The following is a 40,987-nucleotide window of genomic DNA, read 5'->3' as shown; positions in this document are numbered from 1 at the left end:
ATGAAGTGGAAAACGAGCAACTCCTAATTGGAACTGCTCGTTTTTTTATTGTGAGAAGCTAGTTTTTGCCCAGCCTCTTTTAAACTATACCGGCGGCCGGGGTCGAACCGGCACGTCCTTGCGGACACTGGATTTTGAGTTTGGTTCTTGTAGTTTTTTAAACACAAAAATCCCATTTTATCATTATTATAGAAGCTTTTTCACTCTATAAATAAGGTATAATTTCTAAAATTAGTTACTTTGTAGTAATGCTTACTTTATTACAATGTCATTAAAGGAGCATTATGATGGTAAACAAAGCAGATCCAAATGATTTTACCCTTACTGAAGTGAAGTAAGCATTCAATACGAATCAATACATAAGAAAAACGCTGATTTTAAGCGTTTTTTCTTTTTATCAAATGCAGTATATTGCATTATATTTCAATTCAAACTCTACCTTTTTCTCTACCTTTTTTCGTAAGACCTGGTTTATCAGGTTTTGATTTCATATTTCTTGAAAAAGCTTTAAAACTAGCCCTTGACGGCTTTTTATTTTGTTCGAAATTTGACTATATTTCATCTAATTTGAAATAACTCAGTTAACTTATCCAACATAGTATACGATGTTTGAAGGAAGTTAGTTCTAGTTTCCTTATATTCTAAAACCTGTAATATTTTGACATCATCACTAACCGATGTTATCCTTAAATCTTAGAGTCACTATTGTATAATTTAGACAAAGGACAAAAACATGAAAAAACGATACTCAAAAGAATTTAAAGAAATCCTTATCGCCTTCTATCACTCTGGTCAATCCGTCACCCAGCTGTCTAAAGAATACGACGTGGCCCCTGCAACAATTTATAAATGGATAGACCTCTACTCTAAATCTAATGAAAGCTCCGTCTCTAAAGCTGATTTTCTAGAATTAAAAAGACAACTGGCTAAAGTTAAGGAAGAACGAGACATCTTAAAAAAAGTATTGACCATATTCGCCGAGAAAAAGAAGTGAGTGCTGCGGATATGGCTCAAACTATACAAACTTTAGCACTCAATGTCAGACTAAGCTGTCAACTCCTTGATGTTCCTGAATCAAGTTATTATGAACGGATTAACCGACATCCATCTAAAACTCAATTAAGGAGACAATACCTTGAAAAGTGTTGCCTTTTCATTTATTCTAAAGACAATTTATGCTAAATCAATGCTGATACTGTCAATAATTATGTGTAAACACTCAAGTAGAGTTGAAGAATGTTAATCAAATAAGCTTTCAAGTGTGTCAGCACATTGGCCAAACCCTTTATGGATGCGTTGATTTTGCTTGAAATTATAATCTTCAAACAGGGTAACTAAATAACGTTCCAGAGCCTCCTCGTTAGGAAAAAGAACCTTCTTTTTCGTTTGACGTTTGATTTCTTTGTTAAGAGACTCAATGAGGTTTGTCGAATAAATGCTATGCCAAATCTGGTAGGGAAACTGATAAAAAGTTAAAAGATTATCCGTATTCTCCAGACTTTCCATGACTTTCCTATACTTTGGTTTCCATTCGGCGATAAAGTTCTCTAAAATTTGCACTGCCATTTCTAAATTTTCAGCACGATAAATCGTTTTAAATTGCTCCAGAATAACCGCTCTATCTGCTCGTTTCACTTTACTAGCTAGATTTCGACTAATATGAATTAAGCAACGTTGTTGTTTAGCTAATGGGTAAGCCTGATTGATAATCTCTTCAAGCCCCTTGAAGCCATCGGTCACTACAAGAGAAACCTGTTGGATTCCTTGGTTTTGAAGCTTGTCTAACAGTGTGGACCAAGAAGCATTATTTTCATTTGGAGCGATTTCATATCCAAGAACAGCCTTCTGTCCTTCTGGTGTAATGCCAAGTGCGATATGAATACATTCTTTACTAACGGTTCCACGTCTTAATGGAAGATAGGTTCCGTCAAGAAATAAAACAGAGTAATTGGCTTCTAAGCTTCGCTCATGAAAAGTAGCGACATTCTCCTCAGTTGCTTTTGAGATATTAGAAATTGTGGCAGGACTATAGTAATGACCATACATTCGCTCGATGATATCACTAATTTCTCGAGTCGTTACACCGGTTTGATAGAGTTTGATAACCATCTCTTCCAAGTGGTCATCTCGACGTCCATAAGCGGGAAGGAAAGCTGGACTAAAGTTCCCATTACGATCTCTAGGAATGCTCAACTGAACAGTCCCATATTTGGTTTCGAATTTCCGTACATAGCTTCCGTTACGACTATTCCCAGAATTATAGCCTAATTTATCGTAAGGTTCATACCCTAAAAAGGCTGATAACTCTGCTTGAAGCAGATCATTCATAGCTGTTTCAAGAGAAGTACGGAAAAATTCATCAATATCTTGCTTTTGGGCTAGGAAGTTAAGTAGTTCTGTGGTAAACTGAGTCATAGGAATAAATCTCTTTCTAGTAATGTTTTGCAACTCTACTATAACGGATTTATTCCTTTTTGTGTTTACACAACTTATTTTACACTACCATAAATTAATATAGGCTTCGCCTTTTTTATTTTTTTCAAAAATTATTATTTGTCAAATTAAGCGAGACAAAACTTTCCATTTACGTAACTCAAAAAAACTTCATGTTGAAATCCAAGGGGATAACATCAATATATCTGCAGATAAAGATAAAATGAACCAAGTTGTTATCAATCTTTTGAATAATGCTATTAAATTTACGCAAAAGGAGGGAACCATTAAGTTTTCTATAAGTAAAAATAAAGACCATGTTCTTTTAATTGTTGAAGACAACGGCATCGGTATAGAAAAAGATCAGCAACTTCATATTTTTGATAGATTTTATATGGCTGACCCCTCCAGAAGTAGAGCTTTAGGGGGGCAAGGTATCGGATTAGCTATTGTAAAGAGCGTTGTTGAAGCGCATAAAGGTAGTATAACTGTAAAAAGTAAATTAGGTCTAGGAACTAAATTTGTTATAAAGTTACCATTTCAATAAAGGAGGAGAGTTATTTGTTGCAAAAACAGATAAAAAATGCTAAATTAGCATGTAAAGGTTGGGCAAAAAAAATATTTTTTCAACTGATTTCGATAGATAGTGTCGAAAAAGTTCATTTAGATATCTTATCAAATTCTGTAGTAATCTTTTCTAAGAAGGACTTATCAATAGCTACAATTAAAAAAGAAGTTTTTGGATTACAAATTTATGAGATGACCTAAATGTGATTAATTAAAGGAGGATGAAGACAGTGAAAAAGATGATAAAATTAGTATTTGTAAGTCTTGGAATTATTGTATTTTTAGGAGCGTGTAGCAATCAAAGTGAATCGAATAATTCTAAAAGCACAAACGAGGAATTGACTTCTACAGCGTCTAGTGAAATGAATAGTATGGAGGGAATGAATCACGAAGGTATGGTTCCTTCTTCAATGAAAGATGCTGCGAACCCTAAATTCCCGGTGGGAAGTAATGTTATACTGCTAGCCGATCATATGAAAGGGATGAAAGGTGCAAAAGCTCAAGTTGTAGGGGCCTTTGATACTACAATTTATGAAGTAAGCTATAAGCCAAAAACTGGAGGACCAATGGTTAAGAATCATCGATGGGTAGTACAAGAAGAGTTAAAAGATACTAAGACTGTAGCAAATGAGGGCGATACTGTTATCTTGAATGCCGATCACATGGATGGGATGATGGGAGCTGAAGCAAAAGTAGATAAATCTATTAAAGGAACTGTTTACGTTGTTAATTACACTCCAACCGATGGTCAAAAAGAAGTTAAGAATCATATGTGGGTAACTGAAGATGAGATGGAATATGACAAAAATAATGAGTAATTTTATATACTAAACCAATAAGCTGGTACATGGCCTTCGTATTCTCAACATGAGGAATATGAGCTCTTTGTTAATAAGGACTGATGAGTTGTGCAAAATAAAATCTGGGTCAGAACGAACCTCATTCTGGCTCAGATTTTTGGCTCTTCGACATTTAGTGCTGGTAGAGAGACAACTTATTATTTGTCAAATTAAGCGAGACAAAACTTTCCATTTACGTAACTCAAAAAAACTTCTAATGGTGTTTGGTAATTTAGTGATTTTCTAGGGATATGGTTTCTTTTGGAAGCAACGGATGAGATGAATCCTTGATTGACTTGGTTGAAGTCCATTTCTTTTGGTAGTCCATCTTTTCGGAGGAGTCCGTTTGAATGTTCATTTAATCCCCGTTGGGAAAGGCGTTCCTGGGTCTGCGAAATAAATATCAATATCATTCGTATTACTAATACTTTTCCAATTAGAGAATTCTTTTCCACAATCAAAGGTAATTGATTTGAAAAGATTTTTGGGTACGGATTGAAGCCATTCATTAATCGAATTTTCAATATCAACTGCCTTACGGCCTTCTGGTTTCAAGGCGATAATGGCTTTTGAAAGTCGCTCAACGAGTGTGATGACGGCACTTTTATAATGGATGCCGACAATCGTATCACCCTCTAAATGTCCAAATTCTTCTTCGAAAACGACATAATCTTTTTTACGTTCAGAAATATTTCTTTTGAATGCCTGTTTTCCACGTTTTTCCTTATAACCATTTGGTTTTCGTTTTCCTTGCATCGGTAAATGTAAAACATTGAATTCTCCCGTCTAAAACCGGCGATAGAGGGTACTTACTGAACAAGAGAAGGTTCGCTCTGCACGGCCAATAATGACGTCTGAGGTCCAACCTTCAGTTGATCTTTTTGCAATGTATTCTTTTTCCTCAGCAGGAAAAATGATTTCGGTTCTCCCACAACATCGCTTATTTTCTTTGTATTGTTCAAAGTATTCAAGTGCTGTTCCACCACATTTGAGAAAGTTATAGACATTGTAAATTGTTTGGCGTCCACGTTTAAGCTGCTTCGCAACGATAGCAACCAGAGTTTCTTGATGAAAATATGCTTCTATCATTACAAGCTCGTTTGGTGTAAGATGGGTATAAGTCATTTATGTTCACTCTCCTTGTATGCTTTAGCGGGTATTACAATTTGAGTGTAACATAAATGGCTTTTTTATTTGTCTCGCTTAATTATACAAACGGCGAATGTAAAAATAAAGGTCAAAATCATCAAAAAAGGAGTGAGCAAAAACCACGCTCACATTTTACTTGCAGCGTTCACTTCGTTCACTCGCTAAAAGAAAAGATCAAAACCACTTTTAGGAATTTATTGTATTCCCTCTAATTGCTCATATAAGCTGTTTTAACTGTTTGACTAGCTAAATACTCATATCATGCAATCAAGCGTCTTACAGACGGTCAGGGCAAGCCCTAACAACCCTTAAATGGAAAACCTATACTTTGTTTAACTTGTTTTTTTACAACTTACAACAAGCTATTCAATTCAAAATCACTTTAAACCCACTTAAAAGCTCGTTTAAGCATTCTTAATGTTCCCTTTTAACAAATAGACAGTTTCGAATTAAAGTCGCTTAAATCGAGTTTTAGAGCGTTTTAAAATAGAATGATGAAAAACTAAAAAGTTTCAAACGCTGGTCGGCTTGTTTCGTTAAAAAAGAGTGCAATGCGCACTTACACATCACTCTAAATACGAGTGATGTAATGGCTAAAAATCGTGTATCAGAAGTTGCTTATCGCAACAACAAAATTTCATGATAGTAGCGTCTCTTAAATGAGTGAGTCTTTGTTTAAATTTGTGATACATTTTTCTGATCCATCAAGAACTTCCTCAAAGATAAAATGCCTCAGCGCTCATTCCTCAATCGCCCTTTGTCATTGATTTTGTAATAAGTATTGCGCCCTATTCGGTTACAATCCTCACAACAAAATAGAAAACATAAAACCATAAATACTGCAAGCTATCACATTGTAATACAAAGCACTTCGTTCTTGTATTACAATGTGGCTTGAAAAGGGGGAAGTTTCACTTTCCCCTTTTATCCCCTTTGGATTGTGTCGATTTGCTTTACGCAAACGCCACCTACCCATTTTATAAAAATAAAATGGGCAAAAGATCTTTCTTTTTGTCATACAAAAAGAAGAAAAAATCTCTCGTATTTTGTTTGTTCATCCACTAAAAATATGCGAACAGTATGGCTTCATTCAATCCTGTTCTTACAAGTCAAAAGCATCGAATCGTCCTTGGACGATTCAACAAAAAAAGTAGTCGTTTTTGGACGACTACTAAGTTCTAAACATTCATTACTCTGTCCTCTCTGTCTTTTTTCTCAATTTTAAACTAAAATAGATTTTTTGGAAAACTTTGCAACAGAACCAACATATTTATGAATTTTCATAGACATATTTCATATCTAACTCTTTGTAAATATAAAATCTTAATATTTCTTGCAACAGTAATTTTGTTTCATACATTTCATTAAAATCACTAATCATTAATGGATATTTATGTTTGGAATCTCCGTGAGTATGATAATTACGTGTTTGAATTAACTTTTTTATTAATAATTCTTTATCTGGGTATTTCGAAAAGATTTTAACTTTACTTGGTTCGTCTATTGAATCAAATAAATTTGCCAGACGTTCGGCAAGCACAGGTCCTCTTGGGCCAAATTTTAATTTATTTTCGAACTTTTTCCTAAATTCTTGTAGAATTGATGTTTTTATAAAATCAAGCAAAGCTTTCCTTGCCATTTGCTCACCATCTGATAAATTTTCACATTTCTTAAAATTCATAAAGTTTCTAGAGTATACTTCTAAATTTCGTATTGCGTCAACAAGTTGATCTTCTAAGTATAAATCACCATGAAGATTTTTTGAAAATTCCCTAACTATAAATTCAAGTTCCTCTGATTTATCAAACCAATGATTTAGTATATTGTCAAAGTTTGACTCAATTTTCCTTAATGAAATCTCTTGATGGGTAAACTTATTCCAAGCTTTATATTTTCTGGCATGCTGTACAAAATACTTACCTCTAATAAGAGATAAGCGTTTTTCCTCTATTATTTTATAATCTACTAAAAACTCAATATCAGTAAATGACAATGGAATATTTGATAAAATCTCAATAAACTCTTTAAACTTTACCGAAGTTTTATAAAATTCGTCAAAATTTCTTGCTTCTAATTTTTCTGATTTAAGTTTAATAAAATAATCACTTTTAAAAGATGGAGTTGTGTATGAAGTATTTAATATTGCTGTATCTTCCAAAGTGATTCCCAAAGCATTAATCAATACTTTCTTCGATTGGTATTTATTTACTGCACTTTCAAAAATAGTTTGATCCGCCGTTCGCTTTATATCCACTAATGATTTATCTACCCATTCTTCAATGTGTTCAAAACTAAACTTATATTCTACAGATTTTTCACTCTCTAACTTATCAAACAGATTCTTAAAAGATTCAGAACTATAATTGAAATTTTCAATTGCACTGTAATATACATTATAAATTTTGAAATTTTTTACATGATATTTAGTTATTGGAAATCCAGGGGAGGAGGATGTTCCAGTAGGTTCTCCATAGGTATTTAATATTATAATTTTTCCATCGCTTGAATATCCGTAAATTTTCTCCAAATACTTTCCAAATCCAAAAGATATTCCAGACTCTACTTCGAACGCACCGAATAATTCAAGTACAATTTCACTAGGAGAATAATGTAAAATACCACTTAAGGAATCATGCTCATTAACAATATCTTCGGGTATTTCTGAAAAATACCCTTTTATTTCAAACTCTTTATCCCAAGTATAATCTTTAAATTTCATATTATTCTTTATTCTTTCTATTTTATTTTTCTTTTAAAAAAATCACTTATTATCATTTTCAACAAACTTTGCAACAGAACCCTTTCTGAAATTAAATAAATAATTAATTAAATTGTTTATTTATGACCAGGACCGTATTTCTAAACTTCTTTTATGGTTTATTATATCACTTAACAAAAAAACAGCCCCCATTATCTAATCAATAGATAATTAGGGCTGTTTTAATAGTATTTTCGAGGGGTTATTATCTAATTATAGACCCTAAACAAACATCTTTTGTAAAAAGCCTTTTTTCTGTTCTTTCAACAAATCTAGCTTACGTTGATGAAGAGCGATAGTGTTATCCAGCTGCTTGAAGAATGAACCGATTTTGTTTTGTTCCTCAATTGCAGGGACACTTATTATAGCTTCTTTAATATCAGTAGAATTAATACTTTCAAATGTTGATCCAGTGCTATATCTAGTCCAATACCCGTCGGACTTCATTTTACCAAGATTTTGAAATATAAATTCATTACCTTTTATAGCAGCAACACCTCGACCAATAACCACGTCATAAGCTGTTTTACCAATATCTCCAACCGGTGCTCGGACACTTAGAATGAGATCATCTTTTTCAGCTTGTTTAGTAACTTGAGTTGTCCATACTCTCGGGAAAACACGACCATTTTTCATGTCAGCATTACCTTGCACAAGAATATAATCATTAGGATCATCAGTATAATTTTCTGAATTAGGAGATTGTCCCATCACTATTCGAACTTCGTCTCCCAACTTACGCTCTTCCCAATCATCCGTGAATCCTTTAAATCGCAATTCTGGAACTTTCTTTTTAACTGAATCATCTATTTTCGCCATAGTCCCCACCATTTCCTTGGTTTTTCTTGTTCTTCTATCATTTTTTGATCTTTGATTTGTTCCTGCAAATTTTCCAACTTCTCTTTAAGAGCGTTCACTTCATCTTTATATTGATTGTCTAAGTGTTTGAATTCTGTTTCCTGTGAGGGCATTTTGAGAACTTTTAATCTGTCGTTTTTTGCTTTGTATTCTTCTAACAACTTTTTATCTTGTAAGGCTAATCGTTGTTGCTGGTCTAACAAATTTTGCGTTTGTTTTTGTGCTTCCACTAAACTTTTTATTTGTTCATCTTTATTGATATTTTGAGATTCAAGATATTCAATTTGGTGTTTAAGACTGTTTAAATAGCTATTTAAAGTGCTGTTTAATTCAACGCCTTCAACACTTGTATTTCCTTTTATATTAGTGTTTTCTTGGTGTTTAACGGTATTTAACTTGCTGTTTAAACTACTGTTTAATTCAATACCTAGATTTTCTTTTATTTGTTTAACCGCTTCAGCGGTTAATAGCTTCATACTATTATTTCTAACTACATATTCGCTTGATATTTTAGAAACTTGATAATGAATTTTATTCTTGCTAACTCCTAACTCATCTGCGAGTTCTCGAATTGTTTTTAAATTTTCACTCATGATCTATATCCTGCCTTTTAACGATTGGTAGATACTGTTCAATCGATTTTTTAAGATACTTAGCAATATTCTTTTTCGAATAGTCATCTTGTTTATCTCTGATATATGCTAAGTGTTCTTTCACGCCCTTTAAACCACGTAACTCTTTTAATTCGTCATAGAGTGGATAAACATTTTTCTGTAGCCCTGACAAAATAGCCGTATCCGTCAAATCAATATATGACAACAAGAAATGTTCCATCAGCAATTTTGTATATGGACTCTTCATAGCTTCATATACAAGATCTTTTTCACTTTCTTCTTGTCTTATCTTACCGTCAATATAAGCTGGATCATCTAACTTGTAACTAATATCATCTGCCACTGTTTTTTTAGTAATGTGAAAGACAATACTTTCAATGCTGCGTCCTTTTTTAACTTTTTCATATATAACATTAAAGCTGGTATGTTTTGTGATTTCTTCTAGAGGTTCTTTCAATACTCTCGTTTCAAAGTGAGTGAATCGTTTGTATTCTATTATCGTATCAGTCATTTCTCGTAACTCTTTCATACCAATTTCCGGATTACGGTACCTGTCAATTTGTTCTTCTCGGCGTCCACCTTTAACACTATAGTGCTCGTATTGGTTGTAATTCATCGATAACCAACGATACAAAATAACGGCATATTTACTATTCAATTCAGAAATTTCTGATAAGGCATGTTGGGTAAAATTTGTTTTGAGATTAATTAAATAGGGCATAATTTCGGGACTAAATCGAATTAATACCTCATCATGATAATCCGTCCATTCTACATACGGGATTGGCACAATACTAACAAACTTAAATCCTTTATCTTGTTCTTGTTTAATCTGAAAAAAAGCTTGTTTCTGCATCTTTTCAATCGCTTCTTTAAAGCGACTATGCTTGTCATTATCATCCACCTTAAAAAAAGCAAATAACTCTTGCTTCGATAAATATACCGTCTGATCTTGAGGTGGATTTTCTGTATCAATTAAAGAAACAGCCTGATCTTGAGGTGGATTTTCTGTATCAATTAAAGAAACAGCTAATTCAAACATTTTGAGGGGTGTCTTATCCATTTTGGCAATGGATGTGATCAAACTATTATGTTCAACGACTTTTCTTTTCGATAATTCATTCAAGGTCTGTACCTGCCTTGTCTTTGATTCTGGTATAATTGACATATAAATACGCTCCTTTAGGCGTGTTATTGGATAAGCATAAAGAAAAACTTTTAGTCGGGAATTTCTTTATGCTTTTATCATAACATTATATAGCCACTTGTTTCAGTTTTTTGTGGCTATATACACAGTTTTTTGTGGCTATACTATCTATTAAACCCTTGATATTACTGAATTTTTAATCACGCAAAAGAACAAAAGATTAAAATATAAAAGATAAACTTATAATAGGCTGCGCCTTTTTATTGAATCAATAAAAACAAAACAAAAAGAACACTACGTACAAAATTTATGTGTACCGGTGTTCTTTTTGTTTGGAATTATTTTAAATGATGGATTCCTGGTTATGTAACCTGATTGCCACTTATTAATCTAATAGCGACGTTTGAATATATTTGATGACTATTTCTACGTATTTCATCTAAAAACGCTTAGACGGGGAAATAAGCCGTTTCAACGTTAGAGACTAGGTCCTTTAAAAATATCACGCGTTAATTCAATGATTCGATTGATTAATGCTTTAACTTGTTCAATACCCCAATCTAATCTACTAGGTGCTATTTTGGTATCTGGATCTTCTCTAGCTGTCGTCAAAGTTTTTAACCATGAATGAGCCGTTTTCTTATTTTTTGTAAGTTCTTCATGATCTAGCTTAGTGAGTTCTTCAGGTAAAGTGACTATCCACGTTGCTAACGCCTTCACATCGTCTCTTTTCATGCAATAAACGTCATTTAAACGCGCATTGAAACGTGAAAGCATATCTGAACCATCTTCCATGAGATCTTGATTCAGATAGGATTTCGACACATCAATTTCTTTGTTGGTGTGATGGTCAGTTTTACGTTCAAAATGAACGGCTAGACCGGGAACTGAACCACGCGTATTTTTCTTTAAATGCGCCATCAAAAATGCCTCCTCGAAAAAGGTTTTCCAAGACCAGTATAACACCGTTAAAAATCTGGTATAGCCTGTTATACCAAAATACTATTTTGGACAGGCTCTGCGAGGCGCGTCATCGACAAGCGCTGACAGTAGCGTTTCCCCTTCCTGCTGGGGAAACTGCTATTTTACAGCGCCTATTATCCGGCTTGTAAAACCTCCGGCGGGTCACGCCGTGACGGGGCAATTTATCATTGCAGGATCACCTTCAGTGGGAGCATGTCATGCAGAACACTACCCGCGTCGGGCAAGCTGATGTCAGCTTAACCACATAAAAAATCAGTTGAGATAGTATCTGTATCTAGCTCAACTGATTTTTTATGCTAATATAATTTCTCATCGTATTAAGTTATGACCAATATTCCCTGTAAGCGAACTACACGCGTTTTTTTGGTAACAATTTTAATAAATCTACACTGGTATGGATTATAACCAGGATTATCAGAATGATATAGAAGGAATTACCTGATGTGAGCTTGTTTTCGATCATCATGTAAATTAATACCATGATGGCACTCAATAAGAAAATAACATTAAGTATAGTATCTGCGATGCCTGATACTTTCTTTTCAAGTAATATGTCTTTATAGTTTTTATCTTCCCTAATCAGTTCATCCAATGAAATGCAGTATAAATCTGAAATCATAATAATGTGCTCTTATACTAAAAAAATAGTCCAATTTATTGACTTCTGAGCACTCACTTCTTTCATCTGCCTTTGTAATCACAAATCTTAATTTGGTTAATTATATTGATTTATTGTGTGTCTGATTACGACTAATTATTTTTTGACTGATAACTATCACTAACAGAATTGCAAAAATTGAAGCCATAAAGTAAAAATCACTTTTAACTGTTCCGCCAAATAGATTACCTCCAGTGGTTAATGCTATCGGTGCAACAAAAGATCCCGCATTGCAACCAATTAATACCATTGTATTTATTGCGTTCTCTTTCCCACTCGGAGCAGTTTCAGAAATTGTCTTAAATGCATATGTACCAATAAGTGGCGAACCTATTCCTGAAATTACACTGCCAAGGCATACTAGCCATAAATGACTCTGTGGGATAGTTAAACTTCCAATTAAGAAAGCCACTACGCCACTTGGGACGACCCACCAATGAAGCAAATTATAAATTTTGCCAAAGAAAATACCGACTATCATCGCCATAGTTGTTTTCATTGCTATGATAATACCTGATAATGTTCCAGTTCCTATTTTTTGCTCCACTAATAGTTTTGGTAATTCCACATTAATACCAGTATCACATAAAGTTACCAACATGAGAAATAAGGCTAAAAATACAAAGCCTATCTGTTTTTTACCATGACTTTCATTACTACTATTATTTTTTTTCAGATTATTTTTATCGGTTTTCGATTGCACTTCAGGTACATACTTCCAAAAAATAAATGATATTGGAATTGCCAAAACATAAATTAAGAAGCCAAAACGCCATCCAAGTAACAGCAAAGCTCCTATCATAAGACTAGCCAATGCATATCCTAATTGTTCCATGGAAGTTCGAATACCCAACAATTTAGTTTTTTCGCTACCACTATAAAGTAAATCAATAACAGTAATTGCCAAAGAATTAAAAAAACCCACTCCTACCCCAAAGACAATCCTAGAAATTAATATTACATAGTAATTATCAATGAAGAAAGGTACCACACCTGCAAAACCGGCCAATAAAAGCCCTAATATTACAGTTTTTTTGATACCTATTTTTTTAGAAATAAAATTTGCAATTATTAAGGAAATGACAACTGAAAATTGTTGTACAGTACTTAAACTTTCAATAGCAGCCTCTGAAATATTATTATAATGGTTACTAATAACTGGCAACAGCGGAGAAATTGCCGGTCCTGTTGTGATAATAAGGGAAACGCTTAAAACCGATATTTTTGTTAATAAGTTTAATTTATTTTGTTTATTCATTCATATCAACCTTTCATTTACAAGAATAAAAGCAACGTTTAATATTTTTTAATGTTCTAAAAATATTAATTCAATGTCTCTAATTTGCTTTGCCGTTCTCTCCTTTAATAAAATAACTGCTTAGCTTTTTTCACTAAGGAATTTTCTACCTTTCACTATCTTTAACATCTCATTTTCAAACATCTGGTAATTGAACTTTCAGGTCATCAATAATTTCTTTTAGCAATCCATTTCTATATAAATTTTTTTGATGTTATTAGTTTAGAACCTTCATATATTAATAATTATAGACCCTAAACAAACATCTTTTGTAAAAAGCCTTTTTTCTGTTCTTTCAACAAATCTAACTTACGCTGATGAAGAGCGATAGTCTCATCTAGTTGTTTGAAGAATGAACCGATTTTTTGTTGCTCCTGAACTAATATGGGAATCATAAAATTAAACGAATCAATTTCTTTTGACGATACATTTGGCTGAGCGCCTGAAACTAGAACAGACTCAAGTTGCATCATGAATAATTCTGAACGGACGATTGTGGAAATAAACCCGTAGTCAATATAGTCTACAGACTGAAAATAACCAACTCGCTGGTTTTGATAGACCTTGTCATAATCAGTTTGAGATAGTATAGATACCTTACCTGTTGTTGCACCTGACATGGCTAGGACTGCTGATTTATCTGGAAGAATATATTTGTCATCCTTATCCTGTTCATCATAATATGCAAAATCTCCACCTACCTCCCCGCTGGAAAGAATATTTGAAATTCTAACAATTGGCACACCAGTGTTCCTGAATTTAGAGCTTTTGAATGCAAAACCGCCACGTAAGGGAGCTATATCACCCAACTTACGCTCTTCCCAATCGTCAGCAAACCCCGCAAATCGCAATTCAGGAACTTTAGCACCATTTTTAGGGAACATTTTTTGCAAGTAGCCTTTTTTCTGCTCTTTCAACAAATCTAACTTACGTTGATGAAGAGCGATAGTGTCATCTAGTTGTTTGAAGAATGAACCGATTTTTTTTTGTTCTTCTTTTATCGGAACTTTAATTTCCCATTTTTTTACATCTGACATAGGAACTAAATTTGTGATTGCCGATCCAGGATTTGCTCCTGTTAATTTTCTTTGCATAAAGTCTGCCCTAATAAACTGCAAAAAATATTCTGAATCAGTAAGTTCTTTATTTATTCTAAACCTAATTAAAGCCTGATTAAAAACCCCTTTTTTAATACCTTTTGGAACTTTTGATATTCTTCCTATCGTACCCGCACCACTCATAATAAAATCATCAGCTATTAACTCAAATTTGTGTAATTCTTCGAATTTTTCTTTAGATATATTGTATCTAGTTTCATAATGGTCATAGATAGCATTTTGTTGTTCATACACCACATATGGACTTTCTTTTACAAATAAATCTTTTTTTAATGCACTTCCAAATGGTCCTCTTCTTACGCCTTCATTTTTATCTAACAGGCTTTCAAATTTACGCTCTTCCCAATCATCCGTAAAACCTTCAAACCTTAATTGTGGACTCTTTTTACTCATCATGCCCACCTCTCAAAAGAAGACGCATCGAATCAATCAAGGCTTGATTCTCTTCACTTTCTGAAAAATTGTCAATCAACGATAAGAGCACTTGCTCTTGTTGAACTAATTCTTCATTGATCTTAAGGAGATTGGTATTCACTGCAACCAAATCAACCGGTTCTTCTTCCTCAAAGGTATCGACATAACGAGGGATATTTAAGTTAAAGTCATTTTCTTGGATCTCATCAAAACTTGCAACATGAGCATATCTTTCAATATCTTCTCGCTTTTTGTAGGTAGAAACAATTTTATCAATATGTTCATCCAACAGGACATTTTGATTTTTTTGTTTTTCAAAATCTTGAGAAGCATCAATAAACAAGACATCACGACGAGAGCGGTTTTTCTTCAAAATAATAACCGTTGTCGGAATACTCGTTCCAAAAAAGATATTGGCCGGCAAGCCAATGACTGCATCAATAGCTCCCATTTCTAAAAGAGATTGACGGATGGTTCCTTCTGCGGCTCCTCTAAAGAGAACGCCATGAGGCAGGACAATCCCCATTGTTCCCGATTCTTTCAAATGGTAAAAACCGTGAAGGAGAAAGGCAAAGTCCGCTTTAGATTTAGGCGCTAATTTTCCAAAACGCTCAAAACGAGGGTCAGAGAGAAACTTATCTGCCGCTGACCATTTCGCAGAATAAGGAGGGTTCATGACCACAGAATCAAACTGATAAGGCTCTTCTGAGGGCCAATCAGCATCTAAAGTATCCCCGTTATTCAGGTTCATGCGTTCTTTATCTACTCCATGAAGGATTAAGTTCATACGTGCCAAGTTAAAGGTCGTCGTATTTAGCTCTTGGCCATGATAATGGACTTGATTTGGATTGATGAGATAGCGACGGATATTAAGCATCAAAGAACCTGATCCCATCGCAGGATCGTAAATATGAAAAGGCGCTCGAGATTCTTGTCCGATCGACGTAATTTCTGACATGATGCGTGAAACAGCTTGAGGGGTATAAAACTCTCCTGCTTTTTTACCTGCACCTGCCGCAAACATCCCGATTAAATACTCATAAGCGTCCCCAATCACATCGCCATTGTGTTCAAATAAATCAATCTCATCTAAGGCACGTAAAACCTCAGTAATCGTCACATTACGTTGTTGTGCATTTGAGCCTAATTTTGTGGAGTTTAAATCAATATCCGCAAACAATCCACTAAATTCTTCTCCTTGACGTTCCAACTCATTAAAACCTGCTTGTAAGTCGGTCAAGTTAAATTCATAGTTATCAGCTTTAATGCGGTAGTGATAAAACAATTGATCGGGTTGGATAAAGTAACCTTGTTTGGGTTGGATATTTTCGATTAAATCGTCTTTGTCTTCTTCGTACCACTCCATGAAGCCTGCATACTGAGTGGAACGTTCTGGGAAGGTATCTGTTTTCCCATTTTCTTGTTCATAAACTTCTCTAAGCTGCGCATCGGACAAGTACTTATAGAAAATTAATCCCAGTAAGTAGTTTTTGTACTCACTTGCATCCATCTTCCCACGTAAGATATCCGCAGAAGCCCATAGTTGTTGGTTTAAACTTGTCGCCATTATAATTCTTCCTTCCATTTTTGAAGTTGTTCAAAGTTTTGTTGTAGTCGTTCTTCTAAAACTTTTGTTCTTCTTCTATATTTTTCACCCGTTTTGGCTTCGAACTCTTCTTTACTAAGAGTCATCGAATCCAGTAAATGGGTTAAATAAGGGATCGTTTTCTTATCGCTTTGATATTCGTTCATTGCAGACTGTAAAAAGTCGAAGGATAATCCAAATTCTTCAGCTTCTTTTTGAAGTTGTCTTTGAATTTCATTTTGAATCGAAGTCTCTTTTAATTGAGCCACATCGATCTCTTCAGTAGTATTGACGAGTTGATCTTTCAAGGTGTGATACATCTTTTGGATTTGAGGATCCTTTTGTTGGATTTCTTTTTCAAATTTTTCAACGGCGCCTGCTTCGTTTAATTGGATCGCTTTCAAAAGTTGATTAATATAAAAACTATCCACGACGTCTTTATGTGTCGCATTGAGCCGCGAAGAAAAAGCAATCTCTTGTAAAAGATTCTCGAAGTCCTCCTCAGGATGCTCCTCATCCTCGATCATTTCTTTAATCTTTGTTTTAACATTTTCCGTTTTACCTTGATATTGCGGCAACTGATCCACTACTTCTGAAAATGCTTCAAAGTCCTCTTCGTATTGATCATAGCTTCGGAGCGCTTTATAACTCTTTTCTAGCTTTTGATAAGCACTTACTTGCGCAATCATCGTTTTAAGATCATTGGGATTATCCGATAGGTCAGCTTCGCTTTGTTTATAAAGTGTTGAACATTCGATAAATTCTTTTTTGACTTCTTCATATTCTTTTGGAATCAGTTGATCAAAGTTTTGCTTTTCATTTGAGAATAGACGAAACGTGTTTTGCACATTTTCTTTCATGGTGGAGGGCTTTCTAAAAGAGACAATCAACCCAGAATCTTTTCCTGTATAAATACGGTTGGTTCTTGAGAACGCTTGAAGGAGCTTTTGATAGTTCATTTCTCGATCAATATATAAGGTTTGAATCGTTGGAGAATCAAAGCCTGTCAGTAAACGATCGACAACAATAACAAAATCTAGCCACTGACCATCTGATTGATATTGCTTTTCCTTACGGGCCAACCGTTTATTAATATTTTGATTGTAGAGTTTCTCATCTTGATAAGGAGAAGCATCAAACTGTTTCGCATACTCTTTCATGATCTCTACTAATTCATCGTCTTGTTCATTTTTTTCTAATTGATCCGGATTGGTTGAGAAGGTAATAGCTACTCTTGGGAAATCTTTATCAATCAGTTGATGACGTTCATCAAATTGTCGCCCATTCAAGAGTGTCCCATTATCTTTCATTTCCTTTAAAATTCGGTAAATATGTTTGGCTTGGGCAATCGAGTGAGTGGTAAGAATGGCTGACATCGTAGGAAAACCATTCTTTACTTTGAACTTTTTGACCACACTTCTCCGATTAAAGATTTTTTGTAACATGGTACGAATATGTTCATCTGTTTCATACAGTTCCGTAGGCAATAATTTTTCTTGTTGGAGGGCATCGTCTGGCAACTTTCCTTTATTGAGTTGGGTGACAATCACCTCTTGATCCTCTTCTGAAATCAGTGAATGATACTCGACTTGAAAGCCTAACACAGCCCCATCATCCATGGCATTTTTGATTGTATAGGAGTGAAGGAGTGGCCCGTATTGCTGGCTCGTCGTTCTGGCAAAGGTTCCATTTTCTTGCTTTTTATTTTCTTCAAAAATAGGTGTCCCCGTTAATCCAAACCAGGTTGAATTGGGTAATATTTTCTTAATTCGTTTCATTTCCTCATCACTAACCGCACGATGAGCCTCATCAACAATAAAAACAATATGTTCTTGCCGTAGCTTCTCAAATTGATTCGAGCCTTTTTCTTCACTCTCTTGTTGGGCGCTTCGCATAGCCGCAGAGAGTTTTTGAATCGTGGTCACTAAAATCGTATTATTATTTTTTGATGATAGGAGGTTTCGAGCCAACTGTTTTTGATTTTTGATCCCAACAATCAAAGTATTGGCTACCGAATTTCCGGTCGTTTGTCCGGTATGGTATTCCGAGGCAAACTTCGTAAACTCATCCTGCGTTTGAGCATCTAAGTCTGTTCTATCAACAACCATGACCGTACGATCGACACCGATCGCATTTTGAGCTAATAATTTAGTTGCGACAAAACTGGTAATGGTCTTTCCTGAACCTGTCGCATGCCAAATGAATCCTCCTTCATGCTGTGCCGCTTTTTGACGAATCTTACGAATAGCATGAATTTGGTAAGGCCTTAAAACCATGAGGAATTTTTGATTTTTTTGATCATCGACGAGAATGGTATATTGGCTAATCAATTCATGGGCATCGGGTATCCGCAAAACTGTACGAGTAAAATCAAACAAATCGGAAACCGTTTGATTGTCTTCAGTCCGCCAATTAAATAAAAACTTCTTCATCCGAGCATAGGCTTCAGCGGTATCTTCACTAGGTCTTGCAAAGTATCGGGTATCGACTTTATTTGAAATCACCATGATTTGAGTAGTTGCGTAAATCCCTTTAAAAAATCCATCTTCTGCATAACGCTGAATTTGATAATAAGCTTGCATGAAACCGTCTTTAGCGGACTCTTTTTTGAGCTCAATATGAATGATTGGGAGTCCATTAATCAGCAAGCTCACATCTCCACGATCTACTCTAGAGGAATCTGGGACCACTTGGTGAACTACCTCATAAGAAGAAGTTCCTCCTGAGATATCCTTATTTCTAAAGGCTTCTAAAGTCACTTTTTTCCCATTTTCTCGCTCTAATAAAACTTGAGCCACCCCGTTTTCTCCTCTAAGCCATTGAGAAGCTAAAAAAGGCGTTCCGGTCAAACGTGAAAACTCGACTTTGACTTGCTTGAATTCTTTGTCCGTTAATAGTTGCTCTTCCAATACTGCTAAATTTATTCGGTTCAAATGGCCTCTAAAGTTTTGCCAAAGTGCTTCTTCCGACTTCAAGTCCGGACGATAAGTCCACTGATTTTCTTTCTCACTTAAGATCTGTATGAACTGGTTTTCAATCATTTGTTCGGAATGACTCATTTGATTCCCCTCATTTCCATAGTTGCCACCATTTTTTAGATTCTGTTTTTACCGGGTCTTTTTCTTTTGCCTTGTTTCGTTCTTCTTCTGATAACTTCAATTGAGCTTTCTGTCGTTCAATTTCTTCCTGCGCCTCACCCCTTATCGACGAGCCATCTTTCATATCCTCCTGAGGCATTTTAAGAGCTTTCAATTCATTGATTTCTGATTTATACTCTTCTAGTACTTTTTTATCTTGTAAGGCTAAACGTTGTTGTTGGTCTAAAAGATTTTGCATATTACTTAATTGTTTAAATTGTTCATCTTTAGTGTTTTGTAAATCTTTTATCTGCTCTTTTTGATACTCAATTATATCTATTATACCCGAATTGCTAGTTGATTTCATTGAAAAATATATAAGTCGTGCTATCCTAATCTTAAACCACTAAGAATTAGAAAGCGCACGACCTATATGACTTATAATAGCACACTTACAAAAGTTTTTGTTTATTTACTGACAAGCATTGAAGCGATTTATCAAACAAGCGTTCCACTCGAAATACAAAATCGGAAGAACGTCCATCTTGCAACATCTGACTGTTTAGTGATTACTTGTTACCTGTGGGGAGTGCTTCATTTTAGTGAAACACTTAAAGCAAAGCACCAATTGGCTCAAAGTCTATTCCCTAATTTTCTAGAATATTCTCGCTTTGTTCGTCGTTGTAATGCACTCTTACCGAGTATTCAACTCATTCGCCAAGCTCTCGTCTTTAAAGAAGTTGAAGGGATTTTCTGTAAATATTTTCCACTTTCCTCATCACCCTTAGATATTTTATGGTAATCTCCAATAAAGACAATCGGAAGTTTTCCGTTTAGAATATTAAAAAGTTTATATGCCTCATTCTGTCTTTCAACTGAAATTCTGTCAAAATCATCTATTATTAAAACCTTATTATTTAAACAACGTGGTAGTAATCGGATATAAAGTGAATCTGACTTCACTTTTATAAGTTGATAAACGGTAACTAATAATGCCATTATGGTTCCTATAGTTATCAAGTAATTTGGAATATTCGTAGACAGACCTAAATTAATTGCTGGGGTCATTAGTACACTAATTACAGCCATAAATAGAATTAAAACTCTCATGGACTTGTATTGAAATGGATGCAACAAACTAAAAGCTATAGCTGTTACACTTCGCTCATCTTGTAATTCCCATAGTTTTAAATTTACGAATCTAGTCCTATTTGCATTTCTTTCTGCATTATTTAAAAAGGTAGTTTTACCACTTCCCCAAACACCATTTAAAAAGAATGTTTGATAACTTTCCTTTCTATCTGTTAAAGATTTTTTTAGAATTATTTCTACAAATGTTTTCTCGGCATTTTCAGTAGAGACTTCATCAAATCTAATTTCTTCCATCCTTTAGCCCTAATTCCTTCTTAATCTAGTTTATTCTAGTATAACACATCCGATTATATTTAAATAAAAAGAGGAGGTCTGTGCGCGATACACCAACTTCCTTTTAGAAGATTTTGAAATAATAACTTTACAACATACCCCTTCTAACTCATCTTACATTATAACTCCCCCCTTTGCCCCACATACCGAAACGTCCTGACATTCTTATTATCGGGCTCCAAGGTAACTTGAAATTGGAAATAATGGTCTCGTCCATCAACTGACTTTTCTTTGTTAAGTTTGAAGTAATTTTTATGAGAAAGTGCCATGGAAAGCAGGATATCATCAATGATAAAAGTCAAGGGTGTTCCATCAGCTGAGTAACGGTAAAAATCTTCTTCAAACTTGATATAACTCTCTGAAAAATAGTCTATCTGTAACTTATCTTTGTAAAGTTCTTTCCTATTCATCATCTACTCCTCCTTCCACTAGGTGAATGGCTAAAATATGTTTGACCTCGATAAGATGATATTTATCCCTTGATTTGACCACAATCTCATCTTTTGATAGTTCTGTCACCTGTCCTTGATAGGTGGCTTTTTGATTGCCTTCATTGACGATAAATTGCCCTGATAGTTGCCCTGAATAGAGTTGTGAGATAAGGGTCAGCTTATCCAGTAAGCTAAGTTCTTCTGAAAAGATTATCTTATGCTTTTCCTCATCTAGTGATGTGGTGTGTTCCGATAAGAAAAAGCCCATCCATTTCATCATGCCACGGTCTTGATGGTCTCTAGCAGATTGAAAAGGTAAATAACTTCTATCTATCATTAGCTTAGTCCGTCCAATCCACCTGCTGAATGTCCACCAACTAGTTTACTTCTGGCAATAACCCGTGAGCCTTCTGATAAGGCATTTGCCTTCAAAAGCGAGGTAAATCCGAACTGATGTCTGATGGTGTCAATGGCTGATTGAAGCCTTTCTTCTTTTTCGATTTGTTCCACGTCATCAAAAAGGGATAATAGCCCGAATGATTCATCTACTAACTGAGAATAATAAACGCTGATACTTCTAACCGCTCCTGAACTATACTTCTTATGAAAGAGGGCTAGCACATGGTTCTTCAAGGTTACCGTTTGATTGGTTGGTTCAACCTTCATCTGAGCATGAATACTCTTCTTGCCTTCACTCCGAGAATAACCTACTCCAACAGAGACACAAGTCGTCTTCTTGCCTACTTTTCTGAGACGGACGGCTACCTGCTCTGCCATTTCCGAAAGGACTATCTCAATTTCTTTCTGTCTGACATAATCTCTTGGCAATACTTGAGAATTGCCTATGCCATTAGATTTTGGTTTATAGGGTTTATGGACGTTACTTTCATCAATTCCATTAGCGTGAAAGAAAAGGTCAACACCATTGACTCCTAGATGAGCCTTGAGGACATCAGGATTACTATTAGCTAGTTCCTTGATAGACATAATTCCCAAAGCATTGAGTCGTTTCTTCATGCGACTGCCTATTCCCCAAAAATCTGTCATTTCCTGAATACCCCAGACCTTGGTTTCTACGTCCTCATAAGACCAATTTGCACGCATGGTTTTCGTCTTCTTGGCTTCATTATCCAACGCCAACTTAGCCAAAAGTGGGTTACTGTTGGACATACCTACCGTTGAATAAACTCCTGTTTGCCTGAAAATATCATGTTGAATCTTACTTGAAATCACATCCAGCTTTTCTTTTCTGGACAAGTTTTTATCAGGAACAAAGTAGTTTAGAGAGCCTGTCAGGTCAATAAATCCCTCATCAATGGAATAAGGGAGAATATCTTCTGGACTGCCGTAGTTTTGCAAAATACGCTGGATTTCTAGGTTCTTTTCGATATAGAGACTCATTCTTGGTGGGACAATAAAGGTCACCTTTGCCCACTCTTCAATGAATTTGACATACTCAGACGTTATCTCAATCCCTTGGCGTTTGGCATTATAGTAAGAAAATTTTCTAGTATGTATATCAAATGGTAAGTCATATACTCTTCCGACATTCTCCTTACCAAAAACCTTTTTGAACATAGGTGATGAAGCAAGAATCAAGCCGTTTGAATTATCCGCTCTGCTCATGACACAAAGAGACGTTTTTAAGGGGTGAAGCCCTCGCTCGACACACTCAACGCTGGCATAGAAAGACTTCATATCAATAAAGGCAATATCACTTTTAGGCTCTCTTGAATAATCAAAATAGCCCATAGATTTATCCTCCCACTACTGGCATAAAGTGACCAATGATTTTCCCTACAATCCTTGGATTGTCTTCTGCGGAGGCAAACATGTCTGAATAGTCAGGATTGAGAGATACTAAGCGGTAGCCATCTTCTTCTAGGTAAACCTTCTTGATATAAGCTCTCTCATTCCAGACCACAGCGTAAACTGCTCCATCATAGTCAAAGCCACCCTCACGGATAAGAGCAACTTCCCCACTCGCATAGACAGGCTCCATAGAATCCCCTTTAATCCATGTGGCAATATCATACTGGTAATCTGTTTCTGAAAAGACTTCTACGGTATCAGTTTCATCATAGGTACTTTCCCCTAGACCAGCAGACAGCTCAACATCATCAATAACCTTGATACTGTATAGTTGAACAACTTTACTTTCCTCTTGGACAGTAAGCAATTCTTCTGCATACTCCTCAACCTTTACACGGTTAATATCATTGAGTTTCAGATAAGTCTCTACAATCCTATGTTCTGATTCAAAATAGCCCGTTGACACACCCAAAATATCTGCCAACTTTTCGATGTTCTGACTGTTTGGTTTTGTCTTGCCACTTTCCCAAGTGAAATAGGATTGACGGGTAATATCAAGCTGTCTAGCCATATCAGCTTGACTAATTTTTAATTCTGTACGTCTTTTTTTCAGAGCTTCTGGTGAAAACATAGTTGCCTCCTTAACTTAAATAATAAATGTCTTTCGCTTTTTGATAAGCTTCACTCTCTGCCAACTTCTCTTTGTTCCAAGCATAGAAGATAGCTTTACCTTTATCATAATACGCCCAAGTACCTACGCTGGTTGAGGAAACCAAACTTCTAAATTTTGCTTGAGATAACTCTGCCACTTCATTATCAGTAACAAAGTCTTTTTGAATTAGAAGGTAGTTTAGCTTATCCTCTGGTCTAGGCTCATAAGTGTTGTACTCCGAGACAATAATGTCATGAACACTAGCAAAGTTTTCTAGAACTTTTCTATTATCTCCTGATTGATAGTGATGAACCGATTGAACGATTGACTCCCTGCTCTTACCTAACAAATATGTCAGCAAGTCTATCAGACGAATATTCAATGCCTGATGGGACACACAAAGAGAATTAGCCACTTCTTGAAAACTAGACTTTTGGTAGTAAATCTTAGATAGTAGAACTATATCAGGCATAAGCAAACAAGCTGAGAAATAATTAGCTTCAACCTCCTCAGGGGCGGTCTGATTTTCCTTTAGTTCGGTAAAGACTGTGCCATGGTGACTAAGCAAAAAATGTCCTAGTTCATGGCATTTTGTGAAATTTTGACGAACTACAGGATTCTCTTTCTCGTATGAAAGTGAAATTCTATCTCCTGAATCTATCAGAGTCAGCCCCTCAATCTGGCGATTTGAAAAATGATGTCCTAGTACCTTGATGTTATTCTCATTGATGACATGTTCAAAGAAATCCTTAAAAGTATAGGATAAAAGTGATAACTCCCTTAATTTGATAAAGGGATAGAGTTGAGATTGAACAACTAAACTAATCTTTGAAAAGGTATTTTCCAAATAATTCACCTCCTTGTCAGTTTTTAAACTGACTCTATTTTACAAAAAAAGTGGACAAATGTCCACTAGTTTTTAGTCCTTATTAACTCTTTAAATTTCTTAATATACACATTTAAAATTTCAATTGCATTTGAATGTTCCTTTTTTAAGGTTTCAATCATTGAATTAGAGATGTTTAATATATGGAGTGAATCATCTAAATAGACACATGCATAATTATCTTTCTCGTTTTCGTTATATTTATCTATAATCTTACGGAAATTACAATGTTTTTTAGAAAAATCAGGAGTGTATATAACAAAGAAATGTTCAAAAATTTCTATAATTACTTTGTGATACTCTATCAAAGTTATTGAAAAAGATATATTGGCAATATTGTTATGATTTTCTCTTATTTGTTGGGAAATTACTTTAAATTTCTCTTTTCTCGCTTTATTAAACTTGTATTTTTTCCCTTCCTCAAGTATGTAGTGTAGATTAAAACTGTACCGACCATCATTATAATATACTGGTAGATGCCCATGCAATGAAAAATTTCTTAATTCAGTCATTAGTTGATAATAGAAACTAGAATCATATTTATCTGATATGAAAGAATGTATATCATCATAAACTGACTTATCGAAATTTTCAACAATGTCAACAAACATCTTTGACGTAGAAAGATAGTTTATCAATAAAGTATTGATTACAGTAAAATCGTCACTAGGAAGACCATTTGTCCTAATCAGTGTATCATCAGCATGCATAGTAAAATGATATAAAATCTGATGAAAGTTGAAGTTGTTAATATTAAAACTTTTGACTAAAGTATGAAATTTATCTATTTGACCGAGATAATTTTCTATTATTTCCGATTCTTCATTCGATGGAAAGATAACTTTTTCTTCATCTATTCTTGAATATGGAACAATTGACTTATTATTCATTCATACTAACCTTTCACTATTTGATTGATAAGAGTTGCTCGGAACCCACAAACTCATCTAAAGTCACACCAAAATACTTTGCCAACTTGATCGCATTCTTAAGAATCATATCTGTCTCTCCCTTCTCCCAACGTGAGATTGTTCTGACAGGTACACCAATATCGTCTGATAACTGCTTATGAGTTATCCCTTTTTCAATTCTCAACTCTTTTAATCTCAAAAGTCAACCTCCTATTTTTTATCCTCATCAAAAAGTTTCTGACGCTCTTTCATAAAGTCTAGAAGCTCTTGCTTGAAAACAGCTTTTTCCTCATCTGTCATATCTAAAGATGTTGCACGGAAAAGCATTTCAACTTCGGATAGTTCTGCTTCCTCTACAGTTCTAAAGTCAGAATGTGCTAACAGATAATCAGTTGAAACTTTAAATAAATTTGCTAGCGTAGGTAATTTATCAGGTGTAGGAACCTTTTCGCCCTTTTCCCAATAAGTATAGGCAGGACGTGATATACCTAATTTATCAGCCACTTCTTTTTGTGTTAAATTTGCTTCTAAACGAAGGGCTTTTAAGCGTTCTGGGAATCCCATAATAGACCTCTTTTAAAATTTTTTTGATTTTTTGATAAAAAGGGTTGACAAATACGTAACTGTTGGTTACAATAATAATGTAACCAAAAGTTACTTCGGCTTCAAAAAATAATAAGTATTATCTGAAACCAAACAATGTCCCTTGAAATCTTTAATAAAAAATGTGCGTCTGACAACCAGAGGACTGACCGACAAACACACAATAAACTTCGTACCTTTATTGTATCACACATGACAAAAATGTCAAGTCCGTATGCTGGTTGGAGTTGGATTCTCTATTTGGGAGATATCCACACGCATATCGGACTTTAGCACTTTTCCGAATAGTAAAGTGAACTGGCTTCGCCAAAAGGCGTAAGAGAATCGTGACAGGTATGATAATGACTACCTCGATGATTGGCTGGGAAAGCGATGGTAATTGACGCAATGCACCTTGCTAAACGTTGCCACCGTGAAAGGTTTATCGATTATCCAGATAGGTCTTTCAACCAAATAACCCTTTTTCAAACAGACTACTCTATATTATTTTCCCTGAGTAGTCCATGCTTAAGCTACTAGATTTTTCTAGTAGCTTTTGTTTTTACAATAAAGAAAGGAGGCTTTTATGACCTCATACTTTAAACAATGTCTAGAGCATCTTTTACAAAACTATCTATTTACACACAAAATATACGCTCACGACCTTACACTACAAGCTAGTCTATTTTGCTCTGTAAAAGAAGAAATCGACAATCTTGTTAAGAAATTTAAAGCAAGCGGCTATCCACTTGCGGAATTGACTTACTATAGTCAGATATATAAAAATAAAATCAATCGCTTTTACTTTGCTCAAGTCAGCCCTGTTATGTGCTGATTTTTTATTACTCAAATATAGAAACGGAGACTACTTATGATTCCTGAAACACTTGTTATGAAACCTGAATTTATCGGAACTGCTTATTATGAAAAACTTGGCAATGCGCCACGTACCATTTTTGGAAAAGAAGGGAAATACCAACGACACGTCCTGAATAGTCAGGTACATGGTTCGTTCCACGTCATCACACCTGCCACAAACACAATCTTTGATGAAGATACACAAGTCAAAGTAATTAACCCGATTTTCTTCCCAGACCGTGCAGTAAATGGTACCAACGTAGCACCTGCACTCAATGTCTTTGCTGAAAAACTGGAAATTGTAAAATAAGAAAGGAATTAGAAAACTATGGCTAAAACTGGATTAAACTTTGGAGAAAAACTACAGATTGTTGATAAAAGCTACCGCGTTATCACTGATGCCTTAAAGCTAGATGAAGTCTTTGGCAAATTGACTTTCCGCAGTTTGGAAGGTGCAGAACTCATTTATGAAGCGGATCGTAGCCAACGAAATGATGATGGATCTTTCGCCCAAGTTCCAACAGGGGAAATTCGTGGTATTACCGTTGGTATCCATTCTGCCAACCAACACGAAACACTCTTTTTCACTATCGTGGATATGTCAGAACAAGAAATCACTGACCTTAATCTCAACTACCGTGAAGAAGTAGAACTAACAGACATTGTGGTGACCTATTCAGCTATTGGACGAAACGATAACTATCGTCTCTATGCTTCTGCTATCAAGAAAAAAGGGGCCCAACCTACTCCCAAAATTGAACCAAAAGCTGAAGATAAAAAATGATACTAGGAGGTAGATATGCACCTCTTTACCTATCGTGGATTACGTGTCCATAAATTTCACAGGCATATTCGGGTGATAACCAGTCTTCTACTATTATCACCTTTTTTAGTAGCGAATGGATTCTACTACTATCCCATCTATAATCAGCTTCTTGTTGACCCTTTACAGTATGTACCAAGTATCCTATTCACAACTATTCTACCAATCGTAGTTCTTTCAATCATTACACCTATTCTCTACCAGAAAATACTTTTCTTACAACGCTTAAATACATTACGAATTATGGCTAATTTTCTTTTAGAAAATCGGTATTATACGTCAAAGACTATGAAACGAGAGGGGCGAACCAAGGAAAAAATTACTCTTCCAAAAGTCTACGTCAAACGTGGGAAATACCAACTACTTGTCTCTTTTATCCTTGAAGGCAATAAATTTCAAGACCGCTTTATCAATCTTGGCGCAACACTTGAAGTCATGTTCAATGGGGACTTTAGAAACAAAACCTTTGACGAGCGGTTCGTTCAATATGATATTGCCATCAACCGAATCGCCTCCCGCATTCCTGTCTCAGAAGTTACTGTGACAGATAAAGGGCTACGCCTCATGAAAGACGTCTTCTGGGACTATATTTCAGAACCACACTTACTAATTGGTGGAGGAACTGGAGGAGGTAAAACTGTCATTCTCATGACAATTGTATTGGCACTCTCTAAAATTGGCTTCATTGATTTATGTGACCCGAAGAATGCTGACTTAGCTGGTCTAAAAAAAGCACCTGTTTTTAAAGGTCGTATCTTCATTTCAAAAGAAGATATCATATCATGCCTCAAGCAAAATGTCGCTGAAATGGAAGAACGATACGAGGCCATGCAAAATCATCCTGACTACAAAACTGGAAAGAACTTTGCTCAATACGGTCTCAAGCCAAAATTCCTTGTCTTTGATGAGTGGGCAGCCTTCATCGCTAAGATAGAAAATGACTATCGCCTACAAGCTGAAGCGACAGAATACCTGACCCAAATCATCCTTGAAGGGCGTCAAGCAGGAATGTTTGTGATTCAAGCCATGCAGCGACCAGACGGTGAATACATCAAAACAGCACTTCGTGACAACTTCATGAAACGCCTCACCGTTGGACACTTAGAAGATACCGGATACAACATGATGTTTGGGGATGCAAACCGAAACAAAGAGTTCAAAAAGCTAGATAAAATCAATGGCAAAAAGGTTCATGGCCGTGGCTACATTGCCAATAACGGTGAACTAGCTGGTGAGTTCTTCTCCCCCTACGTTCCATTCGATGAAGGATTTTCTTTTGAAGAAAAATTTATGAAATTACCAGTGTTGGAAGATGGACAAACTAGTGCTATGGATGAGAAAGAGGAACTTGAAAACAACAACGAGGCAATAGACACGAAAACCGAGAAAAATTATCAACTACTAACGGAATTCGCTAAGGAAAAGGACCTCCCCGTCAAAACTCTCCGGAAAATTATCTATTTGCTAGATGAACGAGGGATGCCTTTTGACAAGGAGGAAAACTCACTGGTTGTGACACCTTTTCAAGAACAGTTACTTCTTGAAACCTTAGAACTATTTGAGGCGGAAGGGCGCAAGTCATACCCAAAGGCGGTTGAAAGTTGTCTCGCAAATCATGGGCTAGGACAAGAGCAAGGGCAAGCCTGACAACGTCAGGCGCAGACCGTAGCTCGCAGTTCCTTCGGCCCATGATTGTGTTTCAACCCCCGATTTCTAATAGGGGGGTAACATTTGTCAAAATGACAACATCCAACCCCCGAAACGCCAATGGTACCAAGGTTTTTCAAGATTAATCAAGTGTGTCACTTTGCCTCTAAAAACTGTGTCACTGACTAGAAAGGAGTTTTACTATTGAATGGATAAGTTAAATCCGCTACACCTCAAGAAATTTCGAAAGCAAACAGGTATGACCCAAAAACAATTTGCACAATCTATCGGGATTTCTACTCGAACCTATCGCAGTTACGAGGATGGTTCACGCGGATTGAGTTTGAAAAGATTTAATCAATTCAAAAGGAAGCTTGGATTTAATAAGCATAATACAGAAGGCCTCATAGACGTAACGATTGACTATCTACGAATGACATTCATGTCTATTCGTGACCTATCCCACTTCTGTCAAACCTACCTTCACTGTTCTTTTACCGAGTTCAAAGAGTTTGAAACGAGACTCCTAAATTACTCAAGGCTCTGGAAACGAGGTAATATTTGGATATTTGATTTTTGGGATAAAATCGAAACAGGAAATTTCCAAGTAACCCTCCAACTCTCTGGACAAGGCTGTCGCGAAATGGAACTCATACTAAAAAGCAAAAACCTTACCTGGCAAGAATTTCTCCAAGCAATGCTCTTTGATCTAACGGATAGCCGAATAACGAGGCTAGATATTGCCTTAGATGAACGCTACCTTGGTCACGAAAAAGAACATGAACAATTTCATCTTTCAGATTTAATTACCAAGGTCTATAAAGAAGAGGTCCGATTCAAACATATCAGAAGCTGGAATCACATTGGAGGAGGCAGTCTTAAAAACGTAGGAGACACGGATGCTAGTCAAGGTATTTCTATTTATTTTGGCAGTCGTCAAAGCAATCTCTACTTCAACTTCTATGAAAAACGCTATGAGCTAGCTCGAAGCGAACAAATCTCCGTGGAAGAATCCTTGGAGATTTTTGGTATCTGGAATCGATATGAGTTACGCTTTTCTCAAGAAAAAGCACAACTTGCAATCGAAGAATTTGTCAACGGTGTTGACTTAGGAGAAATCGCACGGGGAATCATCAACCACGAAATACAGGTATATGACGGCACCAATAAATTTGGTGCGTTTCTACCTGATCAAAAATGGCAACGTCTCTTTGGTGGTACTGATCCTCTAAAACTTCAAATGAAGCCTGAACCCTATTCTATTGACAGAACGGTCAATTGGCTGATGTATCAGGTCGCAAATTCACTCAAATTAGTAGAGGAAGCTGACAAAATCATGAATACAGATTTTCTAAAAATGATTCATGCGAATGGTGAAATAACCGAGCGAGGCGAAAATATCTTACAAGATTTACAAGCATCCTATCACTTACAAAATATAGAAGGAGAACACTATGGAATACAAAGTTGAACTGAATAGTTTAGATGAATTTAAAGCATGGTCTGGTGCTAGAGAAACCCTAAACGTTGTCCGAGAACGTGGTGGAATCGAGCAACTCACCTGGCTTTGTGAGGAAATTTTCTCAGGAACAATTCCAACTGAAGGTGAAATCAATGACTGGCTATGGTTTGATGATGACTATATCTATCGCTCCCTTGGCTATGATGACCTTGTTGAGGAGTAACAGGAGGTATTTATGACCCATCCATATGCTGAACGGTGTAAATTACATACCAACAACCTATTGGCTGAAAGAGTCCAAAAAATCTATGCCGACATGACAAAACCTTTGAATAATAGCGATGATCTTTTAGTCGCAATCCATACTGAAATAAGATACGCAGACTCAGACCGAACCTACCTCCTCAATAACGTACTGAAGCGTTTAGAAGAAGCCGACAAGCGCGAACGGCTCTTCTATGAGAAATTATCTAGCTTGGAATACCAGATTCGTCAAGCTCTTGATCCGAGTATCTAGCTGATGTTTATCAAAAATATTTATGAAGGTGCTACCTACTTTCATGAAACAAACGAAATCTGGTATCTATTTGTCGTATTGATGAAGGAGAAAGATTTTTATTTTGATACATTCGCGCGAAAAATAGATGATATGGATCACTACCAACATGCGTATTTTACAACGTCGGGCAAGGTCCTTGACTTTAATCGAAAGATGGACACTCATGTCGTCACCCTCTTTCGCCAAATCATCAAAGAACAACAAACCATATTTACGGAGGAAATAATCATGGCAAAACAAACTATTTTTGAAAAGAAAATCAAGTCTGTCTCTTTACAACTTGGTGAACTAATGAAAGCAAATAATGATAAGGAAGCCTGGACAAAAGCTGGTGAATTAAATAGCTTATTGAAAAACGAAGAGGCTGAAAAACTCCCTTTAGACTTCCTTGACCAGATTCGTTCAGAACTACGTAGCTACTACTACATTAACGGGGAAATCAATAAACTTCACAAACAGTTGTATGCAAAAGGCAATAAATTAATTGAGTTAGCTAGTTTCTAATCAGGAGGAGTTATGACAAAATTCATTTTACTGATTAACCAGGTAAAACAATATCTGTCACGTTTCAAAAAACAAGACAAGAAACGTGGTTCTCCAAAACTCATCAAAGCAACACGTAAAAACGTAAATATCCTAGTCCTTCTTGGATTAGGATGTTTCGTTTTAATTGGCATTCTTGGATCCATGCGTGCTATTGCCCTTTCCAGTAAAGTCACTCATCTGGAAACTGAAATTAGAAAGGCGCACTCTACACGCCTCACTCCAACAACTCCTTATACAGACTATCGCTTGAACTACTACCTCAATGACTTTGTGGCAGCCTATTTCACGTTTTCGGATAAAGCCGAAGAACAAGAAACTCAAATTGAAACACTCAATAATTTTTATAATGTCACCCCCACCATTAAGTCACAAGGTCAAAAACGAACACCTACCTCACTTGTTTCTGCTAAACTCTTACAACTGACTGATAACACTGCACTGTATCAAGTTACGTATAAACAAAAAGTGGAAGATAAAGAAGTGGAACTAACCACTGGCTTTTCCATTCCCTATGGTAAGAATGATAAAAGCTACTACGTTTCCGGATTACCTTGGTACTCTAGTTTGACAGATGTTCAAGCCAAAGATGTGGACACAGATTCAGCACTAAGCCTGACGGCTACAGACAATGTTTCAGAAGAAATTCATGGAAGAGTAACTAAATTCCTTACTATCTTCTTTTCCAATTACACTACGGATCAAGATAACCTTGACCTTGTAGGCAAAGGTTTAATCGCCCTTGAAAACACAATTTTTCATTCGATAGATTATACCTACTTAGTTGAAGATACGGGCACGATCACCGCCTACACACAAGTCACATTTGAAGTTGCTGGCAATACTCGCTCCGAAAACTTTACGTTAACACTTACTCCAAAAGGAGACTCCTATTATGTAACTCAATTACTTCACACTATTCCAAATGATTATGCAAAACCAGAAGGAGAATAATATCTATGAATACTAGCTCACTACAACAATTCCTCCAAGGAGATGGATCTTGGATTATTACAGCAGTCGCAATTCTATTAGCGATTAAAGCTTGGAAAAATAGTTCTTGGCTCCAGCTTTTCTCTGTTATAGGATTTTGGGGCATTATTATGTCAATGACCAAAGGACAACAGATCCTAGCTGTTATTGGTTGGTTCCTCCGTCTCTTTGGCATTGAAACGGGGCTTTGATATGAACACTGAAAAAGACCCGCTCTATGATTACGCTAGGGGGCTAAACGCTCCCTATTGGATTCAGGAAATCAAAACACAAAAAGGAACACGGATTTGGTACTTCGCAACACCTATGCAATTATCCTTTTTTGTTGTCTTTATCCTAGTTTTTGTCACTATGGTGCTAGGGCTTTCATTCATACTTGTCCCCCTCGCAAAAATTACTCACTCGATTTCCCTCTTATTATATGTGTATGTCCCTTATAAGCTGGCAAAGTTTTACACCGAATACGAACCACATGGAAAGAAAATGCATCTCTTTCTCGCGGACTACATTTACTATTTATATGAATTTCGCCTGAACAAGAAAGCTATCTACCACGATGAACGCGTGGATTCCTTTGAGGAAGAGGAGATTGTCTTTGAACAAACAAATCTATAGAAAGGAGGCAATATGGCTATCAACCTACAATATCCTATTAAAACTACTTACAGAAATCTTATTTACCGAAAGGATAAACATGTCGCTGCCTATTTCAGGATTCCAAATACTCCAATCACTATAACTGATAACGATAAAAAAAGAAAACATAAATGGACTGTCAGTCAGCTGATTAAAAAGCTAGCGAAAAATCAACACTTTGAAATTTCACTCATCCCAAAAGATTACCTTCTTGAAGAGAAGATGCGTGATTTTATGGATGCCCTTTCTCCCAATAACCGAAAATTAGGTGAAGACTTACTTCTTCATACAGTCGATACATTGACAGATGAAATGGAAATCCCCTATCAATTTGATTGGTTGGTCGGTGTTCGTCTCAGAAAACATGACAAGGCAAGTAGTCTTACAGACCTCGCTTATGAACGGTTCTCCGAACTGACAGAAACCATCGCAAATGGACTTGGTTTTGAATTAGAAGAAGAGAAACCATGGTATGAAGACTATCTTTCCGATGAACAAGACTGTTTTCAAATTCTCTCGACACTTCGTTGTCGCCGTCTAACCAACGAAGAATTATTCTACTATCAACGAATGCAATACTTACGCTATATTCCACATTTCAAGGGGGAGGTGCTTGCTAATCGTTCACTGTTTAACGTGACAGATACCTTAATAAAAAGCTTGAGCGGTGGCTTTCTCAAGTTAGAAAGTCCCTACGGAACATCCTTCGTAACCATTTTGCCAGTCGGAAAATTCAATACTATATTCAACGGATTCCACTTAGGTGAGTTTATCCAACGCCTAAATTTTCCTGTAGAACTTCAAATCAAGGCGGAGTTTATTGACAGAAATAAAATAAAGGGAAAAATGGGACGCTCTAATACTCGATATAAAAATATTATGGAAGAGGCAGACAGTACCAATACCGTCCAACAAGATGAGATTATCATGGGCTCCTTTTCCCTAAAAGATCTGATGAAAAAAGTCGGAAATAAAGAAGATATTATCGAGTATGGCGCTTATCTCATCGTATCAGCATCTTCTATCACTCAACTTCGAAACCGTCGCCAAGTGGTGCTCAACTACTTTGATGATATGGGCGTTGAAATCAGTGAAGCAAGCCACGATACACCGTACCTTTTCCAAAGTCTTCTCTATGGACAAGACCTGCAAAAGAAAACAAGAACCTGGACCCACATGGTTACGAGTCGAGGCTTTGCGGAACTCATGCCATTTGCGAATACATCTGCTGGTAATCGTATTGGTTGGTACATCGGTCGTGTAGATAACTGGACAGGACGTTGGGATTCAATCGATAAAGCTATACATGCCTCAAAAAACATTGTTCTCTTTAATGCAACCGTCGGTAATAAAGAAGACATTGCAGGAAAAATAACCAAAAATCCACATATCATCATTACCGGTGCAACTGGGCAAGGGAAATCTTTCCTGGCACAAATCATATTTTTATCTGTTGCGCTCCAAAACGTAAAAACGCTGTACATCGATCCTAAAAGGGAACTTCGTCATCACTACGAAGAAATCATGCATTCTCCAGAATTTTCTAGTCTCTATCCAGAACGAAAAAAACAACTGGAAGCATTTAACTTTGTCACACTCGATAGCTCACTCGCTTCCAATCACGGAGTGCTTGACCCGATTGTTGTATTGGATAAAGAACAAGCCGTGGAAGTTGCAAAAAATATGTTGGAATTCATACTTCAGGCCGTCGATAATGTCACAATGGATCAAAAGACAGCTATTACTGAAACCATCAATGATATTGTCGATAAGAGACAAGCGGGTCAAACAGTTGGCTTTAAGCATGTGCTTGTAGCGCTCAAAGATAGTCAAAATGATCAGATTGCCTCAGTTGGTCGTTATCTAACCTCTATCGTAACCAACTCTATTTTGGAGTTGGCATTCTCTGACGGCACTACACAAGGCCTCAATTATGTCTCACAAGTGACCATACTTGAAGTCGCAAACCTAAAATTACCAAAAACGGATACCACTAAGATTTCAGACCATGAACGGAACTCAATTGCACTAATGTTTGCTTTAGGAGCCTTTTGTACCCACTTTGGTGAACGAGATGAAAATGAAGATACTATTGAATTTTTTGATGAAGCATGGATACTGATGAAATCAGCTGAGGGCCAAGCAGTTATCAAGAATATGCGCCGTATTGGACGGTCAAAAAACAATACCTTAGCGCTTATCACACAATCCGTACATGACGCGGAAAATGACGATGATACAACTGGATTTGGAACAATTTTCGCCTTTTATGAAAAATCTGAACGAGAAGATATTCTTAAGCACATCCATTTAGAAGCAAATGAACAAAACTTAGAATGGATCGATAATATGATTCCTGGTCAATGTCTCTATTATGATGTCTACGGAAACCTCAATATGATTTCTATACACAATATCTTTGATGATATTGACATGCTCTTAAAACCAATGAAAGCAACTGTCTCATCAAGCCTAGAAAATAAATATGCTATGTAGAAAGGAGGGCTCATATGCAAGAAGCATTTGAGAAATTAAAAGGCGTCGATATCTTCGCTTTAAAATCATATCTTGAAAAGACCTCAAAAATTGAGACCTCCATCATCGTGGCAATGAACGAGATTTTTGTAAATCTCTTCTTTTTTGTCTTAAATCTTGTGGTAGGTTTTTTCTCACTAATGATTCGAGTTCTTGAAAATATAGATCTGTACGATTCCTACAAAACCTACGTCTATAATGCGGCCAATTCCATTTGGCAAGGGCTAACAGGCTCCACTTCGGGCGGACTTTCCAGTGGTTCATTGGTTTCTATGCTTCTTACAGTTGGAACCTTTTACCTCTTTTATCAATATTTCTTTTCACGTGGAAACTTCATGCGGAAAGTTCTACATCTTTTTATCGTCACTGTCCTTGGATTTGGATACTTTGGAACAGTAGCTTCAACTTCAGGGGGTCTTTATATCTTAGATACAATTGAAGACCTTGCAGATACTGTCACGACAAAAATATCAAATGTCTCTATTTCTTATGGAGATGGCAAGTCAATTAAAGTCGGAACCTCAATGGCTGATAGTTATATCGCCCAAACTTCTTACACTGCCTATGTCTTTGTGAATACTGGTCAAGAAAACGGGAAATATAAAAATAGTCAAACTGGAGAAGAAGAGGTGTTTGAGGATTCAAAAGTACTCGGTATTAGGAATGAGGCTGGTCAATTTGTTTCCGTAAAGAATAAAGACAGAGAAGAATATCTGGATAAACTAGGAAATGAAGCAAATGATGGAAAAGAAAAAAACCGATGGGTATCGGCTGTATGGGACTATCTATTCATTGAAACCTTCTATGTTATTTTTAAAATCATTGAAGCCATTATTATTGCGATTCCACTAATTCTTGTACAAATACTAAATCTTATTGCTCAAATTATCGTCCTTGCTATGATCCTATTATTCCCTCTCTCATTGCTCGTCTCATTTGTCCCTGCAATGCAAGATATAATCTTTGGAATTATGAAAGTCATGTTTGGAGGACTTGTCTTTCCGACTATTACGACCCTTATTACGCTGATTATCCTTTACTTAGAAAAAGTCATCGAAAGTTTCATCACTTCAGGATTTGATGCAGTTATCGGAAATTTTTCATCTCTTGCCACCTTTGCACTACTCTTCAAGCTTATGCTTACTGTTATTGCAAAGGCTGCAGTCTACTACTTCCTCTGGATATATAAAGGTGAACTTATTGAGTTCATTATGGGATCTAGAGCACGATTGAAGATGGAAGACATTGGACATCAGGTCGAGACTAGAGTAACTCAAGGAAGAGAAATCATCCAACAAGTTCCAACAAGAAGTTTTGAAACGGCACAACACATTGGAAACTTTGCCTTAGCTGGAACTGGTTTTGTAGCAGGATCCGCTATGCATGCAACATCTCATATCAAGGATATAGGTAACAGATTGAAACCAACTCCACCAAATCCTATACGAAAGGAAGAACCTGTAGAACAGGCGGAACAATCAAATACCATCGCTCCAGAACATAGACCACCTTCTCAATCGCCAAAACAAGATCCTATTTCTCCAGTAACACCAACCGTAACGACTGAAAAATTAGAAATCCATACACCAAAAGCGACAATGATTGAGCCAAACAGTCAACAACAAAAAGTATCTACTATCCGAGTCAGTCAAGAACAATCAACAGAACGTAAACATTCAAGTCCCAACAAGAACTCACATTTCCAAACATCAGAACCTTTACCAGATATGGAGTATCAGGAGCTCAAGCAACAATGGATTTCACCGCGTAAACAACGCAAAATGAAACGTCTAGAAAAAGAACTCAACCAATATGATCAGATTGGATCAATGTATCAGGCACAAGGCTCCAATGCCTTTACAAAGAGTTTTCGTAAAACAATGACTAGAGACGACAAAATCAAAGCAAATATTGAGCGAAAAAATCATCTTATGAAAGAACTAAACAGACTACGAGGTGAACAAGATGGACGCTATTAGAATCTATTCTAGAAATCAAATTCAAACACTCTTGGAAAAATACATTTATCAAGCTTATGAAGAAGATTTGAAAGCAATCAAAGTGACTGTTTTCTATCCTGTTGATGATCAGGAAGCCAGAAGAATTATTGAAACCTGTCGCGCAATGCAAGTCGTTTTGGATGCAAAATGGCTCTTCGGTACAATTATCTTCAAAGTTTATCTCAAACACTAAAGGAGGTGATGGGGTCACATGAAATTCCTATTTAAGCTTAGTTTGTTCACTCCACTTCTGTTGCCCCTTTTCCTTGTTATCATTTTTGCGGCTGCCTTAGCTGGAAATCCCTCAAGCAATATAAGTAATGGAACAACTTTTGGAAGACAAACAACATTGACGGCTAAAGAGGTGGCACAAAAAGCTTCAATTTCAGAAGAACGAGCTGAGGACGTGATTAAAATTCTCAATTTTCAACTGTCAAAAGAAGGATTCACACTTGCAGGATCTAGCGGAAGCCTTGCTGTTGCAGAAAGAGAATCCGGTTTTAATCCTAAAGCCATTAATCCAAGCGGTGGTGTTGCTGGCTACTTTCAGTGGTCAGGTTGGTCAAATACAATTAACGGAAGTCGGTGGTCAAAGGCATCCAGCAGAACACTTAATTCCGATATTCAGCTACAACTCATGTCTACAGAACTAAATGGGGATTATAAAAACGTTAAAACTGAAATGCAAAAGGCAACAGATCCTGCTCAAGCAGCCTTGTACTGGTCAGAACACTACGAAGGAGTTTCGCTATCCGATGGACAAACGAAAGCTGAAAAACTTCAAAATGACGCCACCAAATGGTTCACCATCTTCGATGGAACAATAACCACAGGAAGTATCATACCATTTTCAGGTGAAACAGGTCTTACTACTGGAACCCTACTTTCTTCTTTTACGTTCCCATCAGAATACGCTGGAAAACTCAAATATGGTGTCCCAACTGAAAAATCAGTTACAACACAAGGAAATAACACCTATCCACCTGGTCAGTGTACTTGGTACGTCTGCAATCGGCTGATTGAGACAGGAATCAGTACAAACTCAGCTATTTACAACTACAATGGCAATGGCCAGGATTGGGTAAATAGTTTAGTAGCAAGAGGTTGGAAGAAAGTAACCGAACCACAAGTGGGGGCAGTCATGTCCATAAAGGGTGGATATAGAGGAACTCCGGTAGAATATGGACACGTAGCCTTTGTCGAGGCTGTCAATAAGGATGGCACATTTCTCATTTCCGAATGCAATATTGGAGGTGTTCAAAATAAACCACATTATGCCGTCTTAACAAACCAAAGCTACTATAGTTTCGCCATTCCACAATAAGCTATCGATTAAGAAAATTGAAATAAACAAATAAGTTTGATTATGAATATATCAGTTAAGAAAAATTTAGGGATGTTGGATTATACTATCATCATCCAAATATTTTTCATATTCATAATCTCCTAGAAAGCAAGCTTAGAAATGGGCTTGTTTTCATTTTTAATGCAAAGGAGAGAAAAGATGATAATAACAATAAATAAAGATGATTTAATACTTCTTGGATTTACTGAAGGAACCTCAAAACAAATAATTCGAAAAGGAAAAAAACTGCTCGTCGAAAGAGGCTTTGTAGTATATAAAAACAAGCGCATTGGAACAATACCTGCAACGATTGTATCTGAATTACTTGGTATTGAAATACAAGATAGTAAGCTCACAAAGGGGTAGGCAATGGTAATACGAAAAAGGAATAATGGAAGTTGGGACGTTGATGTTAGTAATGGATATGATCCGATAACATTAAAGCAACGAAGAATCATCCGTAAAGGATATAAAACAAAAAAAGAAGCTATCGAGGCAGAAACCTTTCTACGAACTGTAGAATTAAAAAACAATAAATACGGTACTAAAGCTACAATCCCATTACTATATAATCTCCTTAAAGAAGAAGATGTTATAAATCAACGAAAAATTAGCTATATAAACACGCAGGAAAATAACTATAACAAACACATTAAAGATTACTTTTCAAAATTAAATAATGTGGGAAAATTAACATACGAAGATATTTATGAATTCAGAGAACACTTAAGAAAAAAAAGAGCTAAAAACTCAGAAAAAAAATTAAGTACAAATACTATCAATAAGATCATGATTTTACTTAAAAAAATACTTGATGTAGGAATTAGAAAAGGCTACTACACTCAAAATCCAGTAAATCAATTAAAGAAACTACCAATTGTAAAACCACAAATAAAATACTGGACTATACAAGAGTTCCATCAATTTCTCAAACTATTTACAGTAGAGGAGTACCATTTAAAACTGCTTTTCACAGTATTGTACTTTACAGGTATGAGGCTAGGAGAAGCACTTGCATTAACTTGGGAAGATATTGATTTAAATATAAATACAATCTTTGTAACCAAGTCAATTTATACAAAAGATAAAGTAAGTCATATTAGCACTACAAAAACTAGAGCAGGAACCAGAAGAATCATCCTTAACAAGAAGCTAATCACTGAACTAGAAACTTGGAAAGAAAAACAATTTAATCTATTAAAGGCATTTACAAAAGAGCCATTGAAACTAAAAATTTTTCAAAACAGTCCAGTCATACTTACAAAAGATAGTATAGAAAAGCAATATAAAAAAATCTTGAGTCGAGATAGGCAGTAACTGCCCAATAACAAGGTATCTATCCAATCACTCCTTCCTCCAGTATACTGTTATAAAAAACAAACTGGAGGA

38 protein-coding genes and 5 pseudogenes are annotated in these 40,987 nt (G+C 36.0%); 22 read left to right on the top strand and 21 right to left on the bottom strand.

The genetic code is table 11. The annotated features are described in order from the left end of the window. Positions 1–733: 733 nt before the first annotated feature. Positions 734–1,137, top strand: a pseudogene (locus ACPC57_RS07085) (transposase); the annotation flags it as partial. A gap of 102 nt (positions 1,138–1,239) precedes the next feature. On the opposite strand, the gene ACPC57_RS07080 reads toward ACPC57_RS07085, so the two are convergent. Then, the gene (locus ACPC57_RS07080; RefSeq protein WP_434066583.1) at positions 1,240–2,415 is read right to left on the bottom strand and encodes an IS256-like element IS1191 family transposase; all 1,176 of its coding nucleotides are present in this window, start codon (positions 2,413–2,415) and stop codon (positions 1,240–1,242) included. A 178-nt stretch (positions 2,416–2,593) separates the two neighbouring features. On the opposite strand from ACPC57_RS07080, the pseudogene ACPC57_RS07075 reads away from it, so the two are divergent. From ACPC57_RS07075 to ACPC57_RS07065, 3 genes and pseudogenes are all read left to right on the top strand, one after another. After that, a pseudogene (locus ACPC57_RS07075) lies at positions 2,594–2,980 on the top strand (sensor histidine kinase); the annotation flags it as partial. A 14-nt stretch (positions 2,981–2,994) separates the two neighbouring features. Then, positions 2,995–3,201, top strand: coding sequence for a hypothetical protein (locus ACPC57_RS07070; RefSeq protein WP_434066582.1), 207 nt, complete (start codon positions 2,995–2,997; stop codon positions 3,199–3,201). A 20-nt stretch (positions 3,202–3,221) separates the two neighbouring features. Beyond that, the gene (locus ACPC57_RS07065; protein ID WP_081831475.1) at positions 3,222–3,818 is read left to right on the top strand and encodes a YdhK family protein; all 597 of its coding nucleotides are present in this window, start codon (positions 3,222–3,224) and stop codon (positions 3,816–3,818) included. Between the two features lie 191 nt (positions 3,819–4,009). Here the strand turns inward: ACPC57_RS07065 and ACPC57_RS07060 are convergent. The 11 genes and pseudogenes from ACPC57_RS07060 to ACPC57_RS07010 form a co-directional block, all read right to left on the bottom strand. Beyond that, a pseudogene (locus ACPC57_RS07060) lies at positions 4,010–4,964 on the bottom strand (IS30 family transposase). Between the two features lie 1,294 nt (positions 4,965–6,258). Further along, positions 6,259–7,707, bottom strand: a complete 1,449-nt coding sequence (locus ACPC57_RS07055) for a HEPN domain-containing protein (RefSeq protein ID WP_340742938.1) — start codon at positions 7,705–7,707, stop codon at positions 6,259–6,261. A 261-nt stretch (positions 7,708–7,968) separates the two neighbouring features. Continuing rightward, positions 7,969–8,565, bottom strand: a complete 597-nt coding sequence (locus tag ACPC57_RS07050) for a restriction endonuclease subunit S (protein ID WP_434066581.1) — start codon at positions 8,563–8,565, stop codon at positions 7,969–7,971. After that, positions 8,553–9,197: a hypothetical protein gene (locus tag ACPC57_RS07045; RefSeq protein WP_434066580.1), complete on the bottom strand. Its 645-nt coding sequence runs from the start codon at positions 9,195–9,197 to the stop codon at positions 8,553–8,555. Before ACPC57_RS07045 ends, ACPC57_RS07050 begins: the two co-directional genes overlap by 13 nt. Continuing rightward, positions 9,190–10,386, bottom strand: a complete 1,197-nt coding sequence (locus tag ACPC57_RS07040; protein ID WP_434066579.1) for a RepB family plasmid replication initiator protein — start codon at positions 10,384–10,386, stop codon at positions 9,190–9,192. The genes ACPC57_RS07045 and ACPC57_RS07040 overlap by 8 nt, the downstream gene beginning before the upstream one ends. A gap of 456 nt (positions 10,387–10,842) precedes the next feature. Then, positions 10,843–11,286 (bottom strand): plasmid recombination protein, encoded by a 444-nt coding sequence (locus ACPC57_RS07035; protein WP_434066578.1) that lies wholly within the window; start codon positions 11,284–11,286, stop codon positions 10,843–10,845. Between the two features lie 782 nt (positions 11,287–12,068). Beyond that, entirely contained in the window at positions 12,069–13,265 is a 1,197-nt protein-coding gene (locus tag ACPC57_RS07030; RefSeq protein ID WP_434066577.1) for an MFS transporter, read from the bottom strand. 293 nt (positions 13,266–13,558) lie between these two features. Then, on the bottom strand, positions 13,559–14,818 hold the full coding sequence (locus ACPC57_RS07025) for a restriction endonuclease subunit S (protein WP_434066576.1): 1,260 nt from the start codon (positions 14,816–14,818) through the stop codon (positions 13,559–13,561). Beyond that, on the bottom strand, positions 14,808–16,403 hold the full coding sequence (locus ACPC57_RS07020; RefSeq protein WP_434066575.1) for a type I restriction-modification system subunit M: 1,596 nt from the start codon (positions 16,401–16,403) through the stop codon (positions 14,808–14,810). Before ACPC57_RS07020 ends, ACPC57_RS07025 begins: the two co-directional genes overlap by 11 nt. Continuing rightward, entirely contained in the window at positions 16,403–19,480 is a 3,078-nt protein-coding gene (locus ACPC57_RS07015; RefSeq protein ID WP_434066574.1) for a type I restriction endonuclease subunit R, read from the bottom strand. Before ACPC57_RS07015 ends, ACPC57_RS07020 begins: the two co-directional genes overlap by 1 nt. 10 nt (positions 19,481–19,490) lie before the next feature. Further along, on the bottom strand, positions 19,491–19,865 hold the full coding sequence (locus ACPC57_RS07010; RefSeq protein ID WP_099390496.1) for a hypothetical protein: 375 nt from the start codon (positions 19,863–19,865) through the stop codon (positions 19,491–19,493). Between the two features lie 66 nt (positions 19,866–19,931). On the opposite strand from ACPC57_RS07010, the pseudogene ACPC57_RS07005 reads away from it, so the two are divergent. Next, a pseudogene (locus ACPC57_RS07005) lies at positions 19,932–20,249 on the top strand (IS982 family transposase); the annotation flags it as partial. On the opposite strand, the gene ACPC57_RS07000 reads toward ACPC57_RS07005, so the two are convergent. The 9 genes from ACPC57_RS07000 to ACPC57_RS06960 form a co-directional block, all read right to left on the bottom strand. Further along, positions 20,204–20,884, bottom strand: coding sequence for a P-loop NTPase fold protein (locus ACPC57_RS07000; RefSeq protein ID WP_434066573.1), 681 nt, complete (start codon positions 20,882–20,884; stop codon positions 20,204–20,206). The pseudogene ACPC57_RS07005 and the gene ACPC57_RS07000 overlap by 46 nt on opposite strands. Before the next feature lie 158 nt (positions 20,885–21,042). Further along, positions 21,043–21,333, bottom strand: coding sequence for a DUF5960 family protein (locus ACPC57_RS06995; protein ID WP_434066584.1), 291 nt, complete (start codon positions 21,331–21,333; stop codon positions 21,043–21,045). Beyond that, complete coding sequence (locus ACPC57_RS06990; protein ID WP_434066572.1) at positions 21,326–21,691, bottom strand: hypothetical protein; 366 nt, start codon at positions 21,689–21,691, stop codon at positions 21,326–21,328. The genes ACPC57_RS06995 and ACPC57_RS06990 overlap by 8 nt, the downstream gene beginning before the upstream one ends. Beyond that, complete coding sequence (locus ACPC57_RS06985) at positions 21,691–23,106, bottom strand: Y-family DNA polymerase (RefSeq protein ID WP_434066571.1); 1,416 nt, start codon at positions 23,104–23,106, stop codon at positions 21,691–21,693. Before ACPC57_RS06985 ends, ACPC57_RS06990 begins: the two co-directional genes overlap by 1 nt. A gap of 4 nt (positions 23,107–23,110) precedes the next feature. Beyond that, a complete protein-coding gene (locus ACPC57_RS06980; protein ID WP_434066570.1) occupies positions 23,111–23,797 on the bottom strand; it encodes an XRE family transcriptional regulator in 687 nt (228 codons plus the stop codon). Between the two features lie 10 nt (positions 23,798–23,807). Next, positions 23,808–24,674 (bottom strand): ImmA/IrrE family metallo-endopeptidase, encoded by an 867-nt coding sequence (locus ACPC57_RS06975; RefSeq protein ID WP_434066569.1) that lies wholly within the window; start codon positions 24,672–24,674, stop codon positions 23,808–23,810. Positions 24,675–24,730: 56 nt separating this feature from the next. Beyond that, positions 24,731–25,594 carry a hypothetical protein gene (locus tag ACPC57_RS06970; RefSeq protein ID WP_434066568.1) on the bottom strand — a complete coding sequence of 288 codons (864 nt, stop codon included), beginning with the start codon at positions 25,592–25,594 and terminating at the stop codon, positions 24,731–24,733. A 16-nt stretch (positions 25,595–25,610) separates the two neighbouring features. Continuing rightward, complete coding sequence (locus tag ACPC57_RS06965; protein WP_434066567.1) at positions 25,611–25,814, bottom strand: helix-turn-helix transcriptional regulator; 204 nt, start codon at positions 25,812–25,814, stop codon at positions 25,611–25,613. An 11-nt stretch (positions 25,815–25,825) separates the two neighbouring features. After that, positions 25,826–26,179, bottom strand: coding sequence for a helix-turn-helix domain-containing protein (locus ACPC57_RS06960; protein ID WP_434066566.1), 354 nt, complete (start codon positions 26,177–26,179; stop codon positions 25,826–25,828). A gap of 604 nt (positions 26,180–26,783) precedes the next feature. Between ACPC57_RS06960 and ACPC57_RS06955 the strand changes: the two genes are divergently transcribed. From ACPC57_RS06955 to ACPC57_RS06875, 17 genes and pseudogenes are all read left to right on the top strand, one after another. Then, positions 26,784–27,032 carry a hypothetical protein gene (locus tag ACPC57_RS06955; protein WP_277426465.1) on the top strand — a complete coding sequence of 83 codons (249 nt, stop codon included), beginning with the start codon at positions 26,784–26,786 and terminating at the stop codon, positions 27,030–27,032. A 36-nt stretch (positions 27,033–27,068) separates the two neighbouring features. Then, positions 27,069–27,365 (top strand): cytoplasmic protein, encoded by a 297-nt coding sequence (locus tag ACPC57_RS06950; protein ID WP_121795914.1) that lies wholly within the window; start codon positions 27,069–27,071, stop codon positions 27,363–27,365. Positions 27,366–27,383: 18 nt separating this feature from the next. After that, a complete protein-coding gene (locus ACPC57_RS06945; protein WP_195185170.1) occupies positions 27,384–27,839 on the top strand; it encodes a conjugal transfer protein in 456 nt (151 codons plus the stop codon). Between the two features lie 15 nt (positions 27,840–27,854). After that, positions 27,855–29,525: an FtsK/SpoIIIE domain-containing protein gene (locus tag ACPC57_RS06940; RefSeq protein WP_434066565.1), complete on the top strand. Its 1,671-nt coding sequence runs from the start codon at positions 27,855–27,857 to the stop codon at positions 29,523–29,525. 208 nt (positions 29,526–29,733) lie between these two features. Continuing rightward, complete coding sequence (locus ACPC57_RS06935; protein ID WP_434066564.1) at positions 29,734–30,996, top strand: replication initiation factor domain-containing protein; 1,263 nt, start codon at positions 29,734–29,736, stop codon at positions 30,994–30,996. Next, positions 30,980–31,210 (top strand): hypothetical protein, encoded by a 231-nt coding sequence (locus ACPC57_RS06930; protein ID WP_099390420.1) that lies wholly within the window; start codon positions 30,980–30,982, stop codon positions 31,208–31,210. Before ACPC57_RS06935 ends, ACPC57_RS06930 begins: the two co-directional genes overlap by 17 nt. Before the next feature lie 12 nt (positions 31,211–31,222). Further along, positions 31,223–31,504, top strand: coding sequence for a hypothetical protein (locus ACPC57_RS06925; RefSeq protein ID WP_434066563.1), 282 nt, complete (start codon positions 31,223–31,225; stop codon positions 31,502–31,504). Between the two features lie 3 nt (positions 31,505–31,507). Then, positions 31,508–32,050, top strand: coding sequence for a conjugal transfer protein (locus ACPC57_RS06920; protein ID WP_099421207.1), 543 nt, complete (start codon positions 31,508–31,510; stop codon positions 32,048–32,050). A gap of 12 nt (positions 32,051–32,062) precedes the next feature. Then, entirely contained in the window at positions 32,063–33,043 is a 981-nt protein-coding gene (locus tag ACPC57_RS06915; protein ID WP_333564574.1) for a conjugal transfer protein, read from the top strand. 5 nt (positions 33,044–33,048) lie between these two features. Then, on the top strand, positions 33,049–33,273 hold the full coding sequence (locus ACPC57_RS06910; protein ID WP_099390416.1) for a hypothetical protein: 225 nt from the start codon (positions 33,049–33,051) through the stop codon (positions 33,271–33,273). A gap of 1 nt (position 33,274) precedes the next feature. Beyond that, positions 33,275–33,697: a conjugal transfer protein gene (locus ACPC57_RS06905; protein ID WP_099390415.1), complete on the top strand. Its 423-nt coding sequence runs from the start codon at positions 33,275–33,277 to the stop codon at positions 33,695–33,697. Between the two features lie 12 nt (positions 33,698–33,709). Continuing rightward, positions 33,710–36,214, top strand: a complete 2,505-nt coding sequence (locus ACPC57_RS06900; protein WP_434066562.1) for an ATP-binding protein — start codon at positions 33,710–33,712, stop codon at positions 36,212–36,214. 14 nt (positions 36,215–36,228) lie between these two features. Next, positions 36,229–38,232 (top strand): conjugal transfer protein, encoded by a 2,004-nt coding sequence (locus tag ACPC57_RS06895; protein WP_434066561.1) that lies wholly within the window; start codon positions 36,229–36,231, stop codon positions 38,230–38,232. Next, positions 38,219–38,446, top strand: a complete 228-nt coding sequence (locus tag ACPC57_RS06890) for a hypothetical protein (RefSeq protein WP_099390412.1) — start codon at positions 38,219–38,221, stop codon at positions 38,444–38,446. Before ACPC57_RS06895 ends, ACPC57_RS06890 begins: the two co-directional genes overlap by 14 nt. 18 nt (positions 38,447–38,464) lie before the next feature. Then, positions 38,465–39,577 carry a phage tail tip lysozyme gene (locus tag ACPC57_RS06885; RefSeq protein WP_312221497.1) on the top strand — a complete coding sequence of 371 codons (1,113 nt, stop codon included), beginning with the start codon at positions 38,465–38,467 and terminating at the stop codon, positions 39,575–39,577. Between the two features lie 180 nt (positions 39,578–39,757). After that, entirely contained in the window at positions 39,758–39,964 is a 207-nt protein-coding gene (locus ACPC57_RS06880) for a DUF3173 family protein (RefSeq protein ID WP_195185400.1), read from the top strand. A 3-nt stretch (positions 39,965–39,967) separates the two neighbouring features. Then, positions 39,968–40,906: pseudogene (locus ACPC57_RS06875) on the top strand (tyrosine-type recombinase/integrase); the annotation flags it as partial. Positions 40,907–40,987 lie beyond the last annotated feature (81 nt).

It is taken from the genome of Streptococcus sp. VTCC 12886, from assembly GCF_049893425.1.
In the GTDB taxonomy this organism is placed as follows: Bacteria; Bacillota; Bacilli; order Lactobacillales; family Streptococcaceae; genus Streptococcus; species Streptococcus suis_AA.
Note: the sequence above shows the minus strand (reverse complement) of the source record. Positions and strands in the feature narration are given on the sequence as shown.

Excerpts from the sequence above, each read along its gene's own strand:
- ACPC57_RS06895 (WP_434066561.1), top strand. The coding sequence starts at position 36,229 with ATGCAAGAAGCATTTGAGAAATTAAAAGGCGTCGATATCTTCGCTTTA.
- ACPC57_RS06905 (WP_099390415.1), top strand. The coding sequence starts at position 33,275 with ATGAACACTGAAAAAGACCCGCTCTATGATTACGCTAGGGGGCTAAAC.
- ACPC57_RS06890 (WP_099390412.1), top strand. The coding sequence starts at position 38,219 with ATGGACGCTATTAGAATCTATTCTAGAAATCAAATTCAAACACTCTTG.
- ACPC57_RS07025 (WP_434066576.1), bottom strand. The coding sequence starts at position 14,818 with ATGATGAGTAAAAAGAGTCCACAATTAAGGTTTGAAGGTTTTACGGAT.
- ACPC57_RS06945 (WP_195185170.1), top strand. The coding sequence starts at position 27,384 with ATGGCTAAAACTGGATTAAACTTTGGAGAAAAACTACAGATTGTTGAT.
- ACPC57_RS06960 (WP_434066566.1), bottom strand. The coding sequence starts at position 26,179 with ATGGGATTCCCAGAACGCTTAAAAGCCCTTCGTTTAGAAGCAAATTTA.
- ACPC57_RS07050 (WP_434066581.1), bottom strand. The coding sequence starts at position 8,565 with ATGGCGAAAATAGATGATTCAGTTAAAAAGAAAGTTCCAGAATTGCGA.
- ACPC57_RS07020 (WP_434066575.1), bottom strand. The coding sequence starts at position 16,403 with ATGGCGACAAGTTTAAACCAACAACTATGGGCTTCTGCGGATATCTTA.
- ACPC57_RS06925 (WP_434066563.1), top strand. The coding sequence starts at position 31,223 with ATGACCCATCCATATGCTGAACGGTGTAAATTACATACCAACAACCTA.
- ACPC57_RS06910 (WP_099390416.1), top strand. The coding sequence starts at position 33,049 with ATGAATACTAGCTCACTACAACAATTCCTCCAAGGAGATGGATCTTGG.
- ACPC57_RS06990 (WP_434066572.1), bottom strand. The coding sequence starts at position 21,691 with ATGATAGATAGAAGTTATTTACCTTTTCAATCTGCTAGAGACCATCAA.
- ACPC57_RS06940 (WP_434066565.1), top strand. The coding sequence starts at position 27,855 with ATGCACCTCTTTACCTATCGTGGATTACGTGTCCATAAATTTCACAGG.
- ACPC57_RS07045 (WP_434066580.1), bottom strand. The coding sequence starts at position 9,197 with ATGAGTGAAAATTTAAAAACAATTCGAGAACTCGCAGATGAGTTAGGA.
- ACPC57_RS07000 (WP_434066573.1), bottom strand. The coding sequence starts at position 20,884 with ATGGAAGAAATTAGATTTGATGAAGTCTCTACTGAAAATGCCGAGAAA.
- ACPC57_RS06935 (WP_434066564.1), top strand. The coding sequence starts at position 29,734 with ATGGATAAGTTAAATCCGCTACACCTCAAGAAATTTCGAAAGCAAACA.
- ACPC57_RS06955 (WP_277426465.1), top strand. The coding sequence starts at position 26,784 with ATGACCTCATACTTTAAACAATGTCTAGAGCATCTTTTACAAAACTAT.
- ACPC57_RS07065 (WP_081831475.1), top strand. The coding sequence starts at position 3,222 with ATGAAGACAGTGAAAAAGATGATAAAATTAGTATTTGTAAGTCTTGGA.
- ACPC57_RS07040 (WP_434066579.1), bottom strand. The coding sequence starts at position 10,386 with ATGTCAATTATACCAGAATCAAAGACAAGGCAGGTACAGACCTTGAAT.
- ACPC57_RS06970 (WP_434066568.1), bottom strand. The coding sequence starts at position 25,594 with ATGAATAATAAGTCAATTGTTCCATATTCAAGAATAGATGAAGAAAAA.
- ACPC57_RS06880 (WP_195185400.1), top strand. The coding sequence starts at position 39,758 with ATGATAATAACAATAAATAAAGATGATTTAATACTTCTTGGATTTACT.
- ACPC57_RS06915 (WP_333564574.1), top strand. The coding sequence starts at position 32,063 with ATGACAAAATTCATTTTACTGATTAACCAGGTAAAACAATATCTGTCA.
- ACPC57_RS07035 (WP_434066578.1), bottom strand. The coding sequence starts at position 11,286 with ATGGCGCATTTAAAGAAAAATACGCGTGGTTCAGTTCCCGGTCTAGCC.
- ACPC57_RS06885 (WP_312221497.1), top strand. The coding sequence starts at position 38,465 with ATGAAATTCCTATTTAAGCTTAGTTTGTTCACTCCACTTCTGTTGCCC.
- ACPC57_RS07055 (WP_340742938.1), bottom strand. The coding sequence starts at position 7,707 with ATGAAATTTAAAGATTATACTTGGGATAAAGAGTTTGAAATAAAAGGG.
- ACPC57_RS07080 (WP_434066583.1), bottom strand. The coding sequence starts at position 2,415 with ATGACTCAGTTTACCACAGAACTACTTAACTTCCTAGCCCAAAAGCAA.
- ACPC57_RS07030 (WP_434066577.1), bottom strand. The coding sequence starts at position 13,265 with ATGAATAAACAAAATAAATTAAACTTATTAACAAAAATATCGGTTTTA.
- ACPC57_RS06900 (WP_434066562.1), top strand. The coding sequence starts at position 33,710 with ATGGCTATCAACCTACAATATCCTATTAAAACTACTTACAGAAATCTT.
- ACPC57_RS06920 (WP_099421207.1), top strand. The coding sequence starts at position 31,508 with ATGTTTATCAAAAATATTTATGAAGGTGCTACCTACTTTCATGAAACA.
- ACPC57_RS07015 (WP_434066574.1), bottom strand. The coding sequence starts at position 19,480 with ATGAGTCATTCCGAACAAATGATTGAAAACCAGTTCATACAGATCTTA.
- ACPC57_RS06985 (WP_434066571.1), bottom strand. The coding sequence starts at position 23,106 with ATGGGCTATTTTGATTATTCAAGAGAGCCTAAAAGTGATATTGCCTTT.
- ACPC57_RS06995 (WP_434066584.1), bottom strand. The coding sequence starts at position 21,333 with ATGAATAGGAAAGAACTTTACAAAGATAAGTTACAGATAGACTATTTT.
- ACPC57_RS06930 (WP_099390420.1), top strand. The coding sequence starts at position 30,980 with ATGGAATACAAAGTTGAACTGAATAGTTTAGATGAATTTAAAGCATGG.
- ACPC57_RS06980 (WP_434066570.1), bottom strand. The coding sequence starts at position 23,797 with ATGTTTTCACCAGAAGCTCTGAAAAAAAGACGTACAGAATTAAAAATT.
- ACPC57_RS06950 (WP_121795914.1), top strand. The coding sequence starts at position 27,069 with ATGATTCCTGAAACACTTGTTATGAAACCTGAATTTATCGGAACTGCT.
- ACPC57_RS07010 (WP_099390496.1), bottom strand. The coding sequence starts at position 19,865 with ATGAAATCAACTAGCAATTCGGGTATAATAGATATAATTGAGTATCAA.